We start from the raw sequence: 57,671 nt of genomic DNA, 5'->3' as shown, positions 1-57,671 counted from the left end.
ACGCATCGACTCGCGCAGCGCATTCAGGCGGGACAAGTCTTCGTGAACTGCTATGGAGCGGGTGGTGGCGTTGAGCTGCCATTTGGGGGATACAGAAAATCAGGGTTCGGCCGTGAAAAAGGCTTGGATGCGCTGCTGTCCTATACCCAGGTCAAAAATATTTGTATCCGTATCGAACCCTAAGCTTAATGCTGTATGTGAAGGTGAACACTGATGGCTAAATCCAGACTTTCTTTTTCATGCCCAACCAAAGTGGTTTTTGGTATTGATGCACATTTACAGCTACCTGCCATCATCACGGAATGGGGGCGTCTCGTGTTTTTCTCGTCGTCGACCCGGCTTTGATTGAAAGTCAGATCGTCAATGCCATCATTGCACGGCTCAATGAGAACACAACACCTTTCGAATGCTTTACAGAAGTAAGCCCTGACCCGGACGATGTAACAGTACGAGCTGCCCTGGATCGCTGTGAGGCACACAAAGCTGAGGTCATTATTGCCGTTGGTGGCGGAAGCACCATCGATCTTGCCAAAGCGGTTGCCCTCCTGATGACGAACGGGGGAAACATCGCCGATTATGAGGGTGTGGATAAGTTTGATATTCGCCCTCTTCCCTTGTTTGCCGTTCCGACCACAGCGGGAACCGGCTCTGAGGTTTCGGGGGCCTGCGTTATTACCGATACCGCCAGAAATGTGAAAATGGCGATTCGCCATGCCAACTACTGCCCTGCGCAGGTTGCCATCCTTGACCCTTTGGCACTTAGCTCAATGCCTGCCCATGTGGCAGCGCATGCGGGGATTGACGCTTTTGTGCATGCTTTTGAATCGTATCTGTCCAAGCTGGCAAACCCCTTTTCCGATGCAGTGAATCTTCATGCCATGAAACTGATTTCGGGCAGTATCCGTCAGTTTGTCGCCAATCGGAATAATACGCAGGCAGCGTTGGACATGCTCTCTGGCTCGTCAATGGCTGCCCTGTCCTTTGGCGTAACCGGCCTGGGTAATGTGCACTGCATGGCACTACCTCTAGGGGCGCTTTTTCATGTTCCACATGGGTTGGCAAATGCAGTTTGCTTGCCTACCGTAGCTGAGTTCAATTTAATTGCCAATCCGGCACGCTATGCGCACGTTGCTGAAATTCTGGGCATTGATGCCCATGGCCAGTCAGAGATTCACCATGCCCGCTGTGCGGTAACAGCCATACGCGACATGTGTAACGACCTTGGCATACCTTCACGCCTGCGCGATATCGGGGTAGAGGAAGATGCCCTTGATGAGCTGGCCAGAATGAGCTATGCCGCTGACTATAACCGCTGGAATCCTCGCCACACTACAGAAGAAGACTTCAGGGGTTTGTTTCGCCAGGCATATTAACTGGCTGACATAACACCGTTTTTTATGTGCGTACATAAAGAAAATAACGCACATGCTTTCAGGAATCCACCTTGGACAGGAGACGAAGATGAAAAAAATGATATTGGCGACGGCTGTCGCGGCAGGCCTTGCCCTGTCGGCCCCCCTGGTTGCGGCAAAGTCCATTGAAATTGCCAGCACCTACCCAAAGGACATGCCTTTTTTGGGTGAAGGGCTTAAGCATTTTGTAAAGACCCTGAGCGAAATCAGTGATGGGGAGCTGACCGGCAGCATTCACGGTGCGGGTGAACTGGTTCCGCCTCTAGAAGTGCTTTCCGCAGTCAGCAGCGGGGCTGTGGATGCCGGCTACGACTGGGTCGGTTATTGGGGTGGCAGCATCCCTGTCGCCAACCTTGCTGGCGCCTTACCGTTTGGCCCCACCCCTGAACTATTGGCTGAGTGGATGTGGGAAGGGGGTGGTATGGAAATCATCCAAAAAGCCTACGATGCCCACAACCTGAAGTTCTTGCCATGCTCATTTACACCGCCTGAGCCAGCTGGCTGGTTTCGCAAGGATATTGAATCCATGGATGACCTGAACGGACTCAGAATGCGTATCGGAGGCCTGGCAGGGCGAGCGCTCAGCAAAGTCGGTGTCACCCCACAGATGATCCCCGGGGGCGAAGTCTACGTATCACTAGATCGGGGGCGTATTGATGCCGCTGAATTCTCTCTCCCTAGCATTGACGAAACAATTCAGCTTCAGAAAGCCGCTCAAAACTATTATTTTCCCGGATGGCACCAACCCTCCAGCGTCAATTCCGTAATCATAAATAAAAAAGTATGGGACGGTTTTAGCGAAGCGCAGCAAAACCAGGTTGTCGCAGCATGTCGCTCAACCGTGTTCTGGTCTTTATCCAACGGCGTTCAGGATCAGATCGATGCCTTGCAGCGCCTGGAAGAGCAAGGGGTGCAAATCAAGCGTCTGCCTGAAGACGTGCTGGTGGGCTTGCGTAAAGCGGCAGACGAAGTGGTTGCAGAAGAGTCAGCCAAAGACGCTATTTTCAAAGAGGCACATGAGTCCATGCAAGTTCACATGGATCGTTCTGACCGCTGGCAAAAACTGCAGCAAATGAATTAAGGAGTTGCCGCAATGCGTCAGCGATCAAGCGCTCGCGCCTTAGCAACATTCGGTGAGGGGCTGATGAAAATCAGCGCCTTGCCGGGCCAGTATGGCGCATGGATTATTCTCACCCTTACCCTAGTCGTGGTATTTACCATCATCGGAGCTCAGCTGGGCTGGAGCCATTTGCTGAGCTGGGAGACATCAATCCCCTTGTTTGGGGATCGTCTTAATATGACTGGCGTTGCAGAGCTCCAATGGCATTTATTTGCTCTTCTGATCATGCTGGCCGGGGCCTATACGATGTCAGTAGATCAGCATATTCGCGTTGATGTCGTTGCCGCACGGTTTTCGGCACGCACCAAGCTGCTCGTAGATATTGTTGGTGATGTATTTCTATTAGTCCCATTTTTCGGACTGTTGCTCTGGTTTTCCATTGATTTCGTCAGCATGTCCTACGGCTTTGCTGAGCAGTCCAATAGCGGCGGACTTATCGACCGTTATCTGGTTAAAGCTGTTTTGCCTTTAGGCAGCCTGCTCATGCTGCTGTGTGCAGTCGGGCGCGCATTGCGTAACGTGGCCTGGTTGATGGATCCCGGAATCGGGGCACAGAGCCTCTCTTGCACACAGGATAATCAGGGAAAGGAAAAACCATGACGTATTTACTGCCATCGCTCATGCTGATTACATTGATCGTCGGCATTTTTTCTGGTTATCCCGTAGCCTTCTTACTGGGCGGTCTCTCTGTTCTTTTCATGTTTCTTGGCGATGTGCCATTGGCCTCATTTTCGCTGGTAACCAATAGGGTATTTGGTTCCGTACTGGAAAACTGGATCTTGGCTGCCATCCCATTATTTGTTTTTATGGGAGTTATGCTCGACAAGTCCAAGATTGCCGATAACTTGTTGCTTGAGCTGGAAAAGCTATTCAGGGGCAGGCCCGGCGGGCTGGGTCTCGCCGTCATCATCATTGGTCTGGTCATGGCTGCCAGCACCGGAATCATCGGGGCATCCGTGGTACTGATGGGAACATTGGCACTGCCGCTGATGCTGAAACGAAACTATGACAAGACGGTGGCAATAGGAACCATATTAGGATCAGGTACGCTAGGTATCTTGCTGCCACCCAGTATTATGCTGGTCGTATTTGGTGACGTAATGCAGGTTCCAGTCGGTGATTTATTTGCCGCCACGCTGGTACCTGGCATGATGTTGGCATCATTTTATGTGCTGTACATCATCTATAACGCTCTCTTTCATCCACATAAAGTGCCTGCCAATGAAGCAGGGGATGCGCCACCAATGAAAGGAGTGTTATTGCGGGTGTTACGAGATCTGGTCGTGCCTGCGCTGCTGATCTCCAGTGTGCTGTTGTCTATTGTGCTAGGTATTGCGACACCCACTGAAGGGGCTGCAATTGGTGCAGGCTTTGCACTGTTGCTGGCTTTGGCCAAACGCAAACTATCCTTATCTACATTGCTCGACAGCTTGCGCTCTACAGCACGCACGACCGGCATGATTCTTTTTCTTGCAATCGGAGCCACCGCCTACAGCTTGATATTCAAACGACTGGGTGGACAGTCGATGATCGAAGATATTGTGGCCTCATTTGGCGTGAGTCCATATATGGTGGTGTTGGGCATTATGGTATTAATTTTTGTTCTGGGTTTCTTCCTGGAATGGATCGAAATATCTTTTCTGGTCTTGCCCCTTTTTGCGCCCGTCGTCGCGGGGCTGGACTTCGGAGACAGTTTTGCCAGCCAGGGCGACGTACTGATATGGTTTGCCGTTCTGGTCGCCGTGAACCTGCAGACTTCTTTTTTAACTCCTCCATTTGGATACGCGGTTTTCTACCTTAAAGGCATCGCTCCGAGCAATATCAGCACCATGGATATTTATAAAGGCGTAGTCCCCATCGTGGGCATGCAACTATTTGGGGTTCTGATTATCGCCCTGTTTCCCGCCATCGTTTTATGGTTACCCAAAGTTCTGTAGATGGGCATCAAACGAGTCAAAAACGACTCAAGACTGCTCAGACGTCAGCATTACTAAGCGCTTGCTGCAATAGAGCCAACCTTTGTTTTTGCACCGCCCACACGGCAGGCATCTAAACAATCACGGCCGGCCGTCACTTCGTGGACTTCAGTTGCTCAAGAATCGCAGGGTTCTCTAGCGCCGACGTATCCTGCGTAATCTCCTTGCCCTCGGCCAGCGAGCGCAGCAGACGTCTCATGATTTTTCCTGAACGTGTCTTGGGCAAATTGTCGCCAAAGCGAATATCTTTGGGTTTGGCAATCGGACCGATTTCTCTCCCAACCCAGCTGCTCAGTTCAGCGGCAATCCTGGCAGCGTCTTCTGCGCCTGGTCTAGGCCCCTTTAACACAACAAACGCACAAATTGCCTCTCCCGTGACCGCATCCGGGCGGCCTACCACCGCGGCTTCGGCTACCAGTGAATTAGCCACCAGGGCAGACTCGATTTCCGTCGAACCCATCCGGTGCCCTGACACATTCAAGACATCATCGACACGACCCGTAATGGTGAAGTAGCCGGTCTCCTTGTCGCGTACACAACCATCGCCAGCCAAGTACAGTTTGCCGCCAAGCGCCTGCGGAAAATAACTCGTCCGGAAGCGCTCGGGGTCGCGCCAAATAGTGCGAGCCAGGGACGGCCATGGGCGCGTGATCACCAGCAAACCGGCTTGTCCATTGGGGACTTCGTGTCCGGCCTCATCCACGACAGCGGCCATGATGCCGGGCAGTGGCAGCATGCACGACCCCGGCACCAAAGGTGTTGTTACAGGTAGCGGCGTGATCATGTGTCCGCCAGTCTCTGTTTGCCAGAAAGTATCGACAATCGGGCAGCGTTCCTTGCCAACATGCTTGTGATACCACCTCCAGGCCTCAGGATTAATCGGCTCGCCAACTGAACCTAGCAGGCGCAGGGAAGACAAGTCATATTGTCTTGGGTGTATTTGCCCGTCTGCTTCAGAGCTTTTGATCAACGAACGTATCGCCGTCGGTGCGGTATAAAAAATACTGACCTTATGGGATTGAATGATGTCCCAAAAGCGGCCTGAATTTGGATAGCTAGGCACACCTTCGTACATGACTTGAGTAGCACCCGCAATCAGCGGGCCGTAAGCGATATAAGTGTGTCCCGTCACCCAGCCTATGTCAGCGGTGCACCAGAACACATCATCCGGCTTAAGGTCGAAGGTCCACCTCATCGTCATCAAGGCCCACAGCAGATACCCGGCCGTGCTGTGCTGCACACCCTTGGGCTTGCCCGTTGACCCTGATGTATACAGCACGAACAGCGGATGCTCAGCACTCACCGGCTCGGCTGGGCAAGAGTCTGGCTGACCGATGGACACTTCATCCATCCAGCGATCACGCCCCGGCGTCCAGGCGATATCGCCACCCGTGCGGCGGTAGACAATGACGTTCTCTACTGTCTGGCTATCCGCTAGCCCGAGAGCCTCGTCTACAATCGCTTTAACTGGCAAAATCCTACCGCCACGCATTTGCTCATCAGCGGTAATCACTACTTTCGCTTCGACATCCACCAACCGCTCGTGCAGCGACTTAGCCGAAAAACCGGCAAAGACCACGGAATGCATTATTCCCAGGCGAGCACACGCTTGCATCGCCACTACGCCTTCAACCGACATGGGCATATAGATCACCGCTCGGTCACCCTTTTTTAATCCAAGTGACTTCAGACCATTGGCGAACCTGCAGACCTGTGCATGTAATTCACGATAGCTGCAATGAGTTACCTCGCCTCGATCAGACTCAAACCGGATGGCGATCTTGTCTGCATTGCCATTAAGCAAGTGACGGTCCAGACAGTTGTACGAAGCATTTAACTTGCCATCCTCAAACCACTTGTAGAACGGAGCGTCGCTTTCGTTCAGAACCTTCGTAAAGGGCTGGGTCCAGTGCAGCAACTGGCGAGCATAGCGCTCCCAAAAACCCTCGTAATCCTCTTCAGCTTCTTTGCAAAACGCATAATAGGCCTCCATGCTGGGTATCGATATCGCGACGTCTGTATCCGAGCCAGGCTGAATCCCCTGCTCTTGATGAGGAGTTGAGTCCATGAGTGAAAAGCTCCGATAATTCAAGGTTGATTGATACCGCTTCAAAGAAACAGCAGCCGACGAGCGCTTTGTCTTATGACGGCTACGTTCTATCCCCTCAGCCCTTGTCGGGCGCGACGGCAATAATGAAGACGGCTCCAAGAATGATCTGCTGCAGATACCCGCTTATCTGAAGCACATTTAACGCATTGGACAGCACAGTAATCGCCAAGGTTCCAATGGCAGCGCTATCAAGCCATCGCTTCCACCAGACCGACTTCCTCACATTGCCGCTGCTACTAAACTACTTCTTTATATTCCTAAAGCGCTACGCCTTACTGCCCAAAAAGTAACAAAATAAAGCTGTAACCAAACTGAGATAAACGCCTTTTACAGTGCTGGCCTTGTATGCTTTTTTGCCGGACGACGAAGAAAAAGGAAGCTACGCATTCAGAATCTTGCAGGATCGGGGCCTGATTGACGGGGATTGACCCCTTTCAAGAGGCTGTGGGTGTATTCAACCTGATCTGCAAATATTCGCAACGTCTGTAGTGAAGCTGGATACGCCTTACTTCGTCACTTCAATAATCTGTTCCCGTAACCATCGATGCACCGGATTGGTATGTGTACGATCGTGCCACATCAGCACCACGTTAATGGGTTCCAGTTCCAGTGGTATTTCGAACAAACGGATAGGCGCGAAGTCGGTAAACCGTTCTGCTATCCGCTCCGGCAGCGTCGCTATTAAATTCGTCTGCGACACCAGAAAAGGAACACCCATAAAAGTGGGCTTGGATAAAGCCACTCTACGCTGATGCCCCTGGCGCTCGATGGCGCCATCAATAATCTCGTTATACATGGTGGCCCCTTCGCCCGGCTCCAGAGCCACATGGTCAAACTGGCAAAATCGGTCCAGATCCAGTGGCTGATCAAAAATCGGATGATCAGCACGGGCCATGCCTACCAGTCTGTCGTTAAACAGGCGTCGTGTCCGCACGTTCTCGGGCGGAGCAGGAAAGTAGGTCAAAGCCATGTCGGCTTCACCGGTACTCATGATTTCACTGAGACGGCGTGGGTTCGGGTTCAATACCCGCAGCGACAGTCCAGGCGCGCGTTCCTCAATAACCTGAATCAGATTGGGAATCACCACAAAATCAATGTAGTCAATCACGATCATTGAAATGGTGTCATTGATACCCAGCGGCTCGAAGGTTCGATGCTCGTTAATCAAGCTATCGATTTCCCCTAGTAACTGCTCTACGCGTAAAGCCAGCTCTTTTGCCCTGGGGGTTGCGACCAGCCCTTTCTGTGACCTGACGAGCAATGGATCATCAAAGATAGTGCGTAATTTGGCCAGCGCCCCGCTCATTGACGATTGGCTGATATCCATACGCTGTGCGGCTCTGGTCACATGACATTCTTTAATTAACGCATCGAACAAGATCAACAGGTTGAGATCGACATCGCGTAATCGCATGGTTCTTTCCTAGGTACAACAGGCTGCCAAAAGCATTCGGTTGTGGGGGTATCGATGAGGTGAATAGTGACTATCGCTGAGGAAAATTGCGATCGCCAACCCCTTTAAGGTTAAATAAATTTGCATAAATACTGCACCGGCCGCTGTCCGATGACGCGCTAACGCGACATGGCATTGCCCTGGCAAGGCAAACACGGCACGGCTTTATAGATACGTAATATTAACAACTAAGCACACTCCAGGAGAGACTTTAATGGGCATCCCATCTATTCGAGTAACACGAGAGGAAATGCGTAAACGCGTCGCACTTTTCAGTGAAGTCAAAGGTTTCGGCGGCGGCCTGCCCGATAGCAATTACCCAAGCGCCGAACGCACTCTGTACAACGTACTGGGTTTTCAGCCTCCTGCCGATAGCAAAGATGCCGTAACCTCCCCGGTTGGCGATCATGCCGCTAAAAATGCGGCCATTAAAATCAGTGAAGGATTCAATCTGGGTTTCTGTGAAGCAAGTCCGGGCAAAGGCCCCATGATGCACAATCACGATACCAACGAAACCTTTATGCCCATCACTGGCCGTTGGCGCTGTTCTTGGGAAGTGGACGATAAGGTCGAGTCTTTCGATCTGGGTCCTTGCGATGTCATCTCATTTCCCGCTGGTGTTGTCCGCCGCTTTGAGAACATCACACACGATGAGCCAGACGCTACACACCGCTTGCTCTTCGTTATTAGCGGTAACGGCCCCAAAGCTGAGTTCTCTGAGGGCGCCATGGCAGAACTAAAAGAACAGGGCTACCTCGATGCAAACTAAGGGTCACAGTGTTTTGCACGACGAACTGGCTCAGCTTGAACAACGCCACCAATGGACTGCCACACAGTGCGATGGCCATGAGTGGGACTATCTGGACACAGGTGGCGATGGAGTACCCGTTCTTTTATTGCCAGGCTCCGTAGGCGATAGCGCCGTATTCGTCAAGACCCTGCTTAGCCTGGGAACGCAGCGTCGCCTTATTGCAATCACCTATCCAGCCTTGGCTGATGCCCATGCTCTGGCTCATGGGCTGGCTCAACTTATGGATACGCTGGATTTAGAGCGTGCTGTGGTGGTGGGTTCCTCATTTGCCGCCTACTGGATTCAGTTCTTTGCGCTGCATTATCCGGAACGTGTCGCCAAACTGGTTTTGGGCAATGGCTTTATCGAAGGCAGCGATTTAGCGGATAATCCTTTATTTGATCGTGAAACCCTCGAAAAAATTGATGCTGAGACGCTTCATGCTGAATGGCGTGAGCGCCTCATACCACTGTCCCACCAACCATTGCAGGGTTACTTGCTCAAGCTGCTTAGCGAGCGCCAAAGCCCGAAAAACCTGCATGCCCGGTTACTGGGGGTGGCACGCGCTGAGCCCTGCCCGCCGCTTTCTTTGACTGATGATCGTATCGTGGTCATTGATTGCCCGGACGACCCGCTCATACCGGCCGTTGCCCAGAAAAAACTTCGGCAACGCTACCCGGGGGCACAGCACGTCAGCTTTGAAAATGGCGGGCACTACCCCCACCTACTCAGTCCCAAGCCATACGAGCGCTTTATTTTAGAGTGCTCCAAATAGAAAAAATGACTCCACCGCGGAGAGAGACAACCATGAAACTACTTAAGCTCGCAGCAGCCACACTACTCGTCACCCTTTCATTTACCACCCAAGCCAAGAACTTCAGCCTGCGCATGGGTGGAGGCCACACCACCGGCCTGACCTACGTCAATACCTATGACACGTTCTTTGCCAAAGAGGTCAGCGAACGCGTCGCCGAACGTACCGAACACAAGGTGCGCTTTATCAAGGCGTGGGGTGGCAGCGTAGCCAAAGTAGACGGAACCATTGAGGCTGTACAAAAAGGCACCCTGGACATTGGCCTCGTGCCTATAGGCTTTGAACAATCACGCGCCGCCTTGCTCAACTACAGCGCTTACCTGCCCTTCACCTCGTCCGATCCTGTGCTGCAGCAAAAAGTCTCTAATCGTATGCTAAAAGAGGTGCCGGCTCTGCAAGACAGCATGGCTCGCTACAACAGCTATGTACTCAGTGCCATGGTCTCCGAAGCCTACGGCGTGGCCTCCACCTTCGACTGGAACGATATCGACACACTTAAGGGGAAACGTATTGCCATGGCTGGCACCAACGCCCCCTCTTCATTCCTATTGAAGCCGTTCCCGTTACTCTGGGTATAGGTGAACATTATCAAGCCCTGCAAACTGGCCTGGTCGAAGGCAGCCTGTTCTATCTGTCTGGTATGGATGCCTTCAAACTGTCGGAACCCAGCAAGTACTTCAACACGACTAGCCTGGGCTCATTGAGCACATTGGTAGCTTTCATGAATCTGGATACGCGCAATAAGCTGCCAGCCGACGTACTGGAGATTATTGACGAAGTCGCGCTGGAAGCCTCGCTGCGAGTCGCCGAACTTAGCAAGCAGCGCGATATCGATATGAAGGCCAAGCTTATAGCGCAAGGCATCAAAGTTAACGATTTACCACTTTCCGAACAGCAACGCTGGGCTGAACAGCTTAGTAACATTCCGGTTACCGCCGCCGCAGAACTGGACGGAAAAGGTTTTCCTGCTACCGACGTATTTAAAACCTACATCCAGTTTTTACAAGAAGAAGGCTACACCTTCCCTATCGATTACACCTCCCTGCTCTAAGGCTTTAGCTCAACAACAATCAAAACTCAAAGAAAGGGAAAACACATGAAAAGCTGGGTAGACAAGGCCTTACTGGGTCTACACGTTGTCGGGGCAATTATCAGCGCTGCTCTAGCCGTGCTCATCGTCTACGACGTCATTGGCAGACTCTTCTTTAACCGTCCATTTGCAGGCACGGCTGAAGTCGCAGGCGTCGCGCTGGTACTTCTGACGTACATGCAAACGCCGCACTCTATTCGTGAAGGTAAATTGCTGCGGGTCACCATCCTTGTGGATCGGCTTCCCGCCCTGGGGCGCCGGCTACTGACCGCCGTAGCCTATGCGCTCGGAGCTCTTTTCTTTTTCGGCATTACGTCAGCCTCGTGGGCACCTTTACAGGAGGCCTTTGCAACGGCCGAGTTTTTTGGCAGCGATGCCTTCCGCGTCCCCGCGTGGCCGTTGCGCCTTTTCACACTCCTGCTCTGGATTGTGTCTGGCCTGGTGTGCTTAGGACTCAGCATTCACGCCGTCCCCTCCCCTGTTCCGCAGCAACTGCTGAACACCATAACGATTAGGAAGCTCGCATGGATTTCGAAATTTGGGCAGGTTTAATTGCCTTATTCGTGCTCGTTTTAATGGGCGTACCGGTGGTTTTTGCTTTCGCTACTGCTGCCGGAATTGGTTTATACATAGTGTTGGGCGGTTTTGAACCCATGATCAGTTTGCTGCAGCAAACTGCTATATCGGGGATTCGTGAATACAACTTTGTAGTTATTCCACTGTTCACCGTTATGGGTATGCTCATCGCGCACAGCGGTGCTGCAACTGACTTATTCAATGTAGTAAACCGGGCCTTAAAAGGCGTTCCAGGACGTTTAGCCGTCGCTACGGTAGGAGGAAATGCCGTCTTTGCCGCCGTCACTGGCGTAGGTGTCGCCGCAGCAGCTGCCTTCAGTCATGTTGCCTATCCCATCATGCGTAAACATAACTACAGCCGCAGCTATGCCATGGGCTGTATTGCCGGAAGTTCGGTATTGGGTCTGTTGATACCTCCTTCCGTATTTATGATTGTCTGGGCCATTCTTACCGAACAGTCGGTAGGGATGCTGTTTGCCGCCGGTGTGATTCCAGGTCTGATTCTCGCCCTGCTCTATGCCTCGTACTGCATACTCCACGCTAAATTCTGGCCAGCCTCAGCTCCAGACTCAGCCGATCATGCAGAGCTAAGCAAGCTATCAAAAGGCGAAATCCAGAGTGCGATAGGCGTGGGTATCCTGATTGCTGTCACGCTTGGCGGTATCTGGATGGGGTACTTTACGCCCACAGAAGGCAGCGCAGTTGGGCTGGTAGGCGCTGGCATCCTGGCTGTTTCCAAAGGTATGCGTCCACAGGCGATGTACCAATCGTTCATTGAAGCTGGCCGCACTGTTACCCCCATTATGCTGCTGTTGATGAGTGCTGTTGTCTACAGCAAACTCATCGCTCTGAATGGCGTTCCTCAACAGGTTCAGGAGCTTCTCGAAAGTATGGGCTTAGGCCCCGGCGGCACCCTGTTGTTCATGGCCATTACGTGGTTCTTGTTGGGAGCAGTTGTCGACAGCATTTCGATCATGCTGCTGACTGTGCCTATTTTCTGGCCCATTGCGATGGCGCTGGGTTTTGACCCCATCATGTTCGCGCTAATCGGTATTTTGGTAATCGAGGCTGGTGTGCTGACCCCTCCGTTTGGCATTGGAGTGCTTGTTGTCAAAGCCGCCGTTCCGGATAAAAACATTAAAGTCAGCGAGATATTCATGGGCTCTGCACCGTACTGGATACTGATTCTATTTGTTGCCTGGCTAATCTATGCCGTGCCGTCGATTGCCACCTGGCTGCCTGGCGTTCTACTTGGAGGCTAAACAGTCTATGTCTTCAAGCATCTGGTTTTAGCTTAAGTCTCAACCGAGCTGTGGATAACTAACACCCATTGTTATCCACAGAACCGGCCCAGGCTAAAACGCAGCACCACCACAGTCTTCTGTTCAAACAGCTCCACATGCCTGAACGCCACGCGTTTCAGGCAGGGAGACGCTTCGTCTACACATTGAAAATCTAAGATTTTCTTTGCTTTTTAACGCTAAAACCCCGGGCCACTTCACTGGCCTTTCTACAAACAATTAACGCAACAACAAGACAAAAACGAGGAGATCATGAATAAATCACTAGGAACCTTGCTGATTGGCAGCCTCATGCTGGGCCTGACTGGCACAGCCAACGCGAACCTAAGCATGTACGGACTTATAGACCTTAACGTCGGCTCATATAAGGAAAGCGGCGGCACCCGTGAAAACGACGTCGCTTCCGGCAGATTCAAGACCAGTTTCTGGGGCATTAAGGGCGAAGACAAAATCAACGATAACCTGAGCAGCTTCTTCATGCTGGAAGGTTTTTTTAGAGCTGATGAAGGAGCCGCTGGACGTTTTGAAGGCGATGTCATGTATGCCCGCAACTCGCTCGTGGGTCTGAAAGGAGATAAATGGGGAATGCTGCGCATAGGTCGCATGGGCACCTCGATGTTCATCAATACAGCAACTTACAACCCTTTCGCCGACTCATTCGGTTTCTCCCCCATGCTACGCAATAACTTTCAGGGAGGTATCGGCAGAATCTCGGGAGACACAGGCTGGAGCAACTCGATTAACTATACAACCCCAAGTGCAGGAGGCGTCGTCCTTACCCTGCATCACCAATTTAAAGATAACGACCAGCGAGCAAACCAGAGTGCCGCCTTGAACTATACCGGCGACCGTCTGGCCGCAGGCATCGTCGTTCAAAAAGTACGTTCTGTCTTCAATGAAGGCAGCGAAGACACTTGGCAAGTGGGTGCCAGCTACGATATAGACTGGATGAAGTTTTTTGCCCAGTATGGCGAATCGCGCGAGAAATCCACCGCAACCGTGAATGCCAACACCAAAGACCATATCTATCAAGCTGGTGTATCAGTGCCTGTCAATCAAGATCTGCTCATGTTCTCGTACAGCCAGGCCCGTACAACAGGGGCCTTCACTGAACGTCGTGAGTTCTTAAGCCTGGGCTACAGCCATACACTGTCGGCGCGCACCGACCTTTACTCTATGCTCATGGCCGATAAAAAGGCTGGCTATAGCGTGACGCCAACCTTTGCCGTGGGTGTACGGCATGCTTTTTGAGGGGTGACCAATCCCCCGCCTGGAAGCCGTTTTTCCAGGAGGGGGATGGCTTCTTGGTATTGCAGTAACGCTTTAGGACATCATAAGATTCGGTAACCACATTATCGACGCAGGCCAAATAATAATAGCCAGTACAAAAGCCAGCATGACCAGCAAGAAAGGCAAGCTACCGATAATGACGTCAACTACCGAGCCGTGCCCTCGTACGCCCTGAACCACGAACAGGTTCATACCCACAGGTGGTGTAATCAGCGAAATTTCCATCATCAACACCAGGAAAATTCCGAACCATACAGGGTCAAAACCGAACTGCATCACAAGCGGAACAACAATTGGTACCGTGGCAATCATCATCGACAAGGTTTCCAGAAAGCAGCCTAATACCAGATAGAAAACCACCAACGATAGAATCAGTCCCAATGGGCTAAGACCCAAATCGGAAACCCAACGCGATAAGGCCGAAGGAATCCCCAAGATGCCGACCACATAATTCATGAAGTAGGCGCCGATAATAATCAGCATCAGCATCGCGGTCGTGCGCGCCATCGACAAAAACACTCATGCAGCATCGAGAAAGATAGCTTACGACGGCTGGCCGCAATAACCAGCGATGCCACCACGCCTAAAGCTGCCGCTTCAGTCGGGGTGGCCCATCCGCTATAAATACTGCCCATCACAATAAAAAACACGAAGGCGGGTGGAAGTAAGTCTTTTAGAGCCGCCAGCTTTTCCGCCCACGACGTAGGCGCTTCTTTAATACCCACGATGTCTGGTTTTAGGATTGCGCAAATATAAATGGTTGCCATAAAAGCCGCTGCAAGCGCCAAGCCTGGCAATATTCCCGCAATAAATAACTTACCGATTGAGGTGTTGGTAATGGCTCCATAGATAATCATATTGATACTTGGAGGAATCAATATGCCTAAGGTCGCTCCGGCTGCAAGCGACCCAAGTGCTATACGCTCGTTATACCCTCGTTGTTTAAACGCTGGCAGGGCAACGGTTCCAATCGTCGCGGCGGTAGCCACTGAAGAACCGGACATGGCTGAAAACACCGTGGACGCACCAATATTGGTGTGCAGCAAACCGCCGGGCAAACGCTGTAACCAAACCGACAATGCACCGTACATTCGCTCTGTGATCCCACTGCGTAGCAAAATCTCGCCAAGTAAAATAAATAAGGGGATCGCCGTCAGTAAAAAATCGTTTAGCGTGGCCCAAAGGTTATTTCCGAAATTAAAGAGCAGTGACGTATTCAAATACAGCAGTACGCCTGTGGTGGCCACAGAAAAAATGGCTACGGCGACGTGTACGCCAACTGCCAGAAGGGCCAGTAGCAGAACGAAGCCACCTGCAATTCCTAGAATCGTTATCATGATTGCGCCCCTAGCTTAAGTTCTTGCCCAGGCTCGATCTGCTGGTTTTGAATCTCTTCAAGTGCTTCGTTGAGCTCATCATCTGTGGTTCGAGGCCCCAGCTCCTTATTAAGCTGAGCTATATTCCCTACCGTCAGCAATTGCAATCCACGTACCGCCTGCCAAACGGCCACAATGGAAAACAACACAAAACCAGCTGCCCAAATAATTTGTGGAATCCAAAGAGGCGTCTCTAGTGGGGTCGAAGCGTGGCTATCAAACTCAAGGGTTTCTCTTAGGGTATCGATACTTTGCCAGCATAAAAAACACGCCAGGGCAGCTATCAAAAGCGCCGCAAAAAGATTCAGCAAGGCCCGTGCGCTTTTAGGCAACAGGTTAACCAACACATCCACGCGGGTGTGCGCACGCATGATTAACGCATAAGCCAGGCTAAAGCTCACGCCAATGGCGAGAACATAGCCCCCCACTTCATCCACACCCTGAAAAGAAAAATTAAAAAACTTTCGACCAATAACCTCGATCGTAATCATGACAGAAAGCAAAAAGGTGACGTAACCGGTAACGAGCGCACCGGCCCGAATGATTATGTTTGGCACACGGGGTCCTTGCTCAGACATAGCAGGTCTCCTGAAATTAGCCTGGAAGCGTGTAGACACATCCAGGCTAAAAGCTTATTTAGAATTATTTAATTTCAAAGCCAGTGGCGTTGCCCACTGTTTCGTTCCAGACCGGAATGCACTCTTTAAAGCCTCGAGTGCAACTGGCTCCCCAAGAAGGCAGAACAGCGGCATTGGTCAGTTCAACGACACGCTCGCGGTTTTTAGCGTCTATAGGCACTTCGCGCATGGTGTACTTGGTGTGGTGTTTACAATCATCCTGACCTGTGTTGCAGCGTGCAGCGTCTTTATTGTAGGTATCGGCCAGATCCCACATGCGGTCATCCATAGCGGCGAACTCGGCCTGCAGTGTACTTTGCTGCTCAGATGACATCGCGTTCCAGCGATCCAGGTTCATGAAATGGCCTTGCACTGAATAAGACAAGGGCAAAGGTAAAAACACGTCGGTAACCTCTGGCCATTTTCCGCTGTTTCCTGCGCTGGGGGCCGTTACTCCGCAGTCGGCCACACCGCGCTGTAATGCAAGATAAACCTCACTGAATTGCAGCGTGACTGGGGTAGCACCCAAGCCCTCTACCAGACGTGACATTGAAGAAGTGAATACCCGAACTTTTTTGCCTTTTAAGTCGTCGACCGAGTTGATGTCTCCCGTACAAAAAAGCACTTGCTCGCCAAAGGGCCATAAGGTCATTAACTTGGCGTTAAAGCGGGTTTGAAGACGCTCATCAATGCTATCTTTGACGGCGTTAATTGCTTTGCGCTGCGCACCAAGATCTGAGGCTACGCCTGCCAGATCTATGCCCTCAAAGAAAGGGTCGTCCCGTGCGGCCATGCCAATCTGTACTGACATGATGTCAAACGAACCTGAGCGGATCATGCGCAGTGCGTCGGCAGCATTTACGCCAATGGCATCCATGGTGTTATAGACCACGGGCACACCAACTTTTGGTCCTAACGCCTCAAAGAACGGACGCTCAATCTCCTCAACGTGAATTTTATTTCCCGAAAAATTGCCGACGACCCGTAACGGAGTTTGCGCTATCGCGGTGGCGCTAATCATTAAACTGGCGCCAATGGCGACGCTTGTTGCCCACTGCTTAAGTTTCAGGGATTGCATGGTGTCTCCTCCTTGCGTGAGTACCTGATCATTATTTCTTGGCGGAGCTACTTTGTTTTTACGCGTTACATGCCAAGTTTTGGATCATTAAATAGTTTGCCCCACCCCTTGATTTGGTCGGGACGCTGTCCTGCCAACAACAACGATTTCCACACGGTGACACTGACTGAGTCGTAAATCGGGATACCTGTTTCGGCCTCAAGCTCCTCCACAATTTCGGCTCCACGTAAGTTGGTGCACAAAATGGTGATGGCCTCAGGCTTTGATTCCGCAACCCTACGAATCATCTTGCGCAGCGTATTTTCATCGTATTCAGAAAACGAAAAATTTCCTTTGTCACCTAAATGCTGTTCGGCAACAACTTCATGACCAGCCGCGTTGTAATTATTGATAATTGCCGATTGCACATCACTTAAGTACGGCGTCACCAGTCCCAGCCGTGCCACATTTGTGCGCTCTAAAATTTCATTAAGAGCCAAGACACTAGTCGTAGCGGGAATAGCGGTGCGTTCCATAATGGCTTTACACAACCGTTCATCCACCTGAAACCCTAGCCAACTTGCAGCCGTTCCACTCCAGGCGATTGCATCCATTCTGGCATCGCTCAGCAACTCAGCCGCCTCTAACAGCGGCTCTGTTTCGAATTGCGCTAACGCGCTGGTCGATAGCGAGATCTCTCGAACAGTAAAACGCTGAAAGTGTGCACTAACCCGTGGAAATAAAGAAGCCAGAATGGCACTGGTATAGGGCTCCAGTACTGTGTTTGAGGAAGGGGTGATCATTCCCAGTAAAGTACGGCTCATAGCACGAGGTCTCCTTTTCCTGCTGAATTATTTTTATTGTACTTTGCATTTATAATTTTGTATGCAAAATGTAATGGTTCAAACATCCTATAGAATTAACTATCTTTGAACAAGCTTTCCTGTCGATATATAGGGTATGTTCTTACATTCATTAAAGGTTTGGAGTCATGATGCCGCACGAAATAGGCAAGAAAGAGCGTGGTCTTGGAGACCAAGCCCTACCAGTTAAATTAAGTCTGAAGCGCGAACCGCTATACCTTGTTATTGCAAATCAGTTGCGCAGCCTTATTCTTAAAGCGGAGCTCAAGCCTGGTAGCCGCGTGCATGAGCAACAGCTGTCCGAGCTGTTCGAGGTTTCCCGGACCCCCTACGTGAAGCGCTTAAGGTAATCGCCAAAGAGGGCTTAATTGAGCTGCTTCCAAACAAGGGGGCTCGTATCACTGACGTGGATGTGAATGAACTCAAAGAGATCTTTCAGGTGATGACCAACCTGCAGGAGTTAATCGCCGAACAAGTGTTAGAGCGAGTCACAGACGACGATATTGAAAATTTGTCAAAGCTTCATACCCAAATGACAGCAGCAGCAGAATCCGGTAATCGTGATGAATATTTCGTGTTAAATCAACGCGTACACCGGGAGTTGACACGCTTAGCCGGTAATCACGTACTAGCTAAGCTAGAAGAACAGCTTGGTATAAAAATCGCCAGAGCGAGATACATGGCTAATATGAATCCAGATCGCTGGCTGGAGTCAGTTGACGAACATGGCCAGATCATGGACGCCTTACAACGTAGGGACCGAAGTCGTTTGGTTTTTGCTATGCGCGAACATATGAAAAACACAGGCAAAGCCGTTGTAACGGGTTTAATTCATGTCACAAGCTAGGCGAAAAAACGGTTCGAAGGCCTGAGAAATAACGTCAAAGAGTCTCTTATTTATGGTTAACACCCAGCATATCGGCAATAGTGTGGGCAATAACCGTGGTTGCCTTGGCCAGCGTGTCTACTGGCAGCCGCTCATCGGCTCTATGGCCGTTGGCCTCCAGTACTGAACGCGGTCCGGCGCCGTACATAATGGTAGGAATCCCCTTCTCGGCATAGAGCCGCGCATCGGTATAAAGCGGAATGCCTGCAGCAGGATTTATGGCTTCACCCATCACGGCTTGCGCATGTTTAGCTAGCCGCTGCGCAAAGTCCAGGGATGCTTTGGTTGGCTTCATGGGGTTGGCCAGCAGCACGCGCTTAATATCGGCAGTAATGCCTGGCGTTTGCGTCAGCGCTGCTGCAATAACCTCATGCATCTGTTGCTCAACACGATAAGGGTCTTCGTCAGGAATAACTCTGCGGTCAACACGCAGTACCACCTCATCAGCCACCACATTCGTATTGATGCCGCCTTTTACCAAGCCTACAACAAAGGTAGGTGCGTCAATGCCTGAGGTTGTTGCCCGCACCGTACGCAATGAGTCGCGATAGGCATATAAAGCCTGCAGCACGGGCACCAAGGCTTCAATAGCATCGACGCCCGTAGAAGGCACTGCGGCATGAGCCGATTTGCCTTTTAAGGTGATCTCCAGGTGCAGGCAGCCGTTGTGCGCCACAATGACATCATAGGAAAAAGCAGCACAGATTACGTAGTCCGGCCTGACGATGCCTTGCTCCAGTAGCCATCCCGGCCCGAGCAAGCCTCCCGTCTCTTCGTCAAAGGTGTAATGTAGCTCAACGGTGCCCGCCAACTCTATGCCCGACTCTTTCAGGGCCTTCAAGGCATAAGCGTAGGAGACCAGGTCCGATTTTGAAACGGCCGCGCCGCGTCCATATAACCAGCCCTCAATGATCTCACCCTTGTACGGATCAACCGTCCAGCCGCTACCTGGCGGCACAACATCTCCATGGGCATTGAGCGCAATTGTAGGGCCTTCGCCAAAACGCTCGCGAACAACAAGATTCGTAACGCTTTGCATTCCTGCAGCGCCCACAGTTTCGGCGGGTACCTCATAGCGCTCTACTTCAAACCCTAATGTACGTAATTGCCTGTAGGCCAGTTCGGCGATAGGTGCACAATTTCCAGGAGGGTTGTCAGACGGCATTTGTACGAGCTCAATAACATGGGCAATAGCCAGGCAAGAAGTCGCTTCTATCTGATCGGATATTTTTTGTTTAATTGTGGCAAAGTGGTTCAAGGCTGACTCCTGTCGTTGTGCGTCGCCTGGGCCTATGGAATGCTCAAAGGATTTACTGGTTTTTTAGCTACAATCGTCAAAACACAAGGTTGATACAGCTAGTGTTAAAATTTCAACACAAGAAAACCATACTGATTGTAGACAATTTAATCTAAAATCGTAGATATAGTATACGACAATTATCTATTTAATTGATTGATAACAAGAGTGAGTGACGTCAACACACGTCCGGGCAATAACTATGGCGAAAAATCAGGTATTAAGCGTAGAAGAAATTTATAGCCGCATCTTATTGGCCATTACAGAGCGCCGATTGCTGCCCGGTGCCCGCTTGGTCGAAGAGCGGCTGGTCGAAGTCACGGGTGCCAGCCGTACCCGTATTCGCCAGGTATTGGGGCGGCTCGCGCACGAGCAGCTGGTCACATTGATTCCCAACAAGGGAGCGTGTATTGCCAGCCCCACGGTTGAAGAAGCCCAAGAACTGTTCTATACCCGCCGTCTACTTGAGCCTGGCATGGCGGCTACGCTGGCCAAAAACATTACGCCAGCACAGCTTAAGCAGCTACAGCAACATGTAGCTCTCGAGAAACAGGCTCGTGCACAACGCGACAGCCGGGCCATCATTCGTCTGTCTGGCGAATTCCATATGCATATTGCCGAGATGGTCGCCTCACGCATGTTGCTGCGGATTATGCGCGAACTGACATCGTTCACGTGCTTAATTATTACGCTCTACGATAAACCAAACGTTTCTGCATGTTCCGACCATGAGCACGCCGATCTGGTGGCCTGTTTCAAGCGGAGCGATGCCGATACCGCCCAAAAAATCATGCACGATCATTTGCTAAGTATCGAGTACGCCCTGGATCTCTCCAGCTCTGACGACGAGCTACCTGATTTCGAGGAAATCTTTAGCTGAATTGTCTACAATAGCTTTATAGTTTGTCCTCAAAAGCTTGATTAAATTTCAGGCAAGCGGTAGTGTTGCGCTAAGTCTTAGAAAAACACTACAAAGTTTTGAGGAGCAATACATGAGTTCGTCCTTCGATCTAATTATAAAAAATGCCGATGTCGCAACAGCCTCAGACCGCTTTGTCTGCGATATCGGTATAAAAGACGGAAAGATCGCAGCTTTGGCTACGGGCTTGTCAGGCGCTCGCGATATCGTGGATGCTACTGGTTATTTGGTACTTCCTGGTGGGGTCGACGCACATTGCCATCTGGATCAGCCCATGCCCGAAGGCGTAAAAATGGCCGATGATTTCAGAAGCGGGACGATTTCTGCTGCATGTGGCGGTACGACTACCATTATTCCCTTCGCCGCACAGGAAAAAGGTCAGTCGCTAAAAGCTGCGGTTGACGATTATCATCACCGTGCTGGCGATAAAGCCGTAATTGACTATGCTTTCCACCTGATTGTTTCCGACGCCACCGACACCGTCTTAACAGACGAGTTGCCACAGCTTATTCGGCAGGGATACACCTCTTTCAAGATCTACATGACCTATGACGATCTTAAAATCAGTGATCTCGAGGTCTTACGGGTACTTGACGTTGCCAGGGCCGAGGGCGCCCTGGTGATGATTCACGCGGAGAGCGCTGACTGCATTACATGGTTAACTGAAAAGCTTAACGATGCCGGTTTAACCGCACCGCAGTACCATGCCGTATCGCGTCCAAGCGCAGTTGAACGCGAAGCCACCCATCGTGCCATCACGTTTTCCGAATTGGTCGATGTGCCCATACTGATCGTGCATGTGTCCGGGAAAGAGGCTATTGAACAAATTCATTGGGCCCAGGGCAAAGGACTAAAAATCTATGCTGAGACATGTCCTCAGTATTTATTCCTGACAGAGGACCATTTGGAAGAGCCCCATTTTCATGGTGCAAAGTTTGTATGCAGCCCGCCGCCACGTGATAAAAAAACCAGGCATCGGTATGGAATGGCCTTGAAAAAATCTTTTTACTATTTTTTCTTCTGATCATGCACCCTTCAACTTTGAGGATCCCTGCGGCAAAAAGCTCGGTGGAACTGAACAGCCTTTTCAATACATTCCCAATGGAATCCCGGGGCTGGAAACACGCCTGCCCCTGCTCTTTTCCGGCGGCGTAGCTGAAGGTCGGCTTAGTGTGAATCAGTTTGTGGCTCTCACTGCAACAAACCCCGCGAAGCTGTACGGCATGTATCCACGTAAAGGGTCGATTGTTGTAGGGGGCGACGCTGATATTGTGTTGTGGGATGTAGAGAGAAAAGTCACGATCACCAATAGTCAATTGCATCACAACGTAGATTACACCCCATATGAAGGCATCGAAGTAAAAGGTTGGCCCGTCATGACCTTTTCTCGAGGCAAGATGGTGAGCAAAGACTTTGCTTTTGTTGGAGACGAGCATGCCGGTCAGTTTATAGCCTGTGATAAACCCACCCTGGAGGGCCGCTTGCGTTGAGACAGGCGTAGCCTATATTGTGTACAAAAATCGCCATAAATGTGGCGATTTTTTTATAACCCGCAAACAACACCTCTGCCTAAAAAGCGCATAAAAACTGCTTTTTAAGGAAATTAGTCGGTTTTTTTGTTTCAAGGATAGGGTTTATAAGTATTTTTGTTTAATTCCAAGAATGCAATGATTACGCTAAACAATAAAACTTTGTCCACAATCGAGGTGTAGATATGTCTAAAAAGCTATATAAGTTATTAACGGCTTCGGCGCTTGGCGTAGCGATGTTTGCTTTCGGTGCTTCTGCTCAGGCAGTAGAGCGTTTGCGAGTCGCTGGCAACCATCCTGTGGAAGATGCTGTATCTCGCTCGATGGAGGTTTTTAAGAAGCTGGTTGAGGAGCGCTCTAATGGAGAAATTCAAGTTGACCTATTTCCAGCCATGCAATTGGGAGGTGCTACCGAAAACGTTGATCAGGTTCGCTCCGGAACGCTATTTGCAACCTTGATCTCCTCTGCCTACCTGACCCGGCTCGTCCCGGAGTATGAAGCGCTGAGCCTCCCATTCTTGTTTGATAATCGCGAACAGGCCTTTAACGTTGTGGAAGGTAAAGTGGGCACAGCCCTGCATGACAAAATGGCGAAACAAGGCTTTGAAGTCTTAAGCTACGGTGAAATTGGCTTCAGACATGTTACCAACAGCTTGCGCCCCTTGGAAAACACCGCTGACTTCCAGGGCTTGCGTGTACGTTTACAACCCAATGAAGTGCATTTACAGACGTTCCGTGCCCTCGGCTCCAACCCCGTCTCAATGGATGTATCTGAACTCTACTCTGCCTTGCAACAAAAGGTGCTGGACGCGCAGGAAAACCCATACAGCACCATCGACAGCCGCCGCTTTAATGAAGTGCAGGGCCATCTTTCCGACAGTTCACACTTCTACGATCTATTGGTAGTAATGGCCAATAAGCGCCGCTACGAAAGATTATCGCCAGAACACCAGGAGATTGTTAAAACGGCAATGAATGAGGCCATGCAATGGCAACGGGATACAGCTGAAGAGGAAGACAATGGCTACCGTGAAAAACTCATCAAGGCGGGCATGACTTTCACCTCCATATCGCCTGAGACACGAGAAGAACTGCGTACCGCTACGGCTGGCGTAGTTGAACAAGTCAAAAAACGGGTGGATCCTGACTTTGTGAATTTAGTGGTCTCAGAGGCAACGGCACAATGAGCGAACTCAACCCTGCCACGCCGGCTGGATTTGCAGCGCTGAAACAGTTTTTGAAACGCCTGGATCAATTCACCTACTGGATCATTGTGGCAATGATCGGAGGGATGACAATTCTAGTCGCCCTCCAGGTGATCTTGCGCTACTTCTTCGGCACGTCCATTGATTCGGCGGACGAGCTTTCCCGACTACTTTTTGTCTGGTCTATTTTTATCGCCATTCCGCACGGTGTGCGACACGGTGTACACGTGGGCATCGACGTGTTTGTCTCGCTGCTTCCCAGTGCGGCCCGCGAAGTTATTTTTCGCCTTACCTGCGTAGTCAGCCTGCTACTGATGGCGCTGGTGTTCTTGGGCGCGTGGACTGCGGTGATCGAGCGCTGGCCAGAACTCATGCCAACCCTGCCAATCAGTTCGGCCGTGTTCTATATACCGCTGTTAATCTGTGCCGGGCATAGCTTCTTGCACTTGCTGCTATTGCTGCGCTGCGGTTCAAAAACCTGGTTAGGTGAAAACCTATGACCGTTTACTTAATATTAATGTTCCTTGGCCTGGCGCTTACCGGTATGCCCCTAGCCTTTGCATTGGGCATGGCTTCGGTGGCGGCAGTCTACATGCTCGACTTTGAATTGGTGGTTATGCCGCAGCGCATGATGCACGCAGTCAACAGTTTTCCCCTGATGGCGATTCCGCTATTTATTCTTGCGGGTGAATTGATGGTGCGGGCTCACATCATGGAACGCCTGATCGCCTTCGCAAACAGCATGGTGGGGCGAGTTCACGGGGGCTGGCACAGGTCACCATTATTTCAGGCACCATTTTTTCCTCCGTGTCCGGTGCGGCTGTGGCCAGTGCAAGTGCGCTGGGAAGCACATTGGTGCCGTCTCTGCGTAAGTACTACCCTGATGATTACTCGGGAGCGGTGATTTGTTCAGCGGCTAACCTGGGCGCCATTTTCCCTCCTAGCAACGCCATGATTGTCTACGCCCTGATGGCCGGCTCATCCGTTTCCGTCGGCGGCTTGTTTATGGCCGGCGTCGTTCCTGGCTTCCTTTTGGTCGGCTGCTTTATGGTGTTAGCCGGAATTATTTCTAAACGCAGAGGCTATGCTTTTACGGGCGCTGCCTTTAACTTCCGAAACATGCTGACGCAGGGCCGACGTGCGTTAGTGATCTTGTTAATGCCGATCATCGTAGTAGGCGGCATTGTATTTGGTGCTTTTACTGCAACTGAGGGCGCTGCAATTGCCGTCGTTTACTCGGCGATTATTGGTTTCTTTATTACCAGGACATTAAAACTCAAGGACCTGCCCGGGTGTTTATACCGTGCAGCCGTCACGTCGGCAATGGTGGGGGCCCTTATTGCCTTTGCCGCAGCAGTAACGTTTATTTTCACCATTGAAATGGTGCCCGCACAACTATCGGGTTTCATTCAGGGCCTGACCCAAAACCCGCTAGCATTCTTGCTGCTGGTCATGGCCTTGCTGATCGTACTGGGCATGTTCCTTGAATCAAACGCTGCCTACATTATGTTGGTGCCTCTGTTCGCCCCATTGGCCCTGACCTATGGCATTGATCCTCTCTATTTTGGCTTCTTGTTCGTATTTAACCTGATCATCGGCATGATGACTCCACCGGTAGGTGTCTTATATTTTGTCGTCAGCGGAATCAGCAAGGTACCTTTGGGCCCATTAATCCGTGAGTCATTTCCCTTTGTGCTAGTGCAATTTGCTGTTCTGGGCCTATGTATTGCCTTCCCAGATTTGGTAACGGCACTACCGCGTGCAATGGGGTTCTAAGGTTTTGCCTGGCTCGCCCGTGACTGGGCAAGCCCCATTATTATGCTATCGAGGAAACAATGCGTTTATTAATTGTTAATCCAAATATTTCGACCAGCGTGTCGGAGCTCATCGAAAAAGAAGCGCGTCGAGTCGCGTCTCCACAGGTCGAAATTAATGTCGTGACTGCACCTTTCGGCGTAGCCTATATAGAAACTCGCGCCGAGGCGGCCGTGGGCGGTTATGCAACACTCACCGCCCTGGCCGAGCATTACTCAGACTACGACGCAGCCATTGTGGCAGCCTTTGGAGATCCCGGGCTCTTGGCGGCTCGTGAAATCCTGCCTATTCCGGTAATGGGTATGACCGAGTCTGCCCTGATGACGGCCTCTATGCTGGGCGGCAAGATTTCCATCGTAGCCATTTCGCGTCGTATCCGTACCTGGTATGAAGAAACCGTAGCACGCTATGGTATGAGCAGCCGCTTAGCCAGCATCCGCTGTCTGGAGAATTCCTTACGTAATATCGCTACCATTCAGGACGACCATGGCGAACAGCTGATTACACTGTGCAAACAGGCTGTAGAAGAGGATGGAGCAGACGTCATCATTATTGCTGGCGCACCGTTGGCTGGCTTGGCCCGGACCGTTGCAGACCGTATTCCGGTGCCGCTCGTGGATGGGGTGAGTTGCGCTGTGCGACAGGCAGAGGCAATAGTCGGTATTAACACCCGCAGTTCTCAGGCCGGCAGTTACGCCCCACCTCCGGATAAACCCGTTGCAGGCTTATCACCTGCGCTGATGGCCCTGATTGGCCGTCAACCTCTTTAAACGAGGCCCGAACGCATGGCTGTGCTAATTACGGGCGGTGGGGGCTTCTGTGGCCTGAACATTGCCGAAGATTTACTGCGTCGTGGGCAACATGTGGTGCTCTATGGCTTGGAAGAACCTCACCCTTCGATAACCGCAGCATTTGCCTCATACCCGGCCATGCTTTCTATAGAACTGGGTGATATACGAGACAGTCAGCAGCTCATACAAAGTATGCGAACGCATGGCGTAACGCAGGTAGTCCATGGCGCGGCGATTACGGCGGCTCTTGACACCGAGCGTAGCAAAGCCCACACCATCCTCGACGTGAATCTCTTGGGTACCCTCGCTGTTCTGGAAGCTGCTATCAGTTGCGATATACAGCGCGTCGTGTGTTTAAGCAGTGGCGCCATTTTCGGCAGCACAGTCAAAACAACGGGGCAGTTGCACGAGGATGTTGATATCCCGGTCCCCGAAAGCCTGTATGCAATCAGCAAATACGCTGCCGAGCGTTGCGCCTTGCGCTATCGCCGCACACGAAACCTGGATGTGGTTGTGCTGCGGCTGGGAGTCACTTTTGGCCGGTGGGAACACGACACAGGCGTACGCGACACGCTCAGTATTCCTTACACGCTGTGGCGTCTGGCAGAACAAGGCCATCAAGCCGCCTTTACTAAGCAATTGCCCACAGACTGGGTATACGGCACTGATGTGGCCCAAGCAGTTACCTTGCTACTTGCTGCTGACCACTGTCAACACAGCACATATCAAGTTGCCACTGGCCAAAGCTGGGCAGCCACAGACTGGTGTGAGGCACTGCACAGACAGTTTCCAAACTTTAGGTACGAGCAAGTAGACCAGGAAAACAAAGCAAATGTGGGGATCCCCGCGCCAACGGCTCGCCCGCCATTTGCTATCGATCGCTTAAAAAACGAGTTTGGCTATAGTCCGCGTTTCTTGTTGCCCGAGGCCTTTGCCGACTATGCTCAATGGCGACAGCTGTTTCCATGGATGTAGCACGAGCATGACTATCTGCTTTAGCTAACAAAGGCACAGAGGTTTGTTCATAGTAAGATATAAAAATCTAACTCTTAAACAGTAACGTTAGTCCTATGGATAAACTTCGTCTTGATAAATGGTTGTGGGCAGCTCGCTTTTACAAGACGCGTAGCCTCGCTGTTGACGAGATCAACAAAGGAAGGGTCCTGGTTAACGGCCAACGGGCCAAACCTGCACGCGAACTCAGCGTAGGCGACACCCTCAGTCTGCAAAAAAACATGTCCACTACGGTCGTTACGGTGATGGCGCTCAGCGGCGTACGGGGCCCTGCGCCGGTAGCCCAGGCCCTCTATGCCGAGACTGCCGACAGCATTGCCGCGCGCGAGCATGCTGCCGAACAGCGCCGCCTGGCCCCTGAGCCAGCACACAGCATTAGCACAGGCCGTCCTACCAAACGCGACCGCAGACAAATTCAGAGAATTTGGGAAGACTAAGTCTTCGTCGCCTCAACGCCATGCGCGAGCTCGGTGATTTGAAACTAAAGCCCAGCTTGATAAGTCCTATATAGACCAACCGGGAACATAGCCAGCCTGCGGGCTGTCATCATGCGCCGGAGGATTTAAAGCTACGCCTTGCCGCACTACAGGTTATATTTTCGGAAGGTTAATCAAAGCGTGTTGTATTGCAGTGCGAACAAAGGATTCACTATGGCTTGGATATGGATTGTGCTTGCGATGCTGGTGCTCATTACCGAATTGCTTTCCGGTACGATTTTCTTGTTGTTCATCAGTGCTGGCCTGCTATTGCCCGGCATCACCTTATGGCTTAAGCCTGATTTCAGTATCGCGGGGCAACTACTGCTGTTTAGCGCTGGCTTGCTGCTCGGGCTGGTATTCTACATTCGCTCCAAGAAAAGAATGCGGTTCAGGGACACCGAAAGTGAGCAGTCGCTGGACATCGGTAATGTCGTAGAAATTTTACAAAGCGGCAGACGAGCCAGCTACCGGGGTGCGATGTGGGACGTTGAACTTGAGGATTCCACCCAGGAGCTTGTCCCCGGTCGTTACCAAATTACTGCGATACGAGCCAATACACTAATTGTTAAATCCGTACAGTCCACTGATTAACATCCACTTTTGAACATGCGCCTTGCTACGTCCGTACAGAACTTGTGCTGAAAACCAGAGCGCTACGTTCTAATTAGTCCACCGAGGAAACATGTATGTTTTACAACCTGGATTCATCTTCTATAACGCTGTTGGTCGTCGGACTGGTAGTCATACTGATACTGTTCAAGTCAATTTGCATTGTGCCTCAACAAAGTGCCTGGGTTATCGAGCGATTAGGCAAATTTGACCGTGTATTAAGCGCCGGACCTGGTTTTGTCATTCCTTTTATTGATCGCGTCGCCTATAAACACAACTTGAAAGAATTCGCACTGGACGTGCCCAGCCAGATTTGTATCACCCGCGATAACACCCAGCTGCAAGTCGACGGCGTGCTGTATTTTCAGGTAACCGACCCCAAACTCGCCTCCTACGGTTCGTTCAACTATATTGAAGCGGTTACCCAACTCGCACAAACAGCTTTGCGTTCAGCTATCGGACGCATGGAGCTCGACAAGACCTTTGAAGAGCGTTCCCTCATCAACGCCACGGTCATAGCGGCCTTGGACGAGGCGGCTCTTAACTGGGGCGTAAAAGTTTTACGCTACGAAATCAAAGACTTAACACCTCCCAACGAAATTTTGCGTGCCATGCAGGCTCAAATTACCGCTGAGCGAGAAAAACGGGCACTGATCGCGGCTTCTGAAGGCCGTCGCCAAGAGCAAATCAACATTGCCACCGGTCAGCGTGAAGCCGATATCGCCCGCTCTGAAGGTGAGAAGCAGGCACAAATCAATAACGCTCAGGGTGAAGCTGCCGCGATTCGCGAAATTGCAGATGCCACGGCCACCTCCATTGAGAAAGTCGCTTCGGCAATTGTTAAGGAGGGGGCCGTGATGCCGTTAACCTGCAAGTAGCGGAACGCTACGTGGATGCGTTTGCTGAAGTCGCCAAAAAAGGTAATACCTTGATCCTTCCCTCTAACATGGCTGATATGGGCGGACTTATTGCCTCTGCCATGACCGTGATTGAAACAGCCCGTAAGAAGCCTGAGGCCTGAACACACAACGTCTGAGCAATTCAAATAGTGCCTGCATAAGCAAGCAGCTGTATACATTGTGAACAAGCGCAAGCTTGCTATGCACGCAGGCACTATTCCACGTATTATCAAACCGCTGCTGATTACGATGGTGCCACACGGATCAGCGTTACTCCGGCAACAGCTAAGCAGTGGTTTGTGTTTCAACGATACATTAAGGACGGAGTGCAAGAGATGAATTCATCCAGCCCCATTAACGTATTGGGAATTTGCGGCAGCTTGCGCAAGGCTTCCCTAAACGGCGCACTACTTAGATGTGCACAACGCGCGGCCCCTAATACCATCCGCTTCAGCACGGCTGATATCTCAGACATTCCTCCCTATAACCAAGACGTCAACGACCTTGGGTTCCCGCCCTCGGTAGAGCGATTTCGTCGGCAAGTTGCGAGTGCAGACGCCCTGCTTTTTGTTACTCCCGAGTACAACTACTCTATACCGGGCTTGCTGAAGAATGCACTTGACTGGGCCTCGCGTGGCGCAGACCAGCCCTTTGCCCACAAGCCCGCAGCCATCATGGGGGCCAGTGCGGGCCGCTTTGCCACAGCAAGGGCCCAGTACCACCTTCGTCAGGTATTGGTGTTCTTGAATGTACACCCTTTAAATCAGCCTGAGATCATGATTCCGACCGCACAAAATCTGATCGGTCCTGACGGTGAGATGCGGGATGACACCACTGAAGCCTATTTGCGCAAGCAACTTGATGCCTTGTACATCTGGACCCTTCACCTGCAGGAAAGCTCAAAGCCAAATAAAATCGACTGATCGTGCTTAACCCGCCAGCGCGGCACTCAGTGCTTGTTTTACATCAGCAATTAGGTCCTCGATGTTCTCCAGCCCTGTATGCATGCGAATCAGCGAAAGGGTGTCGTTATTCCAGTACGAATGTGGCGCAACAGTGCTGTGATCAACATATTGCACCAGGCTCTCGAAGCCACCCCAAGAAAAGCCGATTCCGAACAGGTTCAGCTTATCGACAAAGCGACGAGCAGTCTCGGCCGGTACATCCAGTGTAAAGGCCAGCATACCGTTAGATCCCAAGGCGTCACGCTTCCACAAGGCGTGTCCGGGGTCGCTACTTAAGGCGGGATGGAAGATACGTTTAACCTGCGGCAGCGTCGCCAGAAACTCACTTAGCTGAAGCGCATTCGCCGCACACTCGCGCATGCGTATGGGCAAAGTACGGACACCGCGCAATGCCAGCCATACATCGTCAGCACTTACCGAATAGCCCATGGCGTAATGCACTTCGTTCAAGGCAGGAATCAAGGCGGCATCATTCGTTACCACCGCCCCCAACAATAAGTCAGAATGGCCCGCCACATACTTGGTACCCGCCACCACCGACACCTGTACGCCTAAATCAAGAGGACGATACGCATAACCCGAGCCCCAGGTATTATCCATCACGGAAACAAGGCCGTGATCACGCGCAACCTGCACCAAGGCTGGCGTATCCAGCATTTCCATCAGCAATGAACCCGGAGACTCCATGTAGAGTACTTTGGTGTTGGGTTTGATGGCAGCCTTCACGGACTCTACATCGGGCGCCACATAGCTGATCTCTACCCCCATACGCTTTGCCAGGCCGCTATCGTAGGCACGTACAGGTGCATAGGCCGAATCAGTAACCACTACATGATCACCGTGCTGGACAAAAGCGCTGATGCCCAACACGATGGCGGCCATGCCCGAGGGCACAAGATAGGTGCGCTCACCGTTTTCAAGCTCACAGAACACCTGCTCCAGCGCGGCATGGGTATCCATGCCGCCGCGGCCATACACCGGCGAACGTTTACCCGCCATCAACGCCTGATGGGCCCGGTCCAGATGGGCTAATGATTTAAACCGTACCGTGCTTGTACGCATGGAAGGAATGGCCACAGGCGCGGCCCCTGTTTGCGGGTCAAACTCCGCAAGTCCGGTGTGTTGTAAGAGCGTATCGAGCTGCGATGAACGTGAGGAACTCATAGGGTGGTAGACGGCAAAGGCAAGAAGTAAAAATGAAAAGAGTGTAAACACATAAGCTATCACAAACAGCGGCAGGCGCGGCGTAATAAGTACATAGCAAAAGTACCGGGTGTAAATGCCTGAATCAGTACATCAAACATGCCCTCACGGGTATTTAAGACAGAAAGCCAACCGCTTAAATAGCGTAGAAGCGAAACACACCATCCGTGCCCCGTTCGCGGCGTAACTTTCCGTCGTACCAAAGCGCATGCAAATGAGCCAATGCTTCACCCATTGCAAAACTAAGCTGGTGCAAATCCAGCTTGCGCTTAAATAAGACAGGCACCAGATCAGCCGCAGTCAGGCCATTAACACAGGCGCTATAGGTATCGTCCAGGCGATCGCTGTGATGGCTCAATAGTTGCCCGATACGCTCGTGCAGCCCCTTAAAAGGCCGGCCATGGGAAGGTAAAACCAGCGTATCGTCAGGAAGATCATGATAGGCTGCCAGGGAATTCAAAAACAGCGGCAGCGGATTCGCCTCTGGTTCTGAGTCAAACACGCTGATGTTAGTTGAGATACGGGGCAACACCATGTCGCCGGAAATCAGAACCTGTATATCGTCACAATACAGCGAAGCATGCTCAGGGGCATGACCGTATCCCACAATAATCCGCCATTCGCGTCCGCCTATACGTACACACTCACCATGCACCAAGCGGTTAAAACGGCGCGGTAAAGGCGAAACCAGACCAGGATAGTAATTGGCACGCTGTGCAATTTTCTCTTGTGATTCTGGATCAGTCAGGCCATGGCTGGCAAAGTGATCGGCGGCTGCCTTGCCGTTGGGCCCGCCTGTATTTTCCCCGCTTGGGTCGGGCTGGGTCCAGTAGCGCGCCACAATGTAATCGGTCATGGTCATGTACAGTGGCACTTGCCACTTGTCACAGATCCACCCTGCCAAGCCTACATGGTCGGGGTGCATATGAGTCACGATGACACGCAAGATAGGCAAGCCTTGCAGCTCCTCGGCAAAAATACGTTCCCAATAACCTTTAAGTTCATCGCGAGCCACACCGGTGTCGATGATGGTCCAGCCCGCCTGCCCTTCAATTTCGTCACGCAACATCCACAAATTCACATGGTCCAGGGCAAAGGGCAGCGGCATGCGCAGCCATTGAATTCCATCGGCCACATTCATCAGGTGCCCCGACTCGGGCAAGGTGTCACCCCAAGGGTAGGTGAGCTTCTTTTCATTTTCCGACATCAGTAGTGTCTCCAATTGGCTTTACCATGGCTAGTACCGCATGATAGCGTAGTTAAAACCTTATAACTAAGCACCAAGCTTACTCCAATCGCGCGGTATACACCCCTGTCACTCTGGAGACAATCCATGCATCTGCCCGGCCTGAATTTCGACCTCGACGAAGAACTCGATATGCTGCGCGACACCGTGCGCCAATTTTCCGAAAAAGAGATTGCTCCCTTAGCCCATGATGTGGATAGAAGTGATCAATTCCCGATGGGGCTTTGGCCCAAACTGGGTAAGTTAGGCGTATTGGGCTTGACGGTTAGCGAAGAATATGGCGGCAGCAACATGGGCTATTTGGCGCACATGATTGCCATGGAGGAAATTTCACGTGCGAGTGCTTCAATAGGGCTGTCATATGGAGCGCACTCTAATTTATGCGTGAATCAGCTGTTCAGAAATGGCACCGCCGAGCAAAAGGCCAGGTATCTGCCTGATCTGATCTCAGGAACCGCAATCGGTGCCCTGGCCATGAGCGAAACCGGGGCCGGCTCCGATGTCGTCAGCATGCGCCTGCGCGCCGAAAAACAGGGTGATCACTATGTACTTAACGGCCACAAGATGTGGATCACTAACGGCCCCGATGCCGACACCCTGATTGTGTATGCCAAAACCGAGCCTGAAGCAAAACAGCATGGCATCACCGCGTTTATCGTTGAAAAAGGCTTTGCCGGTTTTTCAGTAGCGCAAAAGCTCGACAAGCTAGGCATGCGAGGTAGCCACACCGGTGAGCTGGTATTTGAAGACTGCAAGGTCCCCGAAGCAAACATTCTGGGCAAACTCAACGGCGGCGTACGCGTGCTAATGAGCGGCCTGGATTACGAGCGGGCGGTACTCGCAGGCGGGCCTCTAGGCATCATGCAAGCGGTAATGGACGTTGTGATCCCTTATGTCCACGACCGCAAGCAGTTCGGCCAGGCCATCGGCGAATTCCAGTTAATTCAAGCGAAAATAGCTGATTTGTACACCACGCACCAGGCAAGCCGGGCGCTCTGTTATAGCGTTGCAAAAACGCTGGATAAACACTCAGGCAACCACCAGCGCAGTGTGCGTAAAGACTGCGCAGCGGCCATTTTGTACAGCGCCGAAAAAGCCACCTGGATGGCCGGTGAAGCCATCCAGATTCTGGGGGCAACGGCTACATTAACGATTACAGTACAGGACGTCTGTGGCGTGATGCCAAACTTTACGAAATTGGTGCCGGAACCAGCGAAATTCGACGTATGCTCATCGGACGCGAATTGTTCAACGAAACGGCTTAAGGTAAATATCCTGACATGCCTTTGCATTTGTCCGACTCTCCCAGCATTGTGCCCCTGCCTCTGAGCGGGCCGTCGGCACAAGACATTGCCCGAACTATCATTGACGGCTTTAATCGTCACTACGCCTTGTTTCGCTATAGTGCACAACGAGCAAAAGTACTGTTCGAGTCGGGTAACTGGCATGGCATTCAACAACTTTCCCGGGAGCGCATCGAATACTACGATATTCGTGTACGCGAATGCGCTGCGGTGCTGGCTGCAGCACTAAAAGGCAGCCGCATCGCCGCCAGCCCTTTCGACGATACCAGACAGAACGAACTCGACGATCACCAACGGCTCTTTTGGCATCAAGTTAAAAAGGATGTGATCGAATTGCTGCGTACACACCCGCAGCCAGAATGTGCCGAAACATTTTTTAATTCAGTATCGTGCCGAGTCCTGCACCGCAACTATTTCAACAACGATTTTTTGTTCGTACGACCTGCCATTGCTACCGACTACCTGGGTGGCAGCCGGCCCTCGTATCGAACCTACTATCCCACAACACATGGCTTGATGCCCGCGCTGCAGCAGATGATCGCCGACTTCGGGCTCGCAGCGCCCTTTGCCGACCTGCCCACTGATGTTCGCCGCCTGGCCCGACGGATTATCACTACCTTGCGCAAGCGCTTATCCGATGACCCCGGCCATCGCATTGGATCCGACTGCCAGTTTCACGTTTTGCATTCCCTGTTCTTCAGGAATAAAGGTGCCTATATTGTGGGGCGCTTTATCAACCATGGCAGCATTTATCCCTTTGCCATCGCACTGACACACAGCGTAGCAGGCGAAGTAGAAATTGATGCGCTTCTTGATAGCAGTGACGACATCAGTACCTTATTCAGCTTTACCCGGGCTTATTTTCTGGTCGATATGGAAACTCCCTCGGCTTTCGTCAGCTTTTTGAACTCGTTATTGCCCCGTAAATCCAAAGCCGAGTTCTACAACGCCATTGGCTTGCAAAAGCAGGGAAAAACGCTGTTTTACCGTGACTTTCTGTACCACTTAAGCCATTCCAGTGATCTGTTCGAACTTTCCCCAGGTATTGAAGGCATGGTGATGTGTGTGTTCACCTTGCCCTCCTATCCTTATGTGTTCAAGGTGATTCGTGACCACATACGCAAAGATGGCATGGATCACGCCACCGTCAAAAGCCGCTACCTGCTGGTCAAAAAACACGATAGGGCTGGCCGAATGGCCGACACCTGGGAGTATTCCCAGGTCGCCTTGCCCAAACAACGGTTTTCCGACTCGCTGCTAAATGAGCTGCGCCGGGAAATTCCTAGCCTGATCGAGGAAAACGAGCACACCATTGTGTTGCGCCATGTTTATATCGAACGCCGCATGCTGCCCTTGAATATTTACTTAAGCCGCTCCGGCGACAAGGCGGTTGCCTCAGCCATCCGGCAATACGGAGATGCGATCCGCGAACTGGCCGCCAACAATATTTTCCCTGGTGACATGCTCTATAAGAACTTCGGCATCACCCGGCTGGGCCGCCTGGTTTTTTACGATTACGATGAAATACAGCGCATGACCGAAATGACGTTTCGCCGTATTCCACCCGCCCCCAACGAAGAGGCGGAAATGGCAAGCGAGCCGTGGTATCCCGTCGCTAAAAATGATGTGTTTCCCGAAGAGTTTCAATGGTTCTTATTGGGCAACCCCCAAATACGCAAAGCATTCCTGAAACATCATGCTGATCTACTTGATGCTGCGTGGTGGAATCAATGCCGTGAGCGTGTTGCACAAGGTCGCCTGGAGAACATTTATCCCTATCACGTGTCAAAGCGATTATCCGCTCGTCGGCTAAGCTCTGACGCCTAACTTCTTCTTATTTATGTAGGAGCTTTACCCATGTCAGATCCTGTAGTAATCGTTTCTGTTGCTCGCACCCCGATGGGGGCCATGCTAGGAAGTTTGTCATCACAGGCCGCCCACCAGCTGGGTGCTGTTGCCATTAAGGCTGCTGTCGAGCGTGCAGGTCTTAAGCCCGACCAAATTGATGAAGTCATCATGGGCAATGTCCTGCAGGCGGGTCAAGGGCAGGCTCCAGCCCGTCAGGCCACCCTGGGCGCAGGTCTGCCTCAGAAAGTCGGCGCCACGACCGTGCATAAAGTATGTGGCTCTGGCATGAAGGCCGCCATGTTTGCGCACGACATGATCCTGGGCGGCAGCGCTGACATCATCGTGGCTGGTGGCCAGGAGAGCATGAGCAAGGCCCCCTATCTGCTTTTGCGTGGCCGTGAAGGGTATCGCTATGGTCATTCAACGGTATACGACCACATGGCGCTCGATGGCCTTGAGGACGCCTACCAAAGCAACACTCCCATGGGCGTATTTGCCGAAAACTGTGCCGACAAATACAGTTTCAGTCGTGAGGAGCAAGACGCCTTCGCCCTGGAGTCCCTGCGCCGCGCTCGTGCTGCGACTGAAGATGGCAGCTTTAAGTTTGAAATCGCTCCCGTTACCATCGCGGGCCGCAAAGGCGATACCGTAGTCGATACCGACGAGTCCCCGCAAAAAGCCATGCCCGAAAAAATTCCTGGCTTGCGCCCGGCATTTAAAAAAGACGGCACAGTTACCGCAGCCAATGCCTCTTCCATTTCTGACGGCGCAGCGGCTTTGGTATTAATGCGCGCTTCCAAAGCCAAAGAACTCGGCTGCCAGCCATTGGCCAAAATTGTGGCCCATACTGGACATTCACACGAGCCCGAATGGTTTACTACGGCTCCTGTTGGCGCCGTCAGGAAACTGCTGGAAAAAGCGGGATGGAGCATCGAAGACGTCGATCTTTTCGAAATTAACGAAGCCTTTGCCGTGGTCACCATGGCCGCGATGAAAGACCTCAACATCCCTCACGAAAAAGTTAACGTGCACGGTGGTGCCACCGCCCTGGGCCATCCTATCGGTGCATCGGGTGCGCGCTTGATCGCTACTCTTGTGGCGGCACTGAAGCAAAAAACCTTAAGAAAGGCGTTGCCACCTTATGCATAGGTGGCGGGGAAGCCGTAGCCATGGCAGTCGAAATGTTGTAGTTGCCAAAGGCTGTACGTGCCACTTACCCGGCGGGTATTCCCGCTGGGCCTTAAAACCAAAAAGGTGCCAGCACGCTCATGTCTCAAATACACTCTACGATTCAAACCCGCTCAGCTGGTTTCGCTGAAAATGCCAGCGCCATGCAAGAACAGGTCGCGGCCCTGCGAGATCATCTGAAACGCTATGCCCAGGGTGGCAGCGAATCTGCCAAGCAACGCCATACTGATCGCGGAAAACTTCTGCCCCGCGAACGCGTGCAACGCCTGCTTGACACCGGCAGTCCCTTCCTCGAGCTCTCGCCCCTGGCGGCCTGCAACATCTACGGCAACGAAGCCCCCGGGGCAGGAATCATCACCGGTATTGGACGCATAGCCGGTATCGAATGCATGGTCATCTGCAACGACGCCACGGTTAAAGGGGGCACCTACTACCCCTTAACCGTCAAAAAACACTTGCGCGCCCAGGAAATTGCGCAGCAAAACCGCCTGCCCTGCGTCTATCTGGTGGATTCCGGCGGTGCCAACTTACCGAATCAAGATGAAGTCTTTGCAGACCGGGACCACTTCGGCCGCATTTTTTATAATCAGGCACAGATGTCTGCCTTGGCTATTGCCCAGATCGCGGTGGTAATGGGCTCCTGCACGGCGGGGGCGCCTATGTGCCAGCCATGAGCGACGAATCCATCATCGTGCGTAACCAGGGCACCATATTTTTAGCCGGCCCCCCTTTGGTCAAGGCGGCCACTGGCGAAATCGTCAGTGCAGAAGACCTGGGCGGCGGCGATGTGCACACCCGCTTGTCCGGCGTCGCTGATCACCTGGCCGAGAACGACGACCACGCGCTGCAATTGGCACGCGAAGCGGTAGGCAGGTTAACTCATGAAAAAATCTGGCCGTGGCCGCTGCGCGATGCCATTGAGCCTATCTATTCTCCCCAAGAGCTGAACGGTATCGTTCCTGCCGATTCACGCAAATCCTACGATGTGCGTGAAATTATCGCCCGCATTGTTGATGGTTCAAATTTTGAAGAGTTCAAAGCCCGTTTTGGAACGACCCTGGTAACAGGCTTTGCCCACCTGCATGGTATGCCGGTGGGCATTATCGCTAATAACGGTATTCTGTTTTCTGAGGCGGCCCAAAAGGGCACGCACTTTATTGAACTTTGCTGCCAGCGCAAGATTCCGCTGATTTTTCTGCAGAATATCAGCGGCTTCATGGTAGGCCGCAAATACGAGAACGAAGGCATCGCACGTCATGGCGCCAAAATGGTAACCGCCGTGTCTACCGCAGCTGTGCCCAAGATAACCCTGATTATTGGCGGCTCATTTGGGGCGGGTAATTACGGCATGTGCGGACGCGCATTTGGACCACGCTTTTTGTTCATGTGGCCAAATGCCCGTATTTCCGTCATGGGCGGAGAACAGGCCGCCAGTGTGCTCTCTACCCTTAAACGCGACAATCTCGAAGCGGCAGGCGAAACCTGGTCTGAGGAAGACGAAGAGGCCTTCAAAACACCCATTCGGCAGCAATACGAAAACGAAGGACATCCCTTTTATGCTACGGCAAGGCTCTGGGACGACGGCATCATTGAGCCCACCGACTCACGCCGCGTATTGGCGCTGGCCTTGTCTGCCGCATTGAACGCACCCATAGCCGAGACGCGTTTCGGCCTCTTCCGCATGTAAGGCCAAGGGGATAATTATGTTCCACACAATCTTGATCGCCAACCGGGGCGAAATCGCCTGCCGCATCATTTCGACCTGCAAACAGCTGGGCATACGGAGTGTCGCCGTGTTTTCAGACGTGGACGCCAGCGCCCTGCATGTGCAACTGGCCGACGAGGCCGTGAATATAGGTGAAGCCGAACCCGAAAAGAGCTATTTAAACATCAGCGCTATTATTCAGGCCGCCAAAGCCACTGGCGCGCAGGCCATACACCCAGGCTATGGCTTTCTGGCAGAAAGTGAAGCCTTCGCCCTGGCCTGCGCCGAATCCCAGTTGGTGTTTATTGGCCCTCCCGCAAGTGCCATCGCTGCAATGGGTAATAAGTCAGCGGCAAAGGCACTGATGGAAGAAGCAGGTGTGCCCCTGGTACCCGGCTATCACGGTAACGAGCAACACCCTGATTTCCTTTCCCGGGCAGCTGTTGAAATTGGCTTTCCCGTGCTGATTAAAGCCAGCTCAGGAGGCGGTGGCAAAGGCATGCGTATTGTTGAGGATGTGGACACCTTTAACGATGCTTTATTGTCGTGTCAACGCGAAGCACAAAGCAGTTTTGGCAATGATCACGTCTTACTCGAGCGCTACCTTGCCAAACCTCGCCATATTGAAATACAGGTGTTCGCCGATGAGCATGGCAATATCGTGCACTTGCACGAGCGCGACTGTTCGGTTCAGCGCCGCCACCAGAAAGTTATCGAAGAGGCTCCTGCACCAGGAATCTCGCACACCCAACGTGAGGCCATGGGGGCCGCCGCTATTGCCGCTGCACGCGCCGTCAACTACGTAGGAGCAGGCACCGTCGAGTTCATCTGCGAATCGGACGGCAGTTTTTATTTCATGGAAATGAATACACGCCTGCAGGTTGAACATCCGGTGACTGAGCAAATTACCGGTCTGGATCTGGTCGAGTGGCAATTGCGCGTAGCCGCCGGTTTTCCCCTGCCCCTGACTCAAAAGCAAATCGCGGTAAACGGCCACGCTTTCGAGGCACGTATTTATGCCGAAAACCCCGATAATCAGTTTTTGCCTTCTATCGGCATGATTCGCCAACTGGTTTTTCCACTTCATGAACGCTTTACTCATGGCGAGGTGCGTGTTGACAGCGGCATACGCGAGGGCGATGTTATCAGCCCTTTTTACGACCCCATGATCGCCAAGCTTATTGTTCATGGCCCCGACAGGGACAGTGCCCTGGCAGCGCTGTCCAATGCCTTGGGCCAAACCCATATTCAAGGTCTGCATACAAATGTACGTTTTTTGCAGCGGCTGGCGAACGACACCGCTTTTGCTGAGGCTGACCTCGACACCGGGCTGATTGCCCGTCGCGAAAGCCAGCTGTTTCCAGATACACCTAAACTTACTCCAGAAGCTCTGGCTATCGCCGCCCTCACCCGTCTGGCTGAACAGGGCTTCTACAGCAATCAGCACACTGAAAGCTGGGTGGAAGACCCTTGGGACAACACAGATGGCTGGCGTTTAAGCGGCCGCTGGAAGCAGCAACTGCAGTTTTCCGCCGGTGATCAGTCGTATCCGGTCACGCTTCATCATCAAGACGGGCGCTGGCAGTGCGAAGACCGTCCCTTGCAATGGCAAACTCACCTCACTACTTATGGGTACCTGATCCACTTGCAGTTAGCCCAACATCTGCTCAACGCGCGGGTCTATGTCGACCATCATCAGTACCATTTCGAATTGCTGGATAAACACTACGAACTGACCTTCGATGATCCCGTGCAGCAATCGCATCACCACCGTGAAACAGAGACTGGCAGCCTCACGGCGCCTATGCCTGGCAAGGTATTATCTATCGCCATCAAGGCTGGCGATGTGGTGAAAAGTGGACAAATACTTCTGATTTTGGAAGCCATGAAAATGGAACACGCCATTCAATCGCCGCATGAAGGCCGCGTAGCCGAGCTTTTCTACAGTGTCGGCGATCAGGTAGACGAGGGAGCAGAGCTTTTAGCCCTTGAACAGACGGAGAAATAGCTATTTGCCCCGACACTGATTTCAGCGTAAAGTTGATCTGGAGGTTACCGCTCATCCGAGCCTTTTCGTAATTTTTTGGACGGCGACCCATACTTATGTTTGATATTTTGGTTTACCTGTTTGAAACCTATTACACCCCTCAGGCCTGCCCTAAGGCCGACATACTGGCTCATAAGTTAGCCGCAATAGGTTTCGAAGACGACGAGATCAACGACGCCCTTAGCTGGTTACATGGGCTGCGTGAATCTTCAGAGCAACATCAACCCATATTGCCTCAGCGCGAAAGTACCAGTCAGCGTATTTTTACCGATCAGGAATACCGTCTGATCGGGCAAGAAGCCACGGGTTTTATTCGTTTTCTTGAGAACTCAGGTGTGTTGCCCCCGCTCTGCGGGAAGTGATTATCGAACGGGCACAGGCTATAGACGAATCGCCTGTACCCATCGAAAAAATCAAAATTGTTGCACTCATGGTTTTATGGAGTCACGATGCCGAAATCGATCACCTTATTTTCGAAGAACTGATCACGGACGATAACGACAGATTGTGTCACTAACTCTTCATTTGCCATAAAAAAGCCAAGCGTAAATTGCTTGGCTTTTTTACGTCACGGTATAGCGTGCCCTTGTTCATCTAGCAATGACCGCAATAGGGCTACTCCCTTGGTATCTACAGCAAATTCACCATATTTGGCGTTCTCGTAAAGCTGCGCCTGCCCTTCTGCAAAAAACCAGGCATTTGTACCCGGTGTCCAGCCCAAACTGCCCTGCCGCACTCGCATGCGCACCAGGTTTTCCTGATGTATAGAGTCGGGTTTCTGCAGACTCCAATGGCTAGCTTCACGCTCATCGCCCTGGGCTGCCTCGTATAACCAAAAAATATTTTCTGATGAGCTGGAGGTCTGTATGCCACGCACCTTCCATGCCACCGTATCGTCATCAGCTTCCAGCCACAGCCACAAATGGCCCTGCTTGTACTCGGAAGCCAGCTTCTTATCGTACAACCCTTGAGATACCACCGCGCTGATTTGGTAACGCAGCGCCATATAGTCACCCTGCATCAATGACCGGGGATCAACGGGCGCTAATTCAAGTACGACACGTTGTCCCTCGCGCAAGAGGCGCTCTTTAGACCAAATATCAACGTTAGCCACACCAAGACAAATAATTAACCCAACGGCCAAGCCGTAATGACGATAACGGACACCACGGACCGTCGCCGTCGCGTTTTCACTACCGCTCAACAAAGGCGCCGGCTTAGGCAACAGCACCACGATGATCAATAACCACAGGCCGGTTACTCCAAGCATCAGCGCCTTTTGATTGAGGCTCAGTTCAACTGAGTAATAGAGCAGGCTCAGGGCAACCAGCACAGCCAGACCTGCCAACACTCTCATCGCCTTATTTCGCCATAAAAATGCGAGAAACCCCCAGGCCAATGCCAGTGTCAACAACGGAAAACCGGTCCAGGCCACACTCGCGACAAATACCGTCGCTACAGCTATGGCGCTGACACGGCTGGCAGCATGGGAGCGCTTCAAACTAAAGCACAAGGCTAAAGCGGGCAGCAACATCAACAGGATCGACGAAATATGCCATTGAATTTCCCATCCGCCCCCGTCACTCACAATCAATAAGCTGGGTAATTGTGAAACTGCTATAAAACTGGCAAAGAAACTCACCCACATGGCGGGTGCCCAAAACTCGTAATAACGCTTATGCTGGTGCGCCACACCCGCCAGCACCAACGCCAACACGGTAAACATCACTGCATAAAGCTCAATGGCGAAGGGAAGAGACGAGAAGTCACCCTCAAACCAAAAGACGCGTGTATGGGCAACCAGTAGCCACGCAAAAATGTGGCCTACAGTCCAGAGACTGCTTAAAATCCGCATGGGCCATGAGACACTGGCCACATAGAGCACAATGCCTATCAGGGCAAAGATAAAGAGCTTCAGACGGTGGACGTCAAAATCACCCGAGAAATGGCTGACCACACCAAACACCATGCCTGAAACCAAGGCTACTGCCGCCATATCCTGAAGCAGCAAGCTCTTATTTGCACGCGACAGAATCACCGACGAAATAAAACCAATGGCCATCAGGAATTCACCCATGTAGGCGGATCCGGACCAAAAATGTGCGCCCAAAAAGAAACTCAGCAAGCCACCAATAAAAACCGCGATAGCAAAGCGGAACAATCGGAGAAACCAAGGGTGGGCAACATGTGATTCTTCAACATTGCCAGCAGTGTGACCGGAATCAATGGCGCTAAGAGGAGCGTCATCAATAGTATCCGGAGCCGAATATTTTTTCGCACGCCAACGTCGACTTAATTCCCGGATAATTACGATTGCTGTTAACGAATGCAAAACTATCAGTAAAAACAAATTCTCGAACTCATACAGACCAGCATGCCCTAGCACTGCAATAGTCAATATAAATACCAAGGCATAACCCAGGCTTCCCATCAACAGGTCAAAAGAGTCTTTCCTGTACAAATACCAATACAGCACTGTGCCGCTAATTGCGGCAGCGATCGCCAAAGTCAGCACAAAGGTGGTCTCCAGCCCCACTGTAGCCAGCACAGCCATACCAGTTGCGTAGGCAGTCAACAATAAAGCCGTACGGGGAAGCACCCGGAGGCGATCCGAGAAATAAGGCCCTGCTTGCTCAGCGGTTAATAGCAACCCTGCATTCAGCAGCATCGGCCACCAGCTTTTTACTCCGTAAGACCATAAAAACGCATCAGTGCCAACGTGAATGCCTATCCACAGCGCGACGCTGACATTGAGCAATACCATCCATAGCACTGCCAAAAACAAAGAGCGGCTTGCCCAGAGCCACGGAAGGAGCACGCCGGCCCAGAGCGCAAACAATTGCCAGGGATCGGCACCCGTTTGATACGTTTGCCCAAGCAGGGCAAAAAGACCTCCAACAACGGCGCCCGCGCCCCCCATAAGCAGTACTGACGGTGAGTACTCGTGCTCCCATGCCATCGGGTTGCGCTTGCCCAGCCATACACTTATCGCGGTTAACGCCACGATCAGCACTTGAACTCCACCTATACGCCACGTTTTATCCAGATGCGACCAATTGGCAGCAATGAGGGTAATTACCGCACTGGCACACAGCAGCAAGCCCAGGACGAATCCTGCTCGCAATAAGAATTGCATCCAGGCCGTCGGTGCGGGAAAGTGGTTATTCTCAATTGAAGTAGACATGATGGAGAGCGTAATTGTTATGCATAAAAGGTCACGTTTCTTGAAGTGCTAAAGATCTGAAGAAGCCCGGAAAATCTCTTTCTGCCAAAGCAGGCCTTGTCCTGACCAAGGGTGACAGATCCAGGCAAGAACGAAGTAACTCATCGTTGCCAGGCCAACCTGCCTCTATACTTTGCGCATAAGTCTGCTATCGTAAAGCACGAAAACCCGAAACTGCCTATGACCTGAAACGAGTACAACTTTAAAACTTGCTACAGTGCTAAGCTACTCGGGCCACAAAACACGCCCACTCTTGTTGCCAAGAGCGGAAATTAACCCTCTGAACTTGCATAATACGTAGCGCTGCTCGTATTATCCGCGCTACTGCTGCGGAATTGCTGTCATTGGAAACACATGAATAAAACACTCATTATTGCCGAGAAACCCTCTGTCGCACTGGATATTTCCCGTGCATTAGGGGGCTTTACCCGAGAGGGCGATTACTTCGAAAGCGAAGATTACGTACTGGCATCCAGCATTGGGCACCTGTTGAGCCTTATTGCGCCTAACGACCCCAAGCGTGGCAAATGGAGTTTTACTCATCTTCCGGTCATCCCCCGCAATTTGAACTGAACCCCACCGACAAGCGCTCAACGGAGCGCCTGAAGCTGTTGATGAAGTTACTAAAGCGCAAAGATGTAGACCGCATCATTAACGCTTGTGATGCCGGGCGTGAGGGCGAACTGATTTTCCGCTACATCGTGCAATACGCAGGGGTAAAGAAGCCCATTAAGCGCTTGTGGCTACGTTCCATGACTCAGGATGCCATCCGCGAGGCCTTCGCTAATCTGCGTGACGACAGCGATCTTAAACCGCTGGAAGCAGCAGCCCGCTCACGCGCTGAAGCCGACTGGCTTGTAGGCATTAACGGCACTCGTGCGATGACCGCCTTCAACAGCAAAGACGGAGGCTTTTTCAAAACACCCGTAGGCCGTGTACAGACCCCTACCCTGGCGATTGTATCCGCTCGTGAAGAAGCCATCCGGAGTTTTAAGTCGCGCGACTACTGGGAAGTTCACGCCACCTTCGTCGCCGCTGCAGGCCTGTATACAGGCCGATGGTTCGACCCTGAGTTCAAAAAAGACGAGTCCGACAACGAAAAGCGTGATTCACGCTTGTGGTCTGAGACAGCCGCCAAGACTATTGTGTCTGCCTGCCGCGATAAGCCTGGCGTGGTCAGTGAAGAATCCAAACCCTCCACACAGCAGTCACCCGCCTTGTTCGACCTTACGTCGCTGCAGCGTGAAGCCAACTCGCGCTTTGGCTTTTCAGCCAAAACCACCCTGTCTCTGGCCCAAACGCTGTACGAGCGCCATAAAGCCTTAACGTACCCACGTACCGACTCTCGCTATTTGCCTGAAGATTACGTGCCTACCGTCAAGGACACCATGCGTGCCCTGGCTGAAGCCGGTACGCCAGCCTCCAGCAGCGTGCAGCCATTCGCCAGGCAAGTGGTTGAAAACCAGTGGGTTAAGGCGACTCGCCGCGTTTTTGATAACAAAAAGGTTTCTGATCACTTTGCAATCATTCCTACCTTGCAAGTTCCTCGCGAACTAAGCGATGCCGAATTTAAAATTTACGAGCTCGTCACGCGGCGCTTTTTAGCTATTTTCTTTCCGGCGGCCGAATTCCGTGTCACTACCCGCATTACAAAAGTAACGGGCAACTTATTCAAAACTGACGGTAAAGTGTTGGTTAATCCCGGATGGCTCGCCATTTATGGGCGCGAGGCTCAAGGTACTGATGATAACCTGGTGGCCGTGAAGCCCAACGAAGACGTCCTGACTGAAGACATAGAAGCCCGTCCCTTAGCGACCAAGCCTCCGGCGCGATACACCGAAGCTACTTTGCTTTCAGCCATGGAAGGGGCAGGCAAACTGATCGACGATGAATCGCTGCGTGAAGCCATGTCCGAGCGTGGTCTGGGTACACCAGCCACCCGCGCTTCGATTATCGAGGGCTTGCTTAACGAGGCCTACCTGCGTCGTGAAGGCCGTGAACTGGTACCCAGCGCCAAGGCTCGTCAGCTCATGACGCTGCTCTCGGGCCTGGGGGTCAACGAGCTGACCTCGCCCGAGCTTACCGGCGAATGGGAGCACCGTTTAAAACAAATCGAACAAGGTCAGCTGGGCCGCGAAGCCTTCATGACCAAAATCGAACAAATGACTCAGGTCATTGTTAAACGTGCCAAAGAATACGAACGCGACACCGTGCCCGGCGATTACGCTACATTGCAAACACCGTGTCCGGCATGCGGCAGTGTAGTCAAAGAAAACTACCGCCGTTACGCCTGCACAGCATGTGAGTTTTCCTTTGGCAAGCATCCAGGCGGACGCACCTTCGAGCTTCCTGAAGTCGAAGAGCTATTGCAGAAAAAAGAGATTGGCCCCTTAACCGGTTTCATTAGCAAAATGGGCAGGCCATTTGCCGCTATCTTGCGCATTACAGACGAAAACAAGCTTGAGTTCGATTTCGGTCAAAATGATGAAGACAGCGACGAAGAAATTGATTTTAGCGAAAAAACGCCCATCGGCCCTTGCCCCAAGTGCCAATCAAACGTTTACGATCAGGGCATCCGCTACGTTTGTGAAAAATCGGTAGGCAAAGACAAAACTTGCGATTTCCGCAGTGGCAAAGTGATTTTGCAGCAAGAAATCACTGAAGAACAAATGCGAAAGCTGCTAGTTGAAGGCAAAACCGACTTACTGGAAAACTTCGTATCCAATCGCACCAACCGCAAGTTCAAGGCCTTCCTGACGCGCGATGCGAAGGGCAAAGTCAGCTTCGAATTCGAACCCCGCCCGGCCAAGGCAGCAAAGAAAGGGGCAAAGAAAGCAACGAGCAAAACCACGGCCGCGGCCAAAAAAGCGGCCAGCAAAACCACAGCAGCCGCCAAGAAAACGGCCGCTAAAAAAGTTGCAGCCAAAAAGGCTGTTAAGAAAGTGGCCAAAAAAGCGGCAAAAACGGTCGCAGACACCAGCGACGAAACTTAAGCAGCGATTTAACTGCGCTAACCATGGCAGGCACCGTGGCCCATAGCTCAATAAAAAACGGCTTCATCATTCGATGAAGCCGTTTTTCTTTGCAGCTGAAAACGAGTTACGAATCGCTTAGAACCGCATCATCCTCCAGATACCATTTACTGGCAGCCAGCATGATTTCATGATGGCCACGTCCCGCCGGAATCATAGGAAAGCAATTTTCCTGAGCCTCAACCACCACATCTAAAAAGTAAGGGGCATCTGAGTTCAGGCATTCAGCCAATGCCGCATCAAGCTGGTCCGGGTGGCTAACCTGAGCCGCCTGCCAGCCAAAAGCCTTGGCCAAGGCCACGAAATCAGGAAGTGACTCGTTGTAGCTGTGGCTGTAGCGTCCGCCGTGGATCAGTTCCTGCCATTGGCGCACCATCCCCATATAGCCGTTGTTGCACAGCACAACTTTAATCGGTGTACGGTGCTGTGTGGCAGTAGCCAGCTCTTGGATATTCATCAATACCGAGGCATCACCACTTACGCAAATTACCGGTTTGTCAGGATGGGCGATTTGTGCGCCGATCGCAGCTGGAATCCCATACCCCATCGTGCCCGCGCCACCTGAGGTCAACCAGCGCATCGGGCGATCAAAACGCAAGTACTGCGCTGCCCACATCTGGTGCTGGCCCACATCGGTAGACACAATCGCGTCTTGGTCCGCAAGGGCATGGTTTAGGCGATCAAGCAGATGCTGAGGCAAAATGCGTTCAGCATCCGGCCTGTAACCCAAGGAGTCTTGCTCACGCCATGTCTGTATAAGTGACCACCACGGCTGCAAGGCTTCAACATCGCGGGTATACCTGGCCAAAGCCTCGGCGAGTGCTCCGAGTATGGCTCCGCAATCACCCACTAAAGAAATTTGTGTCTCGACGACTTTGCCTATGGATTTAGGGTCGATATCAATATGTATTTTCTTGGCATGCGGAGCAAAATCACTGATACGGCCTGTAATGCGATCATCGAACCGGGCGCCTACACAAACAATGACATCCGCATTGTGCATGGCCAGATTTGCCTCCAGCGTACCGTGCATGCCTAACATGCCAATAAACTGGGGCTCAGAAGCAGGGAAAGCCCCCAAGCCCATTAAGGTAAGGGTACAGGGTGCCGCGCTGCGTTTTACTAATTGTGTGAAGCGCTGGCAGGCTTGCTCACCCGAATTAATCAGACCACCACCGCCATAAAACACAGGCTGTTTTGCATCCGCAATAAGCGCAGCTGCCTGCTCGATTGCAGCCATAGGCAAGGGGGCGTCAGCCTTTGCAGCAGAGGCCACATAGCGTTGTTCAGGCGCACGGCCCAAGCTAAGCTGCACGTCTTTAGGCACATCCAACAGCACTGGCCCAGGACGCCCCTGGCTGGCCTGCTGATAGGCTTGATAAACCGAATCGTGGACGTCATCTACATGTTGTATTTGCGCATTCCATTTGGTTACGGGACGCGATATGCCCACCGCATCGCACTCTTGGAAGGCATCCGTACCAATAGCTGTGGTGGCAACCTGTCCGCTAATGCACAGAATCGGTATAGAGTCGCACAGCGCATCCAGCAGGCCGCTGGTGGTATTCGCCATGCCAGGGCCCGACGTGACCAGTACCACGCCTACTTTACCCGTTGTACGGGCATAGCCTTCGGCAGCATGCACCGCCCCTTGCTCGTGGCGCACCAATACGTGACGAATTCGTGGCTCGGCGTGCAACGCATCATACAGCGGCAAGACCGCACCACCCGGATAGCCAAAAATGGTATCCACCCCTAGTTCGACTAAGGCATCAAGTAAATTTTGTGCACCATTGCGATGCTCGGTATTCTCAGACATAGACATCGGACTCATTTTGCGTAAGATAGTTAGCTTACCCTAAAAAGTTTCATATTCCTCTCACAAGGTTAATTCCACTTCATGGCACTTAATGCTCACCCCTGGCACGAATTAAAGCAATCATCCTTACATGGCACTGGCGTCTTTGCGGCCAGGCACATTCCAGCGGGCACTTACATCATGGAATACGAGGGTAAGCGCATTAGTGCTCAGGCCGCCGATGAAATGGAACCTTCTGACCCGAACGATCCCTATCACACCTTCTTCTTTTCCTTAACCAACGGAAAGATCATTGACGGTGGAAACGGTGGAAATGACTCCAGGTTTATCAACCATTCCTGTGAGCCTAACTGCGAGGGTCATGAAAACGCCCAGGGCACACGCGTTTATATCGTTGCCTTGCGCAATATTGATGAAGGTGAAGAACTGCTATACGACTACGCGCTGACCATTGACGATGAGATCACAGCCACCCTGAAAAGCCAGTATGCCTGCCTGTGCGGTGCAGAATCATGTCGTGGCACAATGCTGGCCTTGCCCGATGCCGAAGCCTCTGAAGACGCTGATATAGAAAAGGTCAGCAGCGACGAGTGCGAAAAGAAGCAGGCAAAACGCTTGCGCAAGCTAAAAAAGCGCATGCGTAAACTTGAAAAGAAAATCGATCGGCTTATCGACTTGCTGGATGACCCCAAACGTTAGACTAGTATCAGATGTCCAAAGTTCACTGCGAACTTAGCTTCAAGGCAGGGCGCAAGCGCCCTTGCCTTGAGCTTTGATTTATTGAAACGCGGTCTCGATAAAGCTGCGCAGTTTTCGTGAATGCAAGCGTTCAGCCGGCATCTCGCGAACCAGCTCGAGGGCACGTATTCCGATATGCAGATGCTGGCCTACCTGCTTGCTATAAAAAGAGTTCGCCATTCCCGGTAGCTTAAGTTCGCCGTGCAACGGTTTATCCGAAACGCACAATAAGGTGCCATACGGCACACGAAACCTGAAGCCATTGGCCGCAATGGTAGCGGACTCCATATCGAGTGCAATGGCGCGCGACTGCGACAAGCGCTGCACCGGCTCGTGATGGTCGCGAAGTTCCCAGTTGCGGTTATCAATGGAAGCCACCGTACCCGTACGCATGATTTTCTTGAGTTCCCAACCAGACAGGCCCGCGACCTCTGCCACAGCCTGCTCAAGAGGAACCTGAATTTCGGCCAGAGGTGGAATGGGTACCCACAGCGGCAAGTCATCATCCAACACATGATCCTGGCGTACATAACCATGGGCCAGGACGTAATCGCCGAGACGCTGCGTGGTACGTAAGCCAGCACAATGGCCCAGCATGATCCAGGCAGAAGGGCGCAGCACCGCAACGTGATCGGTAATGGTTTTAGCGTTTGATGGCCCCACGCCAATGTTGATCAGCGTAATGCCGCTGTGATTTCCCCGCACCAAATGGTAGGAAGGCATTTGGGGGGTACGAGACGCTCTGACGCCTTCGGTGATACCGCCTTTACGCGTGAGCATATTGCCCGGTTCGACCAAAGCCGTGTATTCGCTACCTTCTTGCTCGAGCTCCAGTTGTGCCCATTTACAAAACTCGTCCACATAAAACTGGTAGTTGGTAAACAGCACAAAGTTTTGGAAATACTCGGGGCGGGTCGCCGTGTAATGCTGCAGGCGGTGCAAGGAGTAGTCGATACGAGGTGCAGTAAAAGGGGCCAGGGGCCGTGCCTCACCATGAGGCGCAACCCAGGTTCCGTTCACGATGGCATCATCCATGTGCTCGAGATTGGGAACATCAAAATGGTCACGTAAGGTGTCTCCTGGCGATTCCGGGTAGACGGCCTCTACGGAATGACCATCACCCAGGCAAAAATGCAAAGGGATAGGCAGGCTGGACTCACCGATTTCGACCGGTACACCATGGTTTTTTAGCAGTAAACGAATTTGCTCACGTAAATAGTCAAAATAAAGCTCGGGCTGCGTGACGGTAGTCGCGTAGGTTCCGGGCTCAACCACATGACCGTAGGATAATCGGCTATCTACTTCCTGGTGAGTATGTACACGAATACGTATCGCCGGATAGCACGCACGATAACGCACCTTGGGCTCAAAGCCGTCACGCAGGCACGCTTTGAACTGCTCACGAATAAAAGTCGTGTTGCGGTTATAGATCTCAACCAGGCGTTGAGTTGCTGCTACCTCATCATTAAACCCCTCGTAGGCAATTGAGGGAGGTAGTCTAAGGTTTTGTACCGAGTTCTCAGATTCAAGCATAGTTATCTACGCAATGACAAAAGACTAGTGTAGACCGCTCATATGACAAATCAAGTGGGTGTATATGTCCGGCAGTAGAACGCTTTACGGGGATCCCCTATAAAAACATCGCAATCACAGGTATAGTCTTATACAAGACAGGAAGGTCTTATAGAAGACAACGTAGACATTCGTACCGCAACCCGCTGCGGGTTTCATACTGGAATTCACACTTTCTGGCGTTATTGCTGCAAATTTATTGGCGAACGATTAGGTGAAGGCATCCATGACTCAATGGCCCCATCCCTGCAAAAAGCGTTTACGACCCATAAATGGGTCATTTCTCCAACGCTCAAGCCAATACTTCCAGTACCGAATACTCTTATAAAAAGTACGTACTGCTTTCTACCGTGCTCCCGCACTGCGAGGCACACCCCTCTACGTTTTATGCGCTGCGTACCTCCAGCGCCCAAAACTTCGCACCTCAAAGCTTGCTATCAAGCCACCTCACCTCTGCGGGGTGACGGCTTGCGGCTGCCTTCCAACACCATCGCGCAAGGTCAATTGCGCCCGATCTACTTTTAACTATTGGCAATGGTAATTATGACTAAACGTATTTCTTGCGAGCGACTACAAGTTGCCGAACTACTTCATCAGTTCATCGAAAACGAAGCTCTCCCTGGAACAGGCGTAGACTCCAAAACTTTTTGGACTGGCGTAGACAAACTGGTTCACGACCTGGCGCCACGTAACCGCGAGCTGCTGGCCGAACGCGACCGTTTGCAAAAAGAGCTGGATAACTGGCACGGTGCCAATCCCGGCCCCATCAAAGACATGGAAGCCTATAAAAGCTTCTTGAAAGAAATCGGCTACTTACAAGACGCGCCTGAGTCTGTAACGGTAAACACAACGAACGTCGACACTGAAATTACCGAGCAGGGCGGTCCACAGCTGGTGGTACCGATCATGAACGCTCGTTACGCGTTAAACGCAGCAAACGCACGCTGGGGCAGCTTATATAACGCTCTTTATGGCACCGATGCGATTTCAGACGAAGGTGGTGCAGAAGCAGGCGGTGCCTACAACCCCGTACGCGGCGCTAAAGTTATTGCCTTTGCACGCAAGTTTCTCGATGATGCCATTCCGCTAACGGCAGGTTCGCACGTAGACTCAAGCAAATACGCCATTGTTAATGGTGCATTGGAAGTCAGCCTGAAAGATGGCAGTAAAACAACCGTTGCTGATTCATCCACCGTATTGGGCTACCGTGGCGATGCGGCTGCACCCGAAGCCATCATCTTTGGCCACAACGGTTTGCACTTCGAAATTCAAATCGATGCTAACCATGACATCGGCAAAACAGATGCAGCCGGCATCAAAGACATCTTGCTTGAATCCGCGCTTACCACCATCATGGACTGCGAAGATTCCATCGCAGCTGTAGACGCTGCCGATAAAGTCCTGGCCTACCGCAACTGGCTTGGGCTGATCAAAGGCGACCTTACTGAAGAAATCGCTAAAGACGGGCGCGTGTTTACACGTAAGCTCAACGCAGATCGCAGCTACACCGACCTGCAAGGTAACGAAAAAATATTGGGTGGCCGTTCACTGATGTTCGCTCGTAACGTTGGTCACCTGATGACTAACTCCGCCATTCTGGACGAAGCTGGCCGTGAAGTACCTGAAGGCATACTCGATGCAGTACTTACCAGCTTGATCTCCATGCGTGATCTTGAGCTAAAGAAAAACTCTCGCACAGGCTCCATCTACATTGTTAAGCCAAAAATGCATGGCCCTGACGAAGTCGCTTTTGCCAACGAGCTATTCACCCGTGTTGAAGATATCCTGAGTATTCCCCGCAATACCTTGAAAATGGGTGTAATGGACGAAGAGCGCCGTACAAGCGTTAACCTAAAGGCGTGTATCGCCGCCGCCAGCGAGCGCGTGGTCTTCATCAACACCGGTTTCCTTGACCGCACTGGCGACGAAATTCACACCATCATGCAAGCCGGACCCGTTGTCCGTAAAGGCGAAATGAAAAACCAGAAATGGTTGCCTGCCTACGAACGCAATAACGTTCAAACAGGCTTAGAGTGTGGTCTGCGTGGCCGTGCTCAAATTGGTAAAGGCATGTGGGCGATGCCTGATCTGATGGCCGACATGCTTGAGCAAAAAATCGGCCATTTGAAGGCAGGTGGAAACACCGCCTGGGTTCCTTCTCCTACAGCCGCTACGCTGCACGCATTGCACTACCACGCGGTTGATGTGCAAGAAGTACAAAAAGGCATGGAAGGTCAAAAAGTGGAAACACTGGACGACATTCTTACTATCCCCGTAGCTGAAAATACAAACTGGTCAGCCAAAGAGATCCAGGAAGAGCTCGACAACAACGTTCAGGGCATTCTGGGCTACGTTGTACGCTGGATTGATCAGGGCGTAGGCTGCTCTAAAGTGCTGGATATCCACGACGTCGGGCTGATGGAAGATCGCGCAACCCTGCGTATTTCCAGTCAGCACATCGCCAACTGGCTGTTGCACGGCATTATTTCTTCAGAACAGGTTGAAGAAACGCTGCAGCGCATGGCTGCTGTGGTTGATCAGCAAAATGCGGGCGATCCTTTATACCGCACGATGGCAGGTAATTTCGACACTTCTAAAGCATACATCGCTGCCCGTGATCTCATCGTTAAAGGTCTGGAACAGCCTAATGGCTACACAGAGCCACTGCTTCACCACTGGCGCCTGGAGCTTAAAGCTGAAGGTTAAACAAAGGTACAAGTTAACTTTATTATTTGAATAAAATTAGCTGAAACCATACGCTAGCTAAAAATAGCTGCTACCTAAACGTAGCAGCTATTTTTTTATCTATTACTTTCAATGCATTAGCTGCTATCCGAGAATCAAAACACGGTGTCCAGCTGAGCAGACCGAACGTAGCCTCTCCCCGCCTTCAACCGCATTCTGATTCTCTATAAGCGTAAGCCCCTATAAAATTATAATTACACGTATGCCTCACTGATGTAATAATAATTACATAACTAGGAGACAACGATGAAATTGTTAGTGGTCAACGTCAACACAACCCAAGCCATGACCGATCTAATCGGCCAGTCTGCCCGTCAGGTAGCAAGCGAGAATACCGAGATCATTCCACTTACTCCCCGATTTGGAGCAGAAAGCGTAGAGGGAAATTTTGAAAGTTATTTATCTGCTGTAGGCGTCATGGATTGCGTACAACAGTATCAAGGCAGCTTCGACGCCATTATTCAAGCCGGCTATGGCGAACATGGGCGAGAAGGTCTACAAGAGCTATTCAATGTGCCTGTCATTGACATTACCGAAGCGGCGGCCAGCACCGCCATTTTTCTAGGCCATCAATACTCTGTCATCACCACCTTAGATCGGGCAGTCCCCTTGATCGAGAATCGTCTATTGCTGGCTGGATTCGAAAGGCGCTGCGCATCAGTACGAGCAACCGGCTTGGGCGTGCTAGAGCTTGAGGCCGATTCCGAACGAGCCATAAACGCCATTATCCAAGAGTCGCTCCGGGCGATTAACGAAGATAAGGCAGAGGTCATATGTCTTGGATGTGGTGGTATGTCGGACCTTCAGCGTCGCGTGCAAGAAGCGACTGGCGTACCGGTTATTGATGGTGTTACAGCTGCGGTCAAGATCGCTGAATCTCTGGTGCAGCTTGGCCTGCAGACGTCAAAAATCAGAACCTACGCTCAACCTCATAAGAAAAAAATCGCAATGTGGCCCCTTGGATAAAGACGCCAATCATCAGAGCAACTCTCAAAAGCAATAAAACGCTCTCGGCTATTCAGCTCGTCGCCATAGGAGAAGTGAGATGCACCACGAACAACCGCAACACCTACAAGAAATATCTACCAAGATCAGCACCTCTGCGAAGCTTGCACAGATCATTGATGACATGGGCTTTGGGCGTGCGCACAAGTTGATTCTTATGCTTGTCATTGCAGGGGTGTTTTTTGATGTCATTGAACAAAACGCGATCGGTATTGTTGGACCGGTATTACAAGCAGACTGGGGGATTTCCGCTGCGCAAATCGGTCTTATAAATTCAGTCACCTTCTTTTGCATGAGTGTAGGCGGCATTATTGCAGGCTTCATGGCCGATCGTTACGGCCGGCGCCCGATTTTGATGCTTAACCTGATCCTCTACTCCATCGGCGCCTTGCTATGTTCGATCGCACCAAACTATGAAATGCTTGTGCTATTTCGCGGCATTGTCGGGTTGGGTTTAGGAGGCGAACTTGCAACAGCAATCATCATGGTGGCCGAATTCTCGCCTACCAAAAATCGCGCCAGTGCCGTCTCAACGCTGAACCTCGCTGGAGGCGGTTTAGGAAACTTCGCGGCCCCCTTGTATGGAGTATTCGTGCTTGGCCTGCTGGCTCCTGCCTTCGGCTTAGGCGACAGTGCGTGGCGTTGGGTCTTCGGCCTGCTCGTACTTCCAATCGTCTTTATTGCGTTTTTTAGGCGCTATCTTCCTGAAACACCACGCTTTCTGCTTGCAACTGGTCAAATCCATGAATGCAACCGCGCCCTGACCATCCTGAAACACGGCCGCTTAATTCCTCGAGGCCATCCAGTGGAAGTTGAACAGTTTCTCACCGAAACCGGAGATGTAACCTTAAAGCGGACCGAGAAAATTCGTATCGGGGAAATATTTGCCAAGCCTTGGCGCAGACGAACCCTAGCTGTGTCCACTACCTACTTTATGGCCTTAGCCGGACAAATATCCATTCTGACATTAATGCCCGTCATTCTGGTATCCAAGGGATTCAGTATCGTTGCCGGTGTCGGCTTCACTGCGGTCATGCAGAGTGGTAGCCTCGCAGGTGCTCTCATGGCGGTCATCGTTAATGCCCATTTAAAACGCAAAACCGTCATCGCCATGGGTACTCTCGGCGCTATGCTCTCTGCCATCGCATTTGGCTTGTTTGCAGAGTCAACCGCTTCAATTTTGTTTTTAGGCGCGCTTTTCCAATTCTTTGTACTACTTCTCAACACCACACTTTGGACGTGGCTGCCCGAGTTATACCCCACTCGTATTCGCGGATTTGGCACTGGCGTAATCAGGTCTGTTGGCGCCATGGGTGCGGTCGTTATGACCCCTATTGCTGGTCTGATCTTTGACGTAGCGGGTCTGGTCGCTATCTTCGCAACCCTCGCTGTGCTCTATCTAATGGCGTTAATTGCTGCCATGTTCGGACCTGAGACCGCTGGTAAGAGCCTTGAAGAACTTAGCGAGACAGCCGCCTAAGCACTCAATCTTTACTCACATCATTTAATACGAGGAGTTTCAATGACTAAATTTCGTATCGCAGCAACAGGCCATAGTGTTAATTACCTTCCCGAATACGTGGCAGCGGAGCAAGGTTTCTTTGCAGAAGAAAATCTCCAGGTCGATGCAATTGTCCCCGATCCATGGGATTTGGTCCTGACGGAGATCCGAGGCAGCAATTCGCATGCAGCGCTTGGAGGCATCTGGGTTCCCGCCATGTTTCATAATCGCGGTAAGAAGCTAACTTCGTTTGCCAAGATTTCTGCTCGCTGCCCCCTGGTGATTGTGGGCAGGCAACCGGAAGAACTAGCGTTCAGCGCTTTACGGGGCACCACTATTTTAGTCGCAGGCAGCAATGGGGCTAGCCCCGGCCTGTTCCTAGAGCTTTTACTGAGCGAAAACGGAGTTGATAAAGCCGACGTAAACTTCGTACAAAATTTGTCGGGCTCCATGCTTGCAGAGTTGTTTGTCGGTGGCTTGGGCGATTACATTTTAGTAGATCCCGTAACCGCCACTCGCATTACGACGCTTACCCAAGCCCATATTGTCTCGCCACTCGCCAAAACAGGAGGTCCTGTACCGTGGAGTGTCTATTACTCAGAAGAAGGCACTGCAGGAGACCAAATCGATACCCAAATTCGCTTTGTACGAGCACTAAATCGTGGCATTCAGTGGATACTGAAAAACCCTACTGACACACTGCGTCCTTTATTGTCACGCTTATTTCCCAGGCTTGATGTAGACCACGCGATTGAATTAGTGGAAAACTTCAAGCAATGGGGAATGTGGGATACTGCACGTATTGAAAAAGGCTCTTATGATCGTTGGCAAAGAGGCCTGGCTCAGGGCCATTTAATTGATGCTCCTCTGGACTACCATGAGCTGGTAAACGAGCAAGTGGCTAATGAGGCTGAAAAAGTGGCAACGCGTCGCTAAAACTCTTCCAATGCGCTGTGATAGGCATCGCTGGCTGCTAATCGTGAGCGGCCAGCCGCACCTGCGCTTTCAAATACAGCATTTAATAATAAATGGCTCACGGCAGCAACGGATACATGGCTATCAAAGGGCCCTACCGACTCACAAGGGCACTGTATATGCCACTTAACACCTGAATGCAACGGATGATGGTCATCTGTAATAAACAACACTTGTGCACCGGTCTTGTTTAGTTGCTCGAGCATCTTATACAAGATAAGTGGTCTGCGCCGTAAACCAAATACAACAACGACATCAGCAGGACGG

Annotated in this window: 40 protein-coding genes and 11 pseudogenes (2 of these 51 running past the window's edge); 37 read left to right on the top strand and 14 right to left on the bottom strand. The window is 51.7% G+C overall.

The window, feature by feature from the left end; all coding sequences use genetic code 11:
- The 5 genes and pseudogenes from L1889_RS19315 to L1889_RS15475 all read left to right on the top strand — a co-directional run.
- Positions 1-183 (top strand): annotated as a pseudogene (locus L1889_RS19315) (aldehyde dehydrogenase family protein) (it extends 1,263 nt beyond the left edge of the window).
- A 119-nt stretch (positions 184-302) separates the two neighbouring features.
- On the top strand, positions 303-1,373 hold the full coding sequence (locus L1889_RS15490; RefSeq protein ID WP_238665842.1) for an iron-containing alcohol dehydrogenase: 1,071 nt from the start codon (positions 303-305) through the stop codon (positions 1,371-1,373).
- A gap of 88 nt (positions 1,374-1,461) precedes the next feature.
- Entirely contained in the window at positions 1,462-2,493 is a 1,032-nt protein-coding gene (locus L1889_RS15485; protein WP_238665841.1) for a TRAP transporter substrate-binding protein, read from the top strand.
- Between the two features lie 12 nt (positions 2,494-2,505).
- Positions 2,506-3,132, top strand: coding sequence for a TRAP transporter small permease subunit (locus L1889_RS15480; protein WP_238665840.1), 627 nt, complete (start codon positions 2,506-2,508; stop codon positions 3,130-3,132).
- Positions 3,129-4,469 (top strand): TRAP transporter large permease, encoded by a 1,341-nt coding sequence (locus tag L1889_RS15475; protein WP_238665839.1) that lies wholly within the window; start codon positions 3,129-3,131, stop codon positions 4,467-4,469. The genes L1889_RS15480 and L1889_RS15475 overlap by 4 nt, the downstream gene beginning before the upstream one ends.
- Positions 4,470-4,602: 133 nt before the next feature.
- Here L1889_RS15475 and acs read toward each other — a convergent pair whose 3' ends face one another.
- The 3 genes from acs to L1889_RS15460 form a co-directional block, all read right to left on the bottom strand.
- On the bottom strand, positions 4,603-6,576 hold the full coding sequence (gene acs, locus L1889_RS15470; RefSeq protein WP_238665838.1) for an acetate--CoA ligase: 1,974 nt from the start codon (positions 6,574-6,576) through the stop codon (positions 4,603-4,605).
- Positions 6,577-6,673: 97 nt separating this feature from the next.
- Positions 6,674-6,841 carry a hypothetical protein gene (locus L1889_RS15465; protein ID WP_238665837.1) on the bottom strand — a complete coding sequence of 56 codons (168 nt, stop codon included), beginning with the start codon at positions 6,839-6,841 and terminating at the stop codon, positions 6,674-6,676.
- Positions 6,842-7,123: 282 nt separating this feature from the next.
- Positions 7,124-8,032, bottom strand: a complete 909-nt coding sequence (locus L1889_RS15460; RefSeq protein WP_238665836.1) for a LysR family transcriptional regulator — start codon at positions 8,030-8,032, stop codon at positions 7,124-7,126.
- Positions 8,033-8,285: 253 nt separating this feature from the next.
- Between L1889_RS15460 and L1889_RS15455 the strand changes: the two genes are divergently transcribed.
- From L1889_RS15455 to L1889_RS15425, 7 genes are all read left to right on the top strand, one after another.
- Positions 8,286-8,840, top strand: a complete 555-nt coding sequence (locus tag L1889_RS15455) for a cupin domain-containing protein (RefSeq protein ID WP_238665835.1) — start codon at positions 8,286-8,288, stop codon at positions 8,838-8,840.
- The gene (locus L1889_RS15450) at positions 8,830-9,636 is read left to right on the top strand and encodes an alpha/beta fold hydrolase (RefSeq protein WP_238665834.1); all 807 of its coding nucleotides are present in this window, start codon (positions 8,830-8,832) and stop codon (positions 9,634-9,636) included. The genes L1889_RS15455 and L1889_RS15450 overlap by 11 nt, the downstream gene beginning before the upstream one ends.
- A 32-nt stretch (positions 9,637-9,668) precedes the next feature.
- Positions 9,669-10,253, top strand: a complete 585-nt coding sequence (locus L1889_RS15445; protein ID WP_238665833.1) for a type 2 periplasmic-binding domain-containing protein — start codon at positions 9,669-9,671, stop codon at positions 10,251-10,253.
- Positions 10,217-10,726: a type 2 periplasmic-binding domain-containing protein gene (locus tag L1889_RS15440; RefSeq protein WP_308217687.1), complete on the top strand. Its 510-nt coding sequence runs from the start codon at positions 10,217-10,219 to the stop codon at positions 10,724-10,726. The genes L1889_RS15445 and L1889_RS15440 overlap by 37 nt, the downstream gene beginning before the upstream one ends.
- 45 nt (positions 10,727-10,771) lie before the next feature.
- Complete coding sequence (locus L1889_RS15435) at positions 10,772-11,317, top strand: TRAP transporter small permease (RefSeq protein WP_238665832.1); 546 nt, start codon at positions 10,772-10,774, stop codon at positions 11,315-11,317.
- The gene (locus L1889_RS15430; RefSeq protein ID WP_238665831.1) at positions 11,290-12,603 is read left to right on the top strand and encodes a TRAP transporter large permease; all 1,314 of its coding nucleotides are present in this window, start codon (positions 11,290-11,292) and stop codon (positions 12,601-12,603) included. Before L1889_RS15435 ends, L1889_RS15430 begins: the two co-directional genes overlap by 28 nt.
- 291 nt (positions 12,604-12,894) lie before the next feature.
- Positions 12,895-13,893 (top strand): porin, encoded by a 999-nt coding sequence (locus L1889_RS15425; RefSeq protein WP_238665830.1) that lies wholly within the window; start codon positions 12,895-12,897, stop codon positions 13,891-13,893.
- Positions 13,894-13,965: 72 nt separating this feature from the next.
- Here the strand turns inward: L1889_RS15425 and L1889_RS15420 are convergent.
- The 4 genes and pseudogenes from L1889_RS15420 to L1889_RS15405 all read right to left on the bottom strand — a co-directional run bounded on the left by L1889_RS15420 (position 13,966) and on the right by L1889_RS15405 (position 17,806).
- A pseudogene (locus L1889_RS15420) lies at positions 13,966-15,269 on the bottom strand (TRAP transporter large permease).
- Positions 15,266-15,886 carry a TRAP transporter small permease subunit gene (locus L1889_RS15415; RefSeq protein WP_238665829.1) on the bottom strand — a complete coding sequence of 207 codons (621 nt, stop codon included), beginning with the start codon at positions 15,884-15,886 and terminating at the stop codon, positions 15,266-15,268. The pseudogene L1889_RS15420 and the gene L1889_RS15415 overlap by 4 nt, the downstream one beginning before the upstream one ends.
- 64 nt (positions 15,887-15,950) lie before the next feature.
- On the bottom strand, positions 15,951-17,003 hold the full coding sequence (locus tag L1889_RS15410) for a TRAP transporter substrate-binding protein (protein ID WP_238665828.1): 1,053 nt from the start codon (positions 17,001-17,003) through the stop codon (positions 15,951-15,953).
- A 65-nt stretch (positions 17,004-17,068) separates the two neighbouring features.
- Positions 17,069-17,806, bottom strand: a complete 738-nt coding sequence (locus L1889_RS15405) for a maleate cis-trans isomerase family protein (protein ID WP_238665827.1) — start codon at positions 17,804-17,806, stop codon at positions 17,069-17,071.
- 167 nt (positions 17,807-17,973) lie between these two features.
- Between L1889_RS15405 and L1889_RS15400 the strand changes: the two genes are divergently transcribed.
- A complete protein-coding gene (locus L1889_RS15400; protein WP_238665826.1) occupies positions 17,974-18,195 on the top strand; it encodes a GntR family transcriptional regulator in 222 nt (73 codons plus the stop codon).
- A 62-nt stretch (positions 18,196-18,257) separates the two neighbouring features.
- Positions 18,258-18,692, top strand: coding sequence for a GntR family transcriptional regulator (locus L1889_RS15395; RefSeq protein WP_238665825.1), 435 nt, complete (start codon positions 18,258-18,260; stop codon positions 18,690-18,692).
- Positions 18,693-18,738: 46 nt separating this feature from the next.
- On the opposite strand, the gene L1889_RS15390 is transcribed toward L1889_RS15395, so the two are convergent.
- On the bottom strand, positions 18,739-19,989 hold the full coding sequence (locus L1889_RS15390) for an ArgE/DapE family deacylase (RefSeq protein WP_238665824.1): 1,251 nt from the start codon (positions 19,987-19,989) through the stop codon (positions 18,739-18,741).
- 241 nt (positions 19,990-20,230) lie between these two features.
- Between L1889_RS15390 and L1889_RS15385 the strand changes: the two genes are divergently transcribed.
- From L1889_RS15385 to L1889_RS15330, 11 genes and pseudogenes are all read left to right on the top strand, one after another.
- Entirely contained in the window at positions 20,231-20,908 is a 678-nt protein-coding gene (locus tag L1889_RS15385) for a GntR family transcriptional regulator (RefSeq protein WP_238665823.1), read from the top strand.
- Positions 20,909-21,020: 112 nt separating this feature from the next.
- Positions 21,021-22,437: pseudogene (hydA, locus tag L1889_RS15380) on the top strand (dihydropyrimidinase).
- A 224-nt stretch (positions 22,438-22,661) separates the two neighbouring features.
- Positions 22,662-23,663, top strand: a complete 1,002-nt coding sequence (locus tag L1889_RS15375) for a TRAP transporter substrate-binding protein (protein WP_238665822.1) — start codon at positions 22,662-22,664, stop codon at positions 23,661-23,663.
- Positions 23,660-24,181, top strand: a complete 522-nt coding sequence (locus tag L1889_RS15370; RefSeq protein WP_238665821.1) for a TRAP transporter small permease — start codon at positions 23,660-23,662, stop codon at positions 24,179-24,181. The genes L1889_RS15375 and L1889_RS15370 overlap by 4 nt, the downstream gene beginning before the upstream one ends.
- Positions 24,178-25,457 (top strand): annotated as a pseudogene (locus L1889_RS15360) (TRAP transporter large permease). The gene L1889_RS15370 and the pseudogene L1889_RS15360 overlap by 4 nt, the downstream one beginning before the upstream one ends.
- Before the next feature lie 59 nt (positions 25,458-25,516).
- A complete protein-coding gene (locus L1889_RS15355) occupies positions 25,517-26,266 on the top strand; it encodes an aspartate/glutamate racemase family protein (RefSeq protein ID WP_238665819.1) in 750 nt (249 codons plus the stop codon).
- A gap of 15 nt (positions 26,267-26,281) precedes the next feature.
- Positions 26,282-27,262, top strand: coding sequence for an NAD-dependent epimerase/dehydratase family protein (locus L1889_RS15350; protein ID WP_238665818.1), 981 nt, complete (start codon positions 26,282-26,284; stop codon positions 27,260-27,262).
- 95 nt (positions 27,263-27,357) lie between these two features.
- Complete coding sequence (locus L1889_RS15345) at positions 27,358-27,738, top strand: RNA-binding S4 domain-containing protein (protein ID WP_238665817.1); 381 nt, start codon at positions 27,358-27,360, stop codon at positions 27,736-27,738.
- Between the two features lie 213 nt (positions 27,739-27,951).
- Entirely contained in the window at positions 27,952-28,371 is a 420-nt protein-coding gene (locus L1889_RS15340) for an NfeD family protein (protein WP_238665816.1), read from the top strand.
- Between the two features lie 95 nt (positions 28,372-28,466).
- A pseudogene (locus tag L1889_RS15335) lies at positions 28,467-29,410 on the top strand (SPFH domain-containing protein).
- Between the two features lie 213 nt (positions 29,411-29,623).
- On the top strand, positions 29,624-30,211 hold the full coding sequence (locus tag L1889_RS15330) for an NADPH-dependent FMN reductase (protein WP_308217657.1): 588 nt from the start codon (positions 29,624-29,626) through the stop codon (positions 30,209-30,211).
- A gap of 6 nt (positions 30,212-30,217) precedes the next feature.
- On the opposite strand, the gene metC is transcribed toward L1889_RS15330, so the two are convergent.
- Positions 30,218-31,417, bottom strand: coding sequence for a cystathionine beta-lyase (metC, locus tag L1889_RS15325; RefSeq protein ID WP_238665815.1), 1,200 nt, complete (start codon positions 31,415-31,417; stop codon positions 30,218-30,220).
- Positions 31,418-31,592: 175 nt separating this feature from the next.
- Positions 31,593-32,663 carry an MBL fold metallo-hydrolase gene (locus L1889_RS15320; RefSeq protein ID WP_238665814.1) on the bottom strand — a complete coding sequence of 357 codons (1,071 nt, stop codon included), beginning with the start codon at positions 32,661-32,663 and terminating at the stop codon, positions 31,593-31,595.
- Positions 32,664-32,789: 126 nt separating this feature from the next.
- On the opposite strand from L1889_RS15320, the pseudogene L1889_RS15315 reads away from it, so the two are divergent.
- The 6 genes and pseudogenes from L1889_RS15315 to L1889_RS15290 all read left to right on the top strand — a co-directional run bounded on the left by L1889_RS15315 (position 32,790) and on the right by L1889_RS15290 (position 41,311).
- Positions 32,790-33,967 (top strand): annotated as a pseudogene (locus tag L1889_RS15315) (isovaleryl-CoA dehydrogenase).
- A gap of 15 nt (positions 33,968-33,982) precedes the next feature.
- On the top strand, positions 33,983-35,833 hold the full coding sequence (gene aceK, locus L1889_RS15310; protein WP_238665813.1) for a bifunctional isocitrate dehydrogenase kinase/phosphatase: 1,851 nt from the start codon (positions 33,983-33,985) through the stop codon (positions 35,831-35,833).
- Between the two features lie 30 nt (positions 35,834-35,863).
- Positions 35,864-37,044, top strand: a pseudogene (locus L1889_RS15305) (acetyl-CoA C-acyltransferase).
- Between the two features lie 78 nt (positions 37,045-37,122).
- Positions 37,123-38,729, top strand: a pseudogene (locus tag L1889_RS15300) (carboxyl transferase domain-containing protein).
- A 16-nt stretch (positions 38,730-38,745) separates the two neighbouring features.
- Positions 38,746-40,755: an acetyl/propionyl/methylcrotonyl-CoA carboxylase subunit alpha gene (locus tag L1889_RS15295; RefSeq protein WP_238665812.1), complete on the top strand. Its 2,010-nt coding sequence runs from the start codon at positions 38,746-38,748 to the stop codon at positions 40,753-40,755.
- A gap of 95 nt (positions 40,756-40,850) precedes the next feature.
- A pseudogene (locus tag L1889_RS15290) lies at positions 40,851-41,311 on the top strand (Smg family protein).
- Between the two features lie 51 nt (positions 41,312-41,362).
- Here L1889_RS15290 and L1889_RS15285 read toward each other — a convergent pair.
- On the bottom strand, positions 41,363-43,978 hold the full coding sequence (locus L1889_RS15285; protein WP_238665811.1) for a GDYXXLXY domain-containing protein: 2,616 nt from the start codon (positions 43,976-43,978) through the stop codon (positions 41,363-41,365).
- Between the two features lie 393 nt (positions 43,979-44,371).
- Between L1889_RS15285 and L1889_RS15280 the strand changes: the two are divergent.
- Positions 44,372-47,010 (top strand): annotated as a pseudogene (locus L1889_RS15280) (DNA topoisomerase III).
- A gap of 106 nt (positions 47,011-47,116) precedes the next feature.
- Here L1889_RS15280 and ilvB read toward each other — a convergent pair.
- Entirely contained in the window at positions 47,117-48,874 is a 1,758-nt protein-coding gene (gene ilvB, locus L1889_RS15275) for a biosynthetic-type acetolactate synthase large subunit (protein ID WP_372871693.1), read from the bottom strand.
- A gap of 75 nt (positions 48,875-48,949) precedes the next feature.
- Between ilvB and L1889_RS15270 the strand changes: the two are divergent.
- Positions 48,950-49,444: pseudogene (locus L1889_RS15270) on the top strand (SET domain-containing protein); the annotation flags it as partial.
- A 201-nt stretch (positions 49,445-49,645) separates the two neighbouring features.
- Here L1889_RS15270 and L1889_RS15265 read toward each other — a convergent pair.
- Positions 49,646-51,139, bottom strand: coding sequence for an AMP nucleosidase (locus L1889_RS15265; protein WP_238665808.1), 1,494 nt, complete (start codon positions 51,137-51,139; stop codon positions 49,646-49,648).
- Between the two features lie 582 nt (positions 51,140-51,721).
- Between L1889_RS15265 and L1889_RS15260 the strand changes: the two genes are divergently transcribed.
- From L1889_RS15260 to L1889_RS15245, 4 genes are all read left to right on the top strand, one after another.
- Positions 51,722-53,884, top strand: coding sequence for a malate synthase G (locus tag L1889_RS15260; RefSeq protein WP_238665807.1), 2,163 nt, complete (start codon positions 51,722-51,724; stop codon positions 53,882-53,884).
- Positions 53,885-54,169: 285 nt separating this feature from the next.
- On the top strand, positions 54,170-54,889 hold the full coding sequence (locus L1889_RS15255; RefSeq protein WP_238665806.1) for an aspartate/glutamate racemase family protein: 720 nt from the start codon (positions 54,170-54,172) through the stop codon (positions 54,887-54,889).
- 79 nt (positions 54,890-54,968) lie between these two features.
- Positions 54,969-56,408, top strand: coding sequence for an MFS transporter (locus tag L1889_RS15250; RefSeq protein WP_238665805.1), 1,440 nt, complete (start codon positions 54,969-54,971; stop codon positions 56,406-56,408).
- A 42-nt stretch (positions 56,409-56,450) separates the two neighbouring features.
- On the top strand, positions 56,451-57,365 hold the full coding sequence (locus tag L1889_RS15245) for an ABC transporter substrate-binding protein (protein ID WP_238665804.1): 915 nt from the start codon (positions 56,451-56,453) through the stop codon (positions 57,363-57,365).
- Here L1889_RS15245 and L1889_RS15240 read toward each other — a convergent pair.
- Positions 57,362-57,671 carry the final stretch of a MurR/RpiR family transcriptional regulator gene (locus tag L1889_RS15240; RefSeq protein ID WP_238665803.1) on the bottom strand. The gene runs 539 nt beyond the window's last position, so only the last 310 of its 849 coding nucleotides appear in the window; the start codon falls outside the window, past its right edge; it ends in the stop codon at positions 57,362-57,364. The two genes, L1889_RS15245 and L1889_RS15240, sit on opposite strands and share 4 nt — an antisense overlap.

The sequence above is a fragment of the Paenalcaligenes niemegkensis genome (genome assembly GCF_022230885.1).
Taxonomy (GTDB): domain Bacteria; phylum Pseudomonadota; class Gammaproteobacteria; order Burkholderiales; family Burkholderiaceae_B; genus Paenalcaligenes; species Paenalcaligenes niemegkensis.
This window is presented reverse-complemented; position numbering and strand designations above follow the sequence as displayed.

Bases quoted from the DNA above. Each gene is read 5' to 3' on its own strand.
- L1889_RS15285 (WP_238665811.1), bottom strand. From the start codon at position 43,978: ATGTCTACTTCAATTGAGAATAACCACTTTCCCGCACCGACGGCCTGG.
- L1889_RS15405 (WP_238665827.1), bottom strand. From the start codon at position 17,806: ATGAGCCGTACTTTACTGGGAATGATCACCCCTTCCTCAAACACAGTA.
- L1889_RS15475 (WP_238665839.1), top strand. From the start codon at position 3,129: ATGACGTATTTACTGCCATCGCTCATGCTGATTACATTGATCGTCGGC.
- ilvB (WP_372871693.1), bottom strand. From the start codon at position 48,874: ATGTCTATGTCTGAGAATACCGAGCATCGCAATGGTGCACAAAATTTA.
- L1889_RS15340 (WP_238665816.1), top strand. From the start codon at position 27,952: ATGGCTTGGATATGGATTGTGCTTGCGATGCTGGTGCTCATTACCGAA.
- L1889_RS15355 (WP_238665819.1), top strand. From the start codon at position 25,517: ATGCGTTTATTAATTGTTAATCCAAATATTTCGACCAGCGTGTCGGAG.
- L1889_RS15460 (WP_238665836.1), bottom strand. From the start codon at position 8,032: ATGCGATTACGCGATGTCGATCTCAACCTGTTGATCTTGTTCGATGCG.
- L1889_RS15480 (WP_238665840.1), top strand. From the start codon at position 2,506: ATGCGTCAGCGATCAAGCGCTCGCGCCTTAGCAACATTCGGTGAGGGG.
- acs (WP_238665838.1), bottom strand. From the start codon at position 6,576: ATGGACTCAACTCCTCATCAAGAGCAGGGGATTCAGCCTGGCTCGGAT.
- L1889_RS15400 (WP_238665826.1), top strand. From the start codon at position 17,974: ATGATGCCGCACGAAATAGGCAAGAAAGAGCGTGGTCTTGGAGACCAA.
- L1889_RS15430 (WP_238665831.1), top strand. From the start codon at position 11,290: ATGGATTTCGAAATTTGGGCAGGTTTAATTGCCTTATTCGTGCTCGTT.
- L1889_RS15375 (WP_238665822.1), top strand. From the start codon at position 22,662: ATGTCTAAAAAGCTATATAAGTTATTAACGGCTTCGGCGCTTGGCGTA.
- L1889_RS15485 (WP_238665841.1), top strand. From the start codon at position 1,462: ATGAAAAAAATGATATTGGCGACGGCTGTCGCGGCAGGCCTTGCCCTG.
- L1889_RS15320 (WP_238665814.1), bottom strand. From the start codon at position 32,663: ATGTCGGAAAATGAAAAGAAGCTCACCTACCCTTGGGGTGACACCTTG.
- L1889_RS15350 (WP_238665818.1), top strand. From the start codon at position 26,282: ATGGCTGTGCTAATTACGGGCGGTGGGGGCTTCTGTGGCCTGAACATT.
- L1889_RS15245 (WP_238665804.1), top strand. From the start codon at position 56,451: ATGACTAAATTTCGTATCGCAGCAACAGGCCATAGTGTTAATTACCTT.
- aceK (WP_238665813.1), top strand. From the start codon at position 33,983: ATGCCTTTGCATTTGTCCGACTCTCCCAGCATTGTGCCCCTGCCTCTG.
- L1889_RS15260 (WP_238665807.1), top strand. From the start codon at position 51,722: ATGACTAAACGTATTTCTTGCGAGCGACTACAAGTTGCCGAACTACTT.
- L1889_RS15410 (WP_238665828.1), bottom strand. From the start codon at position 17,003: ATGCAATCCCTGAAACTTAAGCAGTGGGCAACAAGCGTCGCCATTGGC.
- L1889_RS15265 (WP_238665808.1), bottom strand. From the start codon at position 51,139: ATGCTTGAATCTGAGAACTCGGTACAAAACCTTAGACTACCTCCCTCA.
- L1889_RS15455 (WP_238665835.1), top strand. From the start codon at position 8,286: ATGGGCATCCCATCTATTCGAGTAACACGAGAGGAAATGCGTAAACGC.
- L1889_RS15330 (WP_308217657.1), top strand. From the start codon at position 29,624: ATGAATTCATCCAGCCCCATTAACGTATTGGGAATTTGCGGCAGCTTG.
- L1889_RS15425 (WP_238665830.1), top strand. From the start codon at position 12,895: ATGAATAAATCACTAGGAACCTTGCTGATTGGCAGCCTCATGCTGGGC.
- L1889_RS15490 (WP_238665842.1), top strand. From the start codon at position 303: ATGGGGGCGTCTCGTGTTTTTCTCGTCGTCGACCCGGCTTTGATTGAA.
- metC (WP_238665815.1), bottom strand. From the start codon at position 31,417: ATGAGTTCCTCACGTTCATCGCAGCTCGATACGCTCTTACAACACACC.
- L1889_RS15435 (WP_238665832.1), top strand. From the start codon at position 10,772: ATGAAAAGCTGGGTAGACAAGGCCTTACTGGGTCTACACGTTGTCGGG.
- L1889_RS15415 (WP_238665829.1), bottom strand. From the start codon at position 15,886: ATGTCTGAGCAAGGACCCCGTGTGCCAAACATAATCATTCGGGCCGGT.
- L1889_RS15385 (WP_238665823.1), top strand. From the start codon at position 20,231: ATGGCGAAAAATCAGGTATTAAGCGTAGAAGAAATTTATAGCCGCATC.
- L1889_RS15250 (WP_238665805.1), top strand. From the start codon at position 54,969: ATGCACCACGAACAACCGCAACACCTACAAGAAATATCTACCAAGATC.
- L1889_RS15255 (WP_238665806.1), top strand. From the start codon at position 54,170: ATGAAATTGTTAGTGGTCAACGTCAACACAACCCAAGCCATGACCGAT.
- L1889_RS15370 (WP_238665821.1), top strand. From the start codon at position 23,660: ATGAGCGAACTCAACCCTGCCACGCCGGCTGGATTTGCAGCGCTGAAA.
- L1889_RS15450 (WP_238665834.1), top strand. From the start codon at position 8,830: ATGCAAACTAAGGGTCACAGTGTTTTGCACGACGAACTGGCTCAGCTT.
- L1889_RS15345 (WP_238665817.1), top strand. From the start codon at position 27,358: ATGGATAAACTTCGTCTTGATAAATGGTTGTGGGCAGCTCGCTTTTAC.
- L1889_RS15295 (WP_238665812.1), top strand. From the start codon at position 38,746: ATGTTCCACACAATCTTGATCGCCAACCGGGGCGAAATCGCCTGCCGC.
- L1889_RS15445 (WP_238665833.1), top strand. From the start codon at position 9,669: ATGAAACTACTTAAGCTCGCAGCAGCCACACTACTCGTCACCCTTTCA.